The following is a 57,671-nucleotide window of genomic DNA, read 5'->3' as shown; positions in this document are numbered from 1 at the left end:
GCAACATCATGTTCATGACAAACAGGCATTAGCACTTTAGCCACCGAGATAATTTCTTCGTCAGAAACATCTTTCAAACGCAACTGCACGCAAGCAACGAAGCCTGTTGCAAGTACATTGCTAAGCGTTTTTGCAAATGCTGCAGCATCATCAATTTGAGCTGGCGTAATAAGATAAAGTTCGCATACCTCATCGCGGTCACTTTTAGGCGCTTTTACCATGGCAGCTTACCTCTATTTATCTCTGCGCGACGCTCTTGCCTTTTGATTCCAAATCAACAAACGCTTCGTTCAAACGCTCTATCACAGACTGTTCACCTGCGCGCAACCATACACGTGGGTCATATTGCTTTTTGAAAGGCGTGCCAGTTTCAGGATGAACTTGCCATTTGAATGCATCAGCATGGTCATTCACATACGCGCCTACTGCTTCGGAGAATGCAAACTGCGTATCTGTATCAATATTCATTTTGAATACGCCGTAGCCAAGTGCCTCTGTAATTTTTGCCTTTTCAGAGCCAGAACCGCCGTGGAAAACAAAGTTAAGCGGGTTCGCGTTTGTGCTACGGTCACGCACAACAAGGTCTTGCGAATTCTTCAAAATTTCAGGGCGCAACTTGACATTACCAGGCTTGTATACACCGTGCACATTGCCAAATGACGCTGCCACAGAGAAATGGCCAAGCGGCGTTAACAGATCGTATGCTTTCAGCACATCTTCAGGCTGCGTATAGAGGCTTGGATTTTCAAAATCATCACCAACATCAGAACCAACACCGTCTTCTTCACCGCCAGTTACACCTAGCTCAATTTCAAGGCTCATGCCCAGTGGTGTCATGTCTTTAAGAACGCGGGCGCATGTGTTCAGGTTGTCATCAATTGCCTCTTCTGACAAATCAAGCATATGAGACGAATAAAGTGGCACGCCTTCGCGTTTAATGTTCTGGCGACTTTCTTCCACGAGTGCCTCAACCCAGGGCACGAGGCTACGGTTTGCATGATCTGTGTGCAACACAACACAAATACCATAATGTTCTGCTAGCAATTGCACATGCTTTGCTGCTGACACAGCACCGAGCACCTTGGCACGAAAAGCATCTTCCATCCCTTTACCAGCATAAAATTGTGCGCCGCTGTTAGAAAACTGGATGATAACATCAGAGCCATTTTTGGCAGCAGCCTCCATCACGGCGTTCAAGGAATTCGTTCCCACCACATTCACCGCAGGCAGAGCATAGCCACCTTCTTTACATGCATTAACAAGCGCCGCGTATTCTTCGCCAAAAACTACACCAGGTTTCATTGTCTTTCCCACGTTCTATGCGGCACATCGCCGACTAATATATTGTCTACTTTGATACACTTGGAGCCGTCTTGATGCAACGGCTCCATAACTTTCCGTAACTAACCAAGCGCCGCCACACCTGGCAATTCGCGCCCTTCCATCCACTCAAGAAACGCACCGCCAGCTGTAGAAATATGCGTAAAGCTGTCCTTAGCCCCAGCATGAGCAAGGGCAGCAACTGTATCACCACCACCGGCAACCGTAAGCAATTTGCCTTCGTCAGTTAATCTTGCAGCAGCTTGTGCCAATGCAACAGTTGCCATGTCAAACGGTTCCATTTCAAACGCACCCATCGGACCATTCCATACAAGTGTCTTTGCACTTTCTAGTACAGAAACAAGCGCCTTTACTGTCTCGGGGCCAGCATCCAAAATCATGTCGTCAGCATCAACCTCCGTTAAGCCAACAGCACGGTTTTCAGCATGGGCTTTAAATTCTTTTGCAACAACAACATCGGTTGGAAGATGAACTGCGCAGCCATGCGTTTTGGCATTTTCAAGTATAACAAGCGCGGTATCTCTCAAGTCCTTTTCGCAAAGACTGGCGCCGACATCATAGCCTTGGGCAAACAGGAACGTATTTGCCATACCGCCACCAATGATGAGGTGATCAACTTTCTCAACCAAATTTTCCAAAACGGCAAGTTTGGAAGAAACCTTCGCACCACCAACCACTGCAGCGACCGGTTTAACAGGTGCACCGAGCGCATTTTCAAGCGCTTGCAATTCAGCACCCATTGTCTCACCTGCTGCACAAGGGAGTAACTTCGCCACACCTTCTGTTGAGGCATGTGCACGGTGTGCTGCAGAAAATGCATCATTGATATAAACATCACCCAAACCAGCGAAAGCTGCCGCCAGAGTTGGGTCATTTGCTTCTTCACCCGCGTGAAAACGGGTGTTCTCGATAACAATAACCGCTTCATTGCCTTTAGGTTCATCCAAACCATAAAAGCCAACATCACGCCCCAAAACACGCGCAAGAGCAGGTACTATTGGCTTCAAGCTCATCTCAGGAACAACCTGGCCTTTTGGTCTACCATAGTGTGCGAGCAAAATTACACGCCCCTCAGCCGAGATAACCGCGTCAACGGTCGGCTTTACAGCCTTTAACCGCGTATCATCTGCGACACTGCCTTCAGCCATTGGTACATTGAGATCAACGCGAACAACTGCCGTTTTACCCGTAAGATCACCCAAGTCTGCGATGCGTTTAAAAGTCATTTTCATTCCAGCATATATGTAGATATAGAAAGGGCGGCCTCTCAAGACCGCCCATTATTTCACTTAAGCTTGCGCCATTTAACCCAGTGACGCCATTTTCACCGCAGTATCAGACATGCGATTAGAGAAGCCCCACTCGTTATCGTACCATGTCATGATACGTACAAAGCGTCCGTCGATAACTTTAGTCTGACTGCTATCAAACGTAGAGCTGTTTGGATTATGATTAAAGTCGATAGACACGGCAGGCATGTCTTCGTAGCCGAGCACACCTTTGAGCGGACCTTCAGCAGCAGCTTTAATCGCACTGTTAATTTCTTCAGCTGTAGTGTCCCGGCCAGCATCAAACTTCAGGTCAACAAGTGACACGTTCGGTGTTGGAACCCGGATTGCAGAACCATCAAGCTTGCCGGCAAGCTCTGGCAAAACAAGGCCAACCGCTTTAGCGGCACCCGTAGATGTAGGGATCATGGAAAGCGCAGCTGCGCGCGCACGGCGCGGATCTGAATGAAGCGTATCAAGCACTGGCTGATCACCAGTATATGCATGTACTGTTGTCATGTAGCCTCGCTCAATACCGATCAAATCATTCAGTACTTTAGCAACCGGCGACAAACAGTTTGTTGTACATGATGCGTTGGAAACAACGATGTCATCTGCTGTTAGTTCGTCACTATTTACACCATAAACAACAGTACGATCAGCATTAGCGCCCGGCGCAGAGATCAACACCTTTTTCGCGCCAGCTTCCAGATGCATCGCAGCTTTATCGCGCGCAGTGAAAATACCTGTGCATTCCATTGCAACATCAACGTTCTCTTCACCCCAAGGCAGTTCAGCTGGGTTGCGGATAGCCGTCACGCGAATACGGTCACCGTTCACAACCATGTGGTCACCGTCAACGCTTACATCACCAGAGAAAGGACCATGCACACTATCCCGCTTAAGCAGGTATGCGTTCATTTCAACATCGCCGAGGTCATTGATCGCAACAACACGGATGTCGGTGCGGCCACTTTCATAAATCGCACGCAGTACATTACGACCAATACGGCCAAAACCATTGATTGAAACACGAACCGTCATTGAAGGTCTCCTTTCTTATCAAATATCCAAATTTGCCGAACCGGCTTTAAAGCTTTGCCTGCACTGCACTAACCAGTGCATCAGCAGTTATTCCAAAATGTTCATAAAGTTCATCCGCAGGCGCCGATGCACCAAACGTATCAATACCAATGTTAACACCGTTAAGACCTGTATACCGCTGCCAGCCATATGTTGTACCAGCCTCGATCGATGCCTTAAGCGCATCATCAGGCAATACAGAAGCACGATATGCTGCATCTTGTGCGTCAAACAGTTCTGCACACGGCATGGAGACAACACGTGTCGGCACACCCGCAGCCTCAAGCGTCGTGCGCGCCGCAGCAGCAATCTCAACTTCCGAACCTGTCGCGATCAAAATAGCCTTAGGCGCACTGCCGGTTGCTTCATGCATCACGTATGCACCGCGAGCACACAAGTTTTCATCTGTCTGAATTGTCCGCTGCTGAACCAGCCCCTGGCGCGTTAGTGACAGAATGCTTGGCGTTTCTTTGGCTTGAAGCGCCAATGCCCAACACTCAACTGTTTCGACAGCGTCACATGGCCGGAAAACATTCAGGTTTGGCATCGCACGCAAGCTTGAAACATGTTCAACCGGCTGGTGCGTCGGACCATCCTCGCCAAGACCGATACTGTCATGTGTCATGACATATATCGCGCGCTGTTTCATGAGAGCAGCAAGGCGAATTGCCGGACGCGCATAATCAGTAAACACAAGGAATGTACCGCCGTACGGAATATGGCTACCATAAAGAGCCATACCGTTCATCGCAGCACACATTTCAAATTCACGGATACCGTAATACATATAACGGCCGGTGAAATCATCAGCGGTAATTGGTGAAGTTTGACTGGTTTTTGTCAGGTTAGAGCCTGTCAAGTCAGCCGAGCCGCCAATGGTCTCAGGTACAACACCGTTAATAACTTCTAGCGCCATCTGACTTGCTTTACGTGTCGCAACCTTCACCGGGTCAGCAACAAGCTTTGCTTTATACTCATTAATGGCAGCGTTGAAACCCTTCGGAAGATCCTTAGCCTGACGCCGCTCAAAGTCCTCTTTTACAAAATCATCAAGTGCATCAAACTTCTTTTTCCAAGCCGCAGAAGTGCTGGCACCGGCCGCGCCAACAGCGCGCCAATCAGCCAATACACCTTCCGGAACAACAAACGGTTCCGCATCCCAGCCAAGTTGAGCACGTGTTGCCGCAATTTCATCATCACCAAGTGGAGCACCATGTGTTGCTGATGTGCCTTGCTTATTTGGCGAGCCAAAACCAATCACAGTCCGGCACGCAATCATAGAAGGCAGATCACTCATTTGTGCCTGTTCAATCGCAGCTTCAATGGACTCTGGATCATGACCATCAACAGATTGCACATGCCAACCTGCGGCCTCAAAACGGCCTTGCATATCTTCACTTGTCGACAAATCAGTGCCGCCATCAATCGAGATGGAATTATCATCCCAAAGCACAATCATTTTGGATAGTTTCAAATGACCAGCTAGCGAAATGGCTTCCTGACTGATGCCTTCCATCAAGCAACCATCACCAGCAAGCACATAGGTAAAGTGGTCTGTAATACCGCCACCGTACTCAGCGTTTGATAAACGCTCCGAAATTGCCATACCGACAGATGTTGCAAGTCCTTGACCAAGCGGTCCGGTTGTTGTCTCGATGCCGGGACATTCCCCGAACTCCGGGTGTCCGGCTGTTGGGCTGTGGAGCTGGCGGAAGTTCTTGATGTCTTCCATTGTTGGACGCTCGTAGCCCGTCAGGTGCAAAAGCGAATAGATCAACATGGAACCATGACCGGCCGACAAAACAAACCGATCTCTGTTTGGCCATGTAGGCCATGCAGGGTCAAAGCGCATGAATTTGCTGAACAGTACGGTTGCCACATCGGCCATACCCATCGGCATACCCGGGTGACCCGAATTTGCTTTCTGGATCGCATCCATTGAAAGGGCGCGAATGGCATTTGCCATCATAGTTTGTTGCGTGTGATTTGAAGAAGTGTGGGCGTCAGTAGGTGAAACGTCGGTCATATCAATCATCTTCTTAGATGAGCATTGTGCTGCTCTTGAATTTGATGGCAAAATGGCTGTTCAGCCCCACATAGTCAACCGTTGAACTGCGATAAAAACAGTAAAAATCAGTATTTTTATTTGATCATCTAATACATGCGATTGACGGCGATCCGCTAAACGCCCTATCCTCAACGTAATTCTATAATACGCCGCGTGTAAATATGCGTTAATATGCATGTGAACATGTAATGTTTATTCGGAGATGGTGCATGGGTAACGACCAAAAAAGTGATAAACTGGAGAGCGCGCGCGCGCGACTCGAGCAAGCCTTGGCTGATCTCTCGCAAAAGGCGGCCGAATCGAAACAAGCGGCAAGCGGCGCCGAGGCACAGCAAAATGAAGCCACAGCAGCATACACTACGCTGGAAGAACGTTATCATGCCGTCGAGCAAGAAAACCTGCGCTTGCATGAGCAAGTAGCTACTCTTTCACTGGCTAGCGATAACGAAGCAGATAATACGGTAGGCCGTATCGCTGCCCTTGAAGCTGAAAAACATGCAATTCAGCAAAATTATGATTTGCTAAAAAGGCAATACACCAGCCTCCAGGATGAATTTGAAGGCTTGCAAGACAGCATAGGGTCAACCGGTAACAACAGCGACCAAGCTGACTCAAATTTGACAGATGAAATTCGCACACTCAGGTCGGCATTGGACGCAACAGTCAATGAACGCGACATGATCCGTACAGAACTAGATGACGTTATAAACGAGCTTGAAGGTTATTTAACCCAAAACAGCAAAGCCGCAGGGGGAATGAACTAATGGCACAAATTAATGTAACTGTTGCCGGAAAGTCTTACCCGCTTGCGTGTGCAGACGGCGACGAGGACCGGCTTCATAGCCTTGCTGCATACATTGACAGCAAAACTGCTGACCTAACCGAAAAACTTGGCCATGTTAACGAGACACGTCTTATTTTGATGGCTGCCGTGCTTATTGCAGATGAATTACACGACACTCTGGAAGGTAAAGGCCACGAGGGTTTAATAGGTGCGCTATCGGAAGATGATCTTGCTTCCATGCTAAATGAAGTTGCGTCCGAGGTCGAAACTATTGCAGATCAGCTCAAGACCGCCTAAATACAGCGAGCGGGTTCTGCGCTGTACGCACGATATGAAGTAATCCCTGGGGCTATAAATACTCCTCGGGAACTGTCCCTGAGCTGGACCCTGGTCCTTTTCATTACGGTGCCCACCTGATTTATCAGGCGTCGGAGGATACAAACGTCAACGCGGCAGAGGTGGTTCCCGCACCTACACTGCCTGGAAGGTATAGCCTAGCGTGCCCGCACATTCCCCTGACAGTAAAACCATCATGCGACAACGCGCTAAACGTATGCGTGCCGGTGCATATAAAATGCTCGGTGTTAAAGCAGCAGAAATGGCAGCCAATCACGGCATGCAATTGCTTGCCAGCATACCGAACAGTTCAGTGATTGGCTTATATTGGCCAATAGGTGATGAACTGGATCCACGTTTTCTTATGCATGCTCTAGAACAAGCGGGTTATGCACTTGCTCTTCCTGTTGTCACCACAACCGATGCACCGCTTGTATTCCGGCGATGGGGGCAAGGTGATCCTCTCACAGGTGGTCCATTTGGCACTCAACACCCTATGGATGATGCACCTGTTATTATTCCTGAGGTTATTATTGCACCGCTGCTTGCTTTTGACGGCGATTGTTACAGACTTGGCTATGGCGGCGGTTATTACGATCGTACATTGGCGGCAAATCCACACATAAAAGCTTTTGGCTTTGCTTACGGCGCACAATTTGTAGATGATGTAGTAAAAGAACAGCACGATTGGCCACTGCAGGGTATTATTACTGAAACAGGTGTTGTATTACCGCGCAAAACCACCGCCTGATTTAACAGGCGAATAAGTGATAGAAAGTATTTGATGCGTTTATTGTTTTTAGGGGACTTGATGGGTCGCAGTGGCCGTAATGCTGCGATTGAAGCATTACCGGGTTTGCGTGAAAAGTTAAAACTGGATTTTGTCGTCGTTAACGCAGAAAACGCCGCATCAGGGTTTGGCACAACCAGCAAGATTGCCAATCAGGTTATTCAGGCTGGCGCTGACGTCATCTCTGGCGGCAACCACACATTCGATCAAAAAGATATTCTGTCCGTTATAGATAATGATCAACGCATTCTGCGCCCGGTTAATTACCCGGACCCAACACCGGGGCGAGGATACGCCGTTTATGATGCTCCGCGCGGTAAGAAGGTACTTGTCATTAATGCCATGGGCCGCGTGTTTATGAACCCGCTGGAATGCCCGTTTCGTGCCGTTGATGCCGTGTTGAAAAAATACCGCCTTGGCGTGACGGTGCATGCTGTGCTTGTCGATTTTCACGGCGAGGCCACATCAGAGAAAATGGCGATGGGCCATTATCTGGATGGCCGTGCAAGCCTTGTGGTGGGCACACACAGCCATATCCCAACAGCAGATGCGCAAATCCTGCCTGGCGGAACAGCATACCAAACCGACGCTGGGATGTGCGGTGACTACAACAGCGTTATCGGCATGGACAAAGCTGAACCCATCAGCCGCTTCCTGACCAAAATGAACAGAGAACGTTATACGCCGGCAAACGGCGAAGGAACAGTATGCGGTACTTTCGTTGAAACAGACGACCGTACAGGCCTTGCCAAACGTGTAGAACCAGTTCGCATGGGGCCTCGATTAATGGAGCACTTGCCAGAAGTGTAATTTAACCTCTGACTCGCACCACACCAATTACAGATCAATTGACCTCATCGTCTTTATCGCTTTTAAGAGACACACGAGCACCATCGCCTCCAACAAATTCTTCCACTGTTACAGTCCCCGAACGGTACATACGCTCTCGTCTAATTTTGACAGCGCGTAATAAAGCTCTGGTCTGCGGTGAAATTTTTCCATTCGAGCCTGCATTGAATTCAGGGTTACTCACTGCTGCGACGTCTACTGTCGAGTTAGGTAAAGTCACACCCAAACCGGGAGCACTGGGCCCAGTGGGTGTTGCCACAGCTTCAATGAAATATGCCAGTGCGCCTGGGTTTGTGTTGAAGCTACTGCCATTATAAGTGTCACCGTTCTTCAAATCTGCAATACCCCAGTCGTAATTCTTAATCTGAAACGACTTCGCTTTTTCAAGATCAAGCAGCGTATCAGGCCGGGCAAAAGCGAGCAGATGGTCTTTGATATCAGCAACAAAATTCGGGAAATATCGCTCACCAAGCTTATAGTGGTCAGATACACGCCCACGACCAGACCAAAGCCTGAAGCCTCGTAAGCTGTTTACAAACTCAATCGCATTTTCCTGCAGACCTGCAACTATGTTGGTACTCGTAAAAGCCTCTGTTCTTATGTTTGGCCCACCGACAGCACCCATGAAGAAACCGTATAGAACAAGCGGTGTATTCCAGTTATTCACAACATGCTGTTCGATGTCACTAATCGATGTCGCAATACCGCCAATAGACATTGTTTTGTCATCCCAAACACTTCTTCGACCAACAGCAAGTCTTTTTATTTTCTTAATTGGGTATTCTTTTGCCACTTCATACATGACAGCAACATTATGGAGTTTAAACCAATAAGCTAGTTGTTCATTACGCGAGAAATTCTCAAGCGGAACAAAATCTGACACAGCTTCAAGATCACGTCTAATGGCAAGCAAACTCTCGACATGGTCTTCATTGAATTCATAAAACAATACACGGTTACCCTCAAAAGCCGTTGGGCTAAGGTTACCATGTTTAATTCTTGAAGATGTTCCTCTGGCACCGTTACGACTTGCGATACGTCGATCAGACGGCCCAGTATCAAGAACAGCGCCCGACAGGATCAAATTCCAGTCATCGTAATTGATTGCGTAATCACTATTTTTAGTAGAATCAGTTGGCAGGCTACTTTGCGACATTGCCGCTGCCGCGTTAAGGCCGATCATCAAAGCAATTCCACATATTTTAATAAACAGGCTCTTCTTGTACATATATACCCCTCCATGAAGGCACAGATTTTAGGAGTGTAATCAGGACAATTGCGAGCAAGTTTCGATGAAGTGATATGAATGAGCAAGCGACCAAAATCTTTCTAGCGTGGCGACTCTAGCATGAGGCAAACGATCCTCTTACACCAATAGATGACGATGAAGTTTAACCTTACAAAAGTCGTAAGCGCCAAGATTTCCCCAATCGAAAGAAACCTCAGCGCTTACTCGGGGGAAGATTATTCTACTTCACCGTCCTTGTCGCTTTTACGTGATACGCGACTACCCTCAGCGTCAATGAATTCCTCAACCGTAACAACACCATCGCGCTGTCGGCGCTCATTGCGAATTTTCATTGCACGCAACAAGGCTTTCACTTGCGGTGAAATACTGGAAATACCTGCGCTTGCAAATGCAGGGTCGCTGCCAAGATTATTCAGTGTCACGACAGAAGCAGAAGGCGGAGGGCCAATTGGGCTAGCGACTTGTGGGTTTGGCTGCTCAATAAAGAAAGCAAGTGCGCCGGGGTTTGTATTAAAGCTACTGCCATTATAAGTGTCACCGTTCTTCAAATCAGCAATACCCCAGTCGTAATTCTTAATCTGAAATGACTTCGCTTTTTCAAGATCGCGCCGTGTATCAGGCCGAGCAAAGGCTACTAAATGGTCTTTGATATCAGCATCAAAGTCAGGGAAGTACCGCTCACCGAGCTTATAGTGGTCAGATACACGTCCGCGACCAGACCAAAGCCTAAACCCGCGCAAGCTGTTTACAAAATCAATAGCGTTTTCCTGCAAGCCTTTAACAATATTGCTACTGGTAAATGCTTCCGTTCTGATGTTTGGCCCACCAACGGCGCCCATGAAGAAACCATATAGAACAAGCGGTGTATTCCAATTTTCCACGACATGGTTTTCAATGTCGCTTATGGATGTTGCAACACCACCAATAGACATTGTTTTATTGTCCCAAACACTTCTTTTACCCACCATAAGACTTTTAACTTTCTTGGTAGGATATGCTTTGGCGATCTCATACATCACCGCCACGTTATGTAGGTTGAACCAATATGCCAATTGCTCATTGCGTGAGAAATCCTCCAGCGGAATGAAATCCGATACTGCTTCAAGATCACGCCGAATGGCGAGCAAGCTCTCAACATGCCCTTCGTCAAACTCATAAAACAATACACGGTTACCTTCAAATGCTGTCGGGCTGAGGTTGCCGTGCTTAATTCTTGAAGAAGTGCCCCTGGCGCCGTTACGACTTGCCGCACGACGGTCCGACGGACCTGTATCAAGAACAGCACCCGACAGGATCAAATTCCAGTCATCATAATTGATTGTGTAATCACTGCCCTTGGTCGACCCTGTAGGCAGGTCGCTCAGTGCGGTGGCAGCTGTAGTGCTCAAAGCAACCGTGAGCAACACAGGCATAAGCTTTAACAACGTAAATTTTTTCATCGAACCCCCCGATACAACTTACACTATTTAATAGTATGTATAGTTTAAGAGGGTCGCACTATAACTATCGATTAGTTTTCGATGGATCGTTAACGGATTCTCTGAAACGTTAAATTCCAGAGACAAAGTGTGCAAAAGTACGACGAACCGAATATAAATGCGACGAACTGTGTAGCTCAATATGAAGCAAAACTCATAAAAAACGACCGACAACGTCCTTATAAGAACGACTCACTTTCAGTTCCATACCGCAGGATAACGTCAGGAAACATTCACCGTTGGAATGAGGCCGCACCTCTTTCACCTTATCCAGATTGACGATGGTTGAACGGTGTACGCGCTGGAATATTTTTGGATCCAGGCGCTTTTCCATAGTCTTCATAGTCTCACGTAGTATGTGAGTTTTTTCATCCACATGAATACACATATAGTCGCCAGCAGCATCAATGTAATCGACATCAGACACATCCACGATTGTTATATGACCACGATCTTTAATACGCAAATGTGGGTCGAAACGTTCTTCACGGTAATCCTGCGGTTTTTCCAGCAGCGCCGTTAATGCTTCTTGCGGCGGCGTTTCCATACCTTCAATTAACTCAACCAAACGCGCATTTTGCTCAATAGCAACACGCTGATTTATCGCACCGCGCACACGCTCAACAGCTTCAAGAAGGCGGTCTTCATCAACTGGTTTTAATAAGTAATCAAGTGCGTGCGCTTCAAATGCCTCAAGAGCATATTGATCATACGCAGTCACAAATACAACAAGCGGTATCTCTGCTTGACCAACCAACGAGCGCATAACGGAAAACCCATCAAATCCCGGCATTTGTATATCAAGGAAAACTAGATCAGGTTTTTTTTCCTTTATGGCTTTTACCGCTTCACGTCCGTTAGCACATGTTCCAATAATCTCAATATCTGCATAGTTCTCCAGCCGAATTGCAAGGCCGCGAATTGCAAGCGGTTCATCATCAACAAGAAGAGTGCGAATGCTCGTCATATTTTATCCTTTGCGACCAGAAGTCTTGTTGGTTGTTGTATCATATTATTCACCGCGCAGTGGCCTTGTACCAGCACGCTCTCTTTCAAGCGGTATTTCAATGGTAATTTTAAGACCTGTTGGTTCTACATTCTCAAGTGAAAGTTTATGATCATCATGATAAATTTGTGCCAGACGTTCTTTGGTGTTGGCAATACCAACTCCAGAACCAGACTGACTAACGATATGATTAATGTCAGGCATACCAGGCCCATTGTCAGTTAAGCCAAGTAGCAAACGGTCATTGCCTTTGAGCTTTGCGCATACGCGAAGAGTACCGCCATCAATAGCTGGCGCCACAGCATATTTGATCGCATTTTCAATAAGCGGTTGCAAAATCAAACTAGGTACCAAAGCAGCTTTGGTTTTTTCGTCGATATCATATTCAATGTTCAGCCGGTCTTCAAAGCGGACCTTTTCAATATCCAGATACAAACCAAGGGCGTACAATTCCTGATCAAGCCTGATGCGCTGTGTTGGCTGATTGACAAGCGTATAACGCAAAAAGCTGGACAGTTTTGTCAGCATCTTATTCGCATCTTCTTCTGACTTCTCAAGCACAAGCGTAGATATCGCGTTCAAAGTATTAAAGAGAAAATGCGGGTTGAGCTGGTACCGCAGCATCTTTAGCTGTGCCTGATGCGCCATCGCGGTAGCCTGCAGCACTTCTGCTTTTTGTTCCTGCAAGCTGGTATAATAATGATAGCCAAAATAGATTGCAGACCACGCAAAAAGTGCGGTTGCCTCAAACATAGCGTTACCAAAAAGCCCTAATCCTTCTTGGCGTTGCACTCCTGGAATCAATATTGGCCCCAGAGACACTTCCAAAGACGAGAACAGCAAACCAAACGCCGCGCATAAAATAACAACAACGGGCAATTGCAGAGACAGAGGTTTATCCCTGACAATTCTATATATGTGCCGCATGACGATAGTCATCGACACACCAATAACAATTGCGGCCAAAATAAACACAGAGAAATAGTTCAACGGGTTTTCAAGAATAATCGCCTGAAATGTCCGCACCAAGCCATATCCCGTCCAGCCAAAAAACTGGAATGACCAAAAGGTTGCTTCTTTTGTGCCAAACAGGCGATCAACAATCGTCATTGTACTTGAGGCTGCCCCATCATCAATATTCTTGAGGTTGCCACGGTTCGTGCCAACCTGTTGTTCAAGCTTATTATGAAGGGCAATATCCTCTGCGCCAAGAGGCTTTGTTAATTCTTCGGTCAATTCTCACTCAGTCATGTATTATCATGTGCAAACAACCATCATGTTGCAACATTACCAAATTGAACAGATTGACCTGGGCGTAATCGTTCGCCGCCTCGGACAACCACGCGGTCACCCTGCTCTAGCCCGCCCGTGACAGCCACACGCTCACCAGCTGCCGCACCTGTCGTTACCAGGAGCCTTTCTGCGGTATTATCTTCCTTAATACGGAACACATATGTTCCGTCACTACGCAAGACAAGAGCGTCCCTCGGCACAGCAACTACTTGCATGGGCGTGCTTTCTGGCACTCCAATTTGAACGGCTGTACCAACCACATATGCTGCATCTCCCGGCACATCCACACGAATTTCCATCGTCCGGCTCACCGTATCGCCGACAGGCACCAACGCACGAATGGTGCTGTCGTAGATTGCCGCGCCTTTACGCACCACAACAGTTTGGCCGTCCGCCAAAACCGCGGCTAGGTTAACAGGCGCCTGTGCACGTACTTCAAGATTTTCTGTATCAACAAGCCTTACAATTTGGCGGCCAGGTGTTGCATACTCACCTGCCTGTGCCAGTCGAGCAACAACACGCCCCGGGAACGGTGCTTTAACTTGTGTACGCTCAAGGTCTATTTCAGACTGCTCCAGCGCGATCCGAGCCTGTGTGCGCTCTTCTTCAGTCATTAAAAGTGTGCTTTCAGCCTCTTCTGCGCGGCTGATTGGTGTGTTGTTGGTTTGCGTTAATTCGTGAATACGTGTCAAATCAGCTCGTAAAAATACAATCCGAGCATCAAGACGCTTAAGCTGTGATCTGTTACGTTCCACTGCCAGTCTATGGTTTCGCTCATCAATGATAGCAACAACATCACCTTGCTTGACTAATGTTCCTTCAGGCGCCACCCACGAAACCTGTCCCGTGATTTCTGCTGCAATCCGGCTATCGTTCTTACTAATGATTGTGCCCGGCATAAATGTTTGCGGCGCCATCAATTCTTCACTTGCTTCTGCGATTTCGACCAAGGCTGGCGGCGCTTGGCGTTGCTGTGCAGTAACGCTGGCCCCGTGGATCACAAATACCGTTGCTGTGAAAACCATTAACTTTATAAATTTTTCTATTGATTCCCTGACCCTTCGATCAAGAAGCCTAACTCTTCCTTCAACTTCAAACATATTTTCCTCGCTTATATTTTTTGTTTATTACGTCACTATTCCGCTGGTTTCATACTGGGAGGTGTACGAGAGAGCAGCTTGAAAAAACCGCCGTGTTCATTGAAACGCAGTAAAGCTGGCAGCAAAATAAGCGTAAAGATTGTCGATACACACATGCCGCCAACAATGGTTGTAGCCATACCGCGGTATATGTCACTGCCTGCACCAGGGAACAGAACCAGCGGTAGCATGCCCATGATGCTGGTCAACGTACTCATGAAAATGGGTCGCAACCTTAGCGCAAGCGCACGTTCAATTGCCTCTGATCTACTCAGGCCTTCATCTTCGCCTGCACGTGTCTGAGACACGAGCAAAATGGCATTGTTCACAACAAGTCCAAGAAGAATAATGAAGCCAATCATCGTCAACAGATCAAGCGGCGTAAACGCAAACAAGTTCAGGACATTCAGTGCCAGCACACCGCCAACTGTCGCCAGCGGAATAGTGATAACGACAAAAAGAGCATCCGTAGTTGAGCGGAACAAACCTGCCAAAATCATAAACAGCAACCCAAGCGCCAACACAAAGTTAAGCGATAATGAACTAACTGCACGCTCAAGCGCATCCGCACTACCACCATATGAGATGGTGGCTCCAACAGGCAGTAATGGCTTAATTTGTGGCTCAACCTGCTCTTTCAGAATGGTCACCATGTCCTCAAGCGCCATACCATCAGGCTGGCTAATGTTAAATGTCACTGTACGCTTGCGATCAACGCGCTGGATAAAATTCGGGCCAACGCCGCGCTCAAATGTTACCAAATCACCAAGCGGTACCGTACCACCAAGCGGTGTAGCAACAGGCACATTACGTAGCATATCTGGGTCAGCAAATTCTTGTGACTTCAGGATCATATCAACACGGCGTTCGCCGTCAAAGTGCTCCCCGAGGAACAAACCATCACCCAGCGCCCGCACAACGCGTGCAATATCACGGCGCGTGTAACCAACTTCCGCCAAGCGGCGATCTTTGGGAATGATGCGCATCTCGGGCGACATTACATTCGGATCAGGGTTTGGTTGCGCACGCGCACCCGGTAATGCTTCTGAAATAAAGCCCATTGTCGCACGCGTTACATCGCGCAAGGCATCAAGGTCACGCGAGTGCACATTCAGCTGCACAGAACCCGCGCCGCCAAAGCCGCCAAACAGGTTGCCTTGCTGACCAAACGCAAACACATCAGGGAAGCCGACAAGGATTTCCTCGTTAATGATTTTCTCCAGTTCCTTCACACGGCCTTGATCAACAGCGCGCACACCGATGTTGCCGCCTTGACCGCCAGGAAAACTAATGAAGTAATAGTTTTTGAGCTGTGGTTGTTTTTCACCAGTCAAGTAAGGCTCAAGCCTATCAACAATAACAGAGGCAATCTCGCTATCTGCTGTTTCAATGTTGGTGCCTGCCGGGAACGAAATAAATGCATCAACCGCATCGCGTTTCACAGGCGGCAGATAATTAAGATTAGGCAGCATATACCAACTCAGACCAACAGCAGCTGACATCAAAGCACCGACTAAAATAGTACGTCGTAGCGGCGTACCACTAAGCATCATTAATCGGTGCGCCGTTACTTTGGCCCGTTCACCTGCGGCTTCATTTGATGGCAGTTTCTTGAGCCAATGCTCCGCAGCAACAGGCAAAACTGTAACGGCAACTACAAGGGAGATCGCCACCCCAACAGCGATCGTAATCGCCAGATCAGCAAATAACTGCCCTTCTGCATCTTTCAGGAAAAGGATCGGCACAAAAATGGCCACGGTTGTGATAGTTGAGGCAAGCAAAGCGCCCCATACCTGCTTAGCACCCAAGAGTGAGGCTACAGATGCCTTTTCACCACGTTCGCGTAATCGTACAATATTTTCTAGCACAACAATCGCGGCATCCAGCACCATGCCTGTTGCAAAAGCCATTCCTGCCAGTGAAATCACATTCACTGTTCTACCAAACAACGCCAACATGATAACTGTTGTCAGCAAACAAATGGGGATAGTCAGCGCAATAAGAATGGTTGCTTTTACCTGTCGCAAAAACCACCACAGCACGCCAATTGCCAGCGCAACACCAATAAGAAGGTTGGAGCCCAAGAGATTAATCGCACGCTTGATGAACACAGACGGATCAAATGATTTCTCAATCGCAATACCTTGCTCGGCCAGAATACCAGCGTTCATGTCGTCAATCTCAGCGGTCAAACGGTCAATGGTTGCCAATACATTGGCACCGTTCTCACGCGACAGCTGCATGCCTATGGCAGGGTTACCATTTTGATAAACAACCTGATTGACTTCAGGCGGCGCAATTTCAATGGTTGCGATATCCCCGAGAGTAACAGGGCTACCATCGCGCCACAACAGAATGAGAGCACGTAATTCTTCTGGTTCGTATCGGCCCTGAAAATTAAGCAGATAGCGCCTGCGTCCATCATCCAGATACCCGCCCGAGCTATCCACAGTACGGCCAACGCGTTGGGCAATATTGTTTAAGTCAACACCCAGCTCCGCAGCCCGAATAGGGTCAAATTCAATCTGCAACTGATCACCGCCAGAGGCCCCTGCATTAAGCTGAACACCGCCAACGCCTTCAATTGCTTCAAGTCGTGGCACAACGTTGTCTTCAATAAACGTGACATAGTCTTCAGGCGCGAGAAGACTGTTTTCTCGGAACTGCGTAAACAGGTAAATGAGTGTTTCACCGCTACCACCACCAAAACCGCCATTCATCAAAATTTGAGGACGATCAGCATCCACCGGTAAGGGCGGCAGCCTGTTAATACGGCTGATCACTTCAAGCAGCGTTCGGTCCATGTCAGACTCGAGCGAAAACTCCATCGAAATGTAACCAAAACTTTGGTTAGAAAAGGTGCGCATTTCCTCGAGGCCGGGCAGCCCCTGCATCACTTCCTCAATAGGCTCTGTGATCTCGGATTCCATCTCGGATGGGCTGGCGCCTCGCCAAAAATTCTGGATGGCTAACTGGGGCCGATCGATGGCCGGGAACAATTGAATAGGCAGCTTTGTCAGCATAACAACACCTATGACCATAGCCATGGCTGCAACAACTGCAACTGCCGCCGGATTCTTCAGGCTGCTTTGAGTGAGTTTCATGAGACTGTATTCCTCGCTTATATTTTTATCTCAATAAGCAAGGGGTATGAACGTTACTATCTAACAATAGAAATGCAATGCGATAAAAAGACAGTGCTTTGCGACAAGGCGCTATTAGTCGGCGCATCGACAACATAAGGTGTAACCAAGGTTTACAGGAAACAGATAAGGGTTAATTATTCAGCGTCAGTCTTAGGTTTTTTGGTATATTCTTCAAAATCACCCAAACTGCAGCTACCCCAGGTTCGACCGAAGTTATCCAGCACAGTGATGATCTGAGCGCGGCACAATGATCCAAAGGAATTGGCATATGCAAAGCGTTCTTCCCGCAGCAAACCTGCGCATTTATTGGGCATACGGTTTCTGTAGCCGCGTTTGCCAATGGATTCGAAGAAAATTGTCTGATCATCAAAGATATGAGATTGACGCAAACTGCGCATAGGTACGCAATTTTCAACTTTACCTGTTGCTTCATATCTACTCATGATCCGGTCACGTCGCCGCTCGGCCCGCGTCTTCTTACGTTCCGGCGTATCAGCCTTATCAGTGTCATCTGCTTCGTCTTGTTGAGCATGGACGGCTGTGTCTTCATGCATAATTCCAGCCACACCTGACAAAGCAAATGCGGCGGCGAGTATAGACAACAATGTGAATCGCTTCAGTGTCACGTTTACCTCAGATTCTCTCATCCCGCATAACAGTGATAGGCATTTTAAAATGAATGAATGCTTAACAGTGATTTTAGCGTGCAGCTTGTCGCCATACAATAAACGAAGAGTATTAATCAATGATACTTTTATAAAAGAGCATCCAATTCGCGTTGCATTAACGCACGCAGATACGCGCCCAGGTTTGCAAGCGCAATTTGCTCGTCTTTACTCATACGGGTTCGCGTATCGTCAAAGGCTAGACCATGAACCTGCGCAAGCTGTAAAAGGTAAGCGACAAACGCGTCAACACGTGCACGTATAATCCACATAACCGGCACATATGCCTCGCGGTCACCATCAAAATAATCAGAAAAAGTTTTGGCAAGATGTGGAATGAGCGAGTCGCCAATAGTTTGAAGGCCCACACAAAACGCTTCAAAAGGAGGCAGCGGCTCACCGTTCTTATCGTTCGGCGCAACCTGCTGACAAGACGCTGCACGCTCCAGCTCACGTACCATATCATCCAGTTCACGATCTAACGCTACTGCAATACTGTCAATTTTACGTTGTTGATTCGGCGAAAGAACAGTGCGCCCCGACGCCTCAAGTCCGCGCAAACTTGCAGAAACAAAATCAACAATAGTTGCTTGGTCTGACATTAACCGTAAACCTTTCAGAAGTTATTCTATAACGCCCAAATTGGCACAGGCCAAGCTTTCCATCTGGCACTCTACCAACTGAATAATGTATTTGCCTTTGTCATGACATTTTATCGCCCAATAAAACCACTGCGATCAGTTTATTAGGAGATCTCATATGTCAGTGACAATGCAATGGCTGATGGAAGACAGTATCCAAGAAAACGCCGGGGTGAGCCTTGCCAAAATGACTATTGCAGAAGGTGCAACCTCAGAGGCGCACTTTCACGCTGATTGTAACGAGGTTATCCATGTGCTGTCAGGCAACATTAAGCAAATATGTGATCAAAAAATAATTCTGGCCCAAAAAGGCGACACGATATTCATCCCTCAGGGAGTCCTGCATCACACTGAAAATACGGGAAAAGAATCCGCCATTTTAATGATCGCTTACTCAAGCGGCTCACGCCAATATAGCAAGTCATAAAAAACGGCCCCATTACTGAGGCCGTTTATGCCAACTCTTACACCACTAGTTTGTTTAGTATGATGCGTTTTCGCCCGCACGCTTCATCAAGCTTTCCTGCTGTTTCCTTTTAAACAATTCGAGGCGGGAACGCACAGCACGGCGCGGCCAATGATTGTTTTCAATATCAGCATCTGCTGTCTCTCTTTTAGGGTCAAGCGTGATTGACTTGATTTCCTTATCAGACATCACAAGCTTGATGACGCTGTTAGGATTGCGACGCCACAGTTCTGCTGGCCACTTACGCGTTTCTGTGCTGCCATCTGTATATTCGATTTCAACAATAACCGGCATCACCAAGCCACCCTTGTTGGAAAACTCAAGAAAGTAGAAGTTTTCCGTGGTTTTTAGAAGCTCACGCTCCCAATCAGCAAGGCTGTCGACGTATTTCGCGTAGCGCTCGCGGTCTTTGTCAGTCACAGTGTATGCATCATTGTGGTTATAGAAATCCTGCAGCTCAGGGCGCTCCAGAACGCGGCGGCGATCATTTGCATGGCTCTCAACCACGAGGCTATCACCAGCCTCTGCATCGCGTTCTTGTTTGTAGGCCATCTCAACATCAGGGTCTTTGGTATTGACCGTGCCCCATGTCACGCGGTCCAATGAAATATCAACATGGTCGGTTGAATAGAACCAACCACGCCAGAACCAATCAAGATCATGACCAGATGCATCTTCCATTGTACGGAAGAAGTCAGCTGGATAAGGGCGCTTAAACATCCAGCGCTGCGCATATTCTTTAAATGCATGGTCAAATGCTTCACGGCCCATAACTGTTTCACGCAAGATATTAAATGCTACAGCAGGTTTACGATATGCATTTGCACCAAACTGGATAAGCGATTCAGGGTCTGTCATCACAGGCACCTGATTTTTGCTGATCATGAACGGCACAATAGTTTCAGGGGAGCCAATGTTGCCAGGCCATCCTTCTTCCCATTCCCGGTGGGCAAGCCCTTGCAAGAAAGTATTAAAGCCTTCATCCATCCAGAACCAATCACGCTCAGGCGTATTAACAATCATCGGAAAATAGTTATGCCCAACTTCATGGATAATCACACCAATCAAGCCATATTTGGTTGCGCGGCTATACGTACGCTCACCATCATCGTCTTCATCAGGACGACGCGGATTAAAACTGATCATTGGGTATTCCATACCGCTGGTTGCCGAGTTAACAGACTGAGCAACAGGATACGGATATTCAAAAGTGTATTTCGAGTATACCTCAAGCGTGTGTGCGATAGCTTCGGTTGAATACTTATCCCACAGCGGCATACCTTCCTCGGGATAAAACGACATAGCCATTACGGTGTTGCCACCGTTTGCCTGCTTAACGCCCATCGCATCCCAGACAAACTTCCGTGACGTAGAAAACGCAAAATCACGCACGTTTTCTGCACGGAACTTCCATGTCGCTTTATCAGTTGCACGACCAGCTTGATTAGCAAGGGCTTCGTCGCGCGTAACAATTTTAACTGGGCGGTCAGCATCACGAGCACGCTCCAGACGAGCGCGTTGCTCGCTTGTTAGTACTTCACGACCGTTTTGCAACTCGCCCGTAGCAGCAATAATATGATCTGAGGGAACAGTAATCTCTACATTATAGGAGCCAAACTCAGTTTGGAATTCACCAAGGCCATAAAAAGTCCGGTTATTCCACGCTTTCATGTCGGTGTAACCCGCAACACGCGGATACCACTGGCCTAGATTATAAACTTTATTACCGTCTTTCTTGAAGTGATCCCAACCAGAACGCTTAATCGGAATTTTCTTTGATTCGATAATATTATACGACCACTCTATACCAAGCTTGGTACTGCTGCCCGGTGTAAGCGGTTTAGGCAAATCAATACGCATAACGGTACGTACAAATGAATGCGGCAATGGGTTACCTCTGCCGTCCGTTACTGCAGAAATTTTAAATCCGCCATCAAATTCCTGACGATATTTTTGATGCCGAAGCTCAGAAAACGACATGCGCGTTGTAGAATTCGTTGGTTGTGTCAGGTGATCGTCAGAGTGTTTTGCAAAGCGATTTTGATCAAGCCTTACCCATATATACTTTAACGTATGCGGGGAATTATTCTTGTATGTTATAATTTCAGAGCCTGTGATACTTTGATTATCATCGTTCAGCTCAACCTTGATGTCGTAATCAGCTTGCTGTTGCCAGTATTCCGGCCCCGGTTCACCAGACGCGATCCGTTGGTCGTTTGGTGTCGCCAAAACCTCTTCAAGTTGACGAAACTTATCTTCATGATGCGGCTGTTTGGATTGCTTAACCTGTGCAGAAACTGCGCCAGTTACCAGCAATACTGCTGACAGCAATATGCTTATGTATTTTTGTCCCAAAGTCACGTGACTATCCCCTCGATGGTGTTGCCTGCAGCGTTTAGCCTTTACCCAATGCCAACCACTGCGCGCACGATAGCGCCGCAGGCCAGACTTGGCAACAATCACAAAAAATCAATACAGCATTGCTTTTATAAGTTTGATAAAACCTCGAAGTTTCAAAAAGTAAAAATAATTCATTTTTGCGATTGATTATTAATATCAATCGTGTTTATATCATCCCACGAAATGAACACTTCTGCTTCCCGCAGTATCATTTCCTCGCCATGCTGAACCTGACAGCAGTATGGTTTGCAGCGTCTCCTGTTGGCCCGGGGGAACCTGCATCATTTTTGCTTCACTCGAGAGGCAAAATAAAGGCCGCTCAGTCCCGAAAACTGAGCGGCCTTCTATTTGTTGTTCATTAAGCTTTTCAAGTCTATTCTATAGTATGACTAGTATAGTCGAGGGCGCTTAATGAGCTTAAGAAACACATTGCTGAAAATAATAGTTACAATTTCGTTTTACGTTACAGCCGGAATTGTGCATGCCTCAGAAGAGCAAAAACCAACACTGACATGGCTATCCATTGACTGGCAACCAGCATGGATACATGACGGACCATTAAAAGGTCTTGGGTATGCGCAAACGGTTGAGCGCATGTTACGCGAACGCATGACAGATTATGTACATGAAGATAGACCCGTTACGAATCTTCGTATTTATTCAGTACTCCAAAATAGAGACGCTTGTTTTGCAGCCTCCCCTTACAAGGGAGCTGATTTGCTGGAGGACAAAAAACAGGGCGTTATATGGAGTGCGCCGTCATACGTGTTTTTCTATCAAGGCATTATCACAACACCAGAAGCCGTTCCTGCCATCCAAAAATACGTAAAGGACGGATACGTCGATTTTAATGCATTAATCAACGACGACGAATTAATCGGAGCTTTCCAGCCCGGTCGATCATACAGCCGTTGGCTTAATCCAATTCTGGCCAATAAAGAAAAAACAGCAAAAATGTTCCGGTGGTCTGGCGATACACGACTGACGCAAAGCATGTTTAAACTGATGGAAGCTGGACGCATTGATTACTTTGTCGACTATGTGATTATGCTTAAGTATCACGAGGCCTCTACTGGCACACCAAGCGAACATGTCTATCTTCCTATTGGATTACACAAAGAACTTCTCGGTTTTGGCGGCATTGCCTGCTCCGATACACCGCTTGGGCGCAAGGTAATCACGGATATCAATGAAATTCTCGGCGAAATTCGGCTATCATCTGAAGTGAGAGAAGTGAACAGAAGGTGGCTAATGCCTGAAGCACAGGAAGAAGAATACTGGCGAAAATGGGAAACAGAGTTACTGCCCCTGAAAAAATAAAAGGGCCAGCAAAAGCCAGCCCTTCATATCGCTTTATCGATAGCTACTAATGCAGCGCCTTGATAACGTCCTCAACCATTTTCTTGGCGTCCGCAAACAACATCATCGTATTGTCACGGAAGAACAGTTCGTTATCTACACCTGCGTAACCACTGCTCATCGAACGCTTGATGAACAATACAGTTCCAGCCTTTTCAACGTCCAAAATCGGCATGCCAAAGATCGGGCTCTGCGGATCCGTTTTTGCTGCCGGATTGGTTACATCATTTGCACCAATCACAAACGCCACGTCAGCACCTGCAAATTCACTATTGATGTCTTCAAGCTCAAATACTTCATCATACGACACATTGGCTTCAGCAAGCAGTACGTTCATATGCCCCGGCATACGGCCTGCAACAGGGTGAATAGCATACGCTACATCAACGCCAGCTTCCTTAAGCATATCACCCATTTCTTTTAGGGCATGCTGTGCTTGCGCAACCGCCATACCGTAACCAGGTACAATGATAACCTTGCCAGCATTTTTCATAATGAAAGCCGCATCGTCAGCCGAGCCCTGCTTCACTGGCCGTGTTTCGGCTCCCATCGGACCCGATGGTGCACCACTGTCTGACCCAAAGCCGCCAAGGATCACCGAGATGAAGCCACGGTTCATCGCTTTACACATAATGTATGAGAGAATGGCGCCGGATGAACCAACAAGCGCACCGGTTACAATCAGCGCTGTATTCTGTAGCGTGAAACCAATACCTGCAGCAGCCCAACCTGAGTAGCTATTCAGCATAGAGACAACCACTGGCATGTCCGCACCGCCAATTGGAATAATCAACAAGAAGCCAATTATGAATGCCAACAGTGTGACAATCCAGAATACATTCAGGCCGCCAAATTCCACGTTTTGATCCGCTGCAAACAAAGCGATACCTGCAATAATGGCAGCGCCGATTGCAGCATTAATAACGTGGCGCGCCGGCAGCATAATCGGCGCACCAGACATTGTGCCTTGTAACTTCAAAAAAGCGATGACAGAACCCGAGAAAGTAATTGCACCGATCGCAATACCTAGCGCCATCTCGATTTTTGATGCCATAAACATAGTGCCCATCGCATCAGTGATACCAAACGCACCGGGGTTCAAAAACGCACTACCCGCAACAAAAACAGCTGCCAAACCAACAAGACTATGGAACGCTGCCACCAATTGCGGCATGTCTGTCATCGCGATTTTACGTGCAATGATGAAACCAATACCACCACCAATAATAATGGCACCGATAATCCAGTCATAACTAACAATTTCAGGATTAAGAATGGTGGTAACAACCGCAATGGTCATACCGATCATTCCAAACATATTACCCTGACGGCTGCTCTCAGGACTGGAGAGACCGCGTAAACTCAGGATAAACAAAACAGCAGACACCATGTAGGCAATAGCTGTCAGATCGACAAAGGATTGACTCATCTGCCTGCTCCCTATTTCTTTTTCTTGTACATGGCAAGCATGCGCGCCGTGACCGCAAAACCACCAAAGATATTAACGGCAGCAAGGCCAATAGCGATTGCGCCTAGTATTTTGGAAAGGCTTGCGCCTTCAGGCCCGGCTGCAATTAACGCACCAACTATAATCACACTTGAGATCGCGTTCGTTACACTCATGAGCGGGGTATGCAGCGCCGGTGTCACCGACCACACCACATAATAGCCAACAAAAATAGCTAAGATAAAAATACTAAACTGCTGAATGAATGGGCTTGCAATAAGATCATGCATTGTTCTCGCCTCCTGTCAGTCGAGGGTGTACGATGGCGCCGTCTTTGGTCACCAAGCTCTCGGACACAACCTCATCCTCAAAATCGATTTCTAGTTTACCGTCTTTCACATGCGGCGTAATAAAGTGCATCAGGTTACGCGCATAAAGCGCAGAAGCGTCAGCAGCCAATCGTGATGGCACATTCTGGTGCCCTACAATTGTTACACCGTGCGCCTCAACAATCTCGCCTGCTTTGGCAAGTTCGCAGTTGCCGCCATTTTCAACCGCCAAATCAACAATTACACTGCCAGGCTTCATGGACTTAACCATCTCTTCGGTAATTAATACCGGCGCTGGCCGACCCGGAATAAGGGCCGTCGTAATAGCAATGTCCTGCTTGGCTAGCGTTTCGGCAATCAATGCTGCCTGTTTTGCTTTATAAGCGTCGCTCATTTCCTTGGCGTAACCGCCAGAAGTTTCAGCGTTTTCGGTTTCTTCGTCTTCGACCATGACAAATTTACCGCCAAGGCTTTCAACCTGCTCTTTAGCGGCAGCGCGCACATCGGTTGCACTCACGATAGCGCCCAACCGTTTAGCTGTCGCAATCGCTTGAAGACCAGCAACCCCTGCGCCCATGACCATTACACGCGCCGGAGCAATGGTGCCTGCTGCGGTCATCATCATTGGAAATGCGCGCCCGAATGTTGCTGCCGCATCAATGACAGCCTTATAACCTGCCAAATTGCTCTGACTGGACAGCACGTCCATTGACTGAGCCCTGGTAATGCGCGGAACAAATTCCATCGCAACTGCCATCAAGCCCGCATCTGCATATGGCTTTAACCGGTCACTATCCAGAAACGGATTGAGGTTAGCCAGTTGCAACGTACCTTTCTTGGCAAGCTTGGCGTCTTTGCCCTCAAGACCTTGTACAGAAAAAATAACATCCGCGTCGCTAACAGCGCCTTTAAGGTCTTTGGCGATACTTGCGCCCGCAGCTGCAAATGCAGCATCAGATATTGATGCTCCATCTCCCGCACCTGTTTCGATGATGACATCAAATCCAAGGTCGATTAATTTTTTCACCGTGTCAGGAGATGCCGCAACGCGTTTTTCAGCAGGGCGGCGCTCCTTAATAACTCCTAGTTTCATGAACTTCTCTCCGTGAGACAGTTAGAACGCTATTCAGCTCGCAACATATAGGCTTAACAAGGCACATTGCTGTGGTACCTACAACCCGTTTATGATGCGACTCTTGAAAGAAAAGGTAATACAAAAGCATTTTCAAGCAAGGTTGTTTCTTTCGATTACAGAAATAGAGAAAATTTTATCTTTTCAGTTTTGTTAACCACTGTCCTGAAATGATACGCCCATTCGCGAATCACCTGTTCGCAAAAGGCGTTGCATAAGGACGAAAAATTGGACCATACAGAACAAAAAACAGTTCTTATTGTTGAAGATGAAATCACACAAGCTGTGCTCCTAGAGGGTATCGTAAAACGCGCCGGATACGATGTGATTTTGGCAGAAAGCGGTGTAATCGCACTTGATAAGCTGGCTCATTCAGCGAAGACACCGGCAATTGATATTGTTGTATTAGACCTTGTAATGCCCGGCATGGACGGCATTGAGGTCTTGAAACGGCTTCGTAAAAGCTTACCAAACCTGCCTGTTATTATGTTGACCGGTCACTCATCGATTACAACCGTTGTTGACGCGATGCGTGCAGGTGCAACTGATTTTATTGTAAAACCTGCAAGCGCAGAGCGTATTCGCGCTGCGTTAAAAGCAGGCCTTGAAACACAAGCCTTTGTCGGTGAAATTGAGCCTGTAATATCTGCACAACCCGATGCAGGTTTTGAAAACCTGATTGGTGACAGTGCGCCGATGAAGCGTGCCGTCACACTAGCAAAGAAAGCTGCACGGGCTAGCATTCCTGTCCTGATCGACGGCGAATCCGGTGTAGGCAAGGAAGTGTTTGCACGCGCAATTCATGCTGCGAGTGACCGTGCAAATCTCCCTTTTGTGGCAGTTAACTGTGGTGCAATCCCTGAAAACTTGGTGGAAAGCATCCTTTTTGGCCATGAAAAAGGTGCCTTTACAGGCGCAACTGAAACACGCGTTGGTAAATTTGAAGAAGCAAACGGCGGCACACTCTTCCTTGATGAGGTCGGTGAATTACCACTTGATATTCAAGTGAAATTATTGCGGGCCTTGCAAGAAAAAGAAATCGACCCTGTTGGCAGCCGCGGTAGTATATCCGTTGATATACGCATTATTTCGGCAACAAATCGTAACCTGCCCAAGCAAATAGCAAGTGGCAATTTTCGTGAAGACCTGTTTTACCGCCTCAACGTTTTCCCGATTACTCTGCCGTCATTGAAGGATCGAAGAGATGATATCCCGGCATTAACTGCCTATTTTCTTCAAACACTAGCGACCTTGGAAGACCTACCAAAACGTAGGCTTTCCCCCGCCGCAGCCAGTGTTTTGATGGCGTATGATTGGCCCGGTAATATCCGGCAGCTACAGAACGCGTTATTTCGCGCAATTATCTTGTCAGAGCACGAAGAACTTACCCCTGAAGACTTTCTTCATGTTGTCTCTTCCAGCGCACATCAGCAAGAACAGGTTTCATCTCAGAGCCGCTCAAGCACGCCAGAAGTATCCCAAAATCATACTCATGCCACAGTTCAATTGCTAGATGCCGATGGCCATGCACGCACACTTGGAGCCATTGAATGCGACGTTATTAAGATGGTACTTGATCGGTACAATGGTAAAATGGCAGAAGTGGCAAGGCGCCTTAATATCGGACGCTCTACACTTTATCGCAAGATAGAAGAATACGGCCTGAAACGTTAGGCCTGCTTAATGGGCTAATGCAGAAGGAGAATCTAGTGATCGGTGTATTTGACTCCGGGTCTGGCGGGCTAACAATCCTGAATGCATTGAAAAAACAACTCCCTAATCAGAAATTTCTCTATCTGGGCGACCACGGTCATGCACCCTACGGACATCGCAGCAACGAACAGATTGTTGCTCTTACGCGCTTGGGTGTTGATCACCTAATGCATGAAGGCTGCAGTCTTGTTATTCTTGCCTGCAACACAGCCGCCGCAATTGCGCTGCGTACCTTGCAGCAAGAGTGGTTGCCCACTGAACACCCTGAAAAACGTGTTCTCGGCGTACTCGTTCCCATGGTAGAGGCAATCACTAACGTACCCTGGGCACAGCAATCTCCGGCAAGTCATCCAGAAGACAACAAACAGAACAAGCAAAGAGTACTACTGTTTGCCACCAGTAAAACCATTGAAAGTGGCGCATACGTGGAAGAAATTGCCAAACGCGCACCGCACGTTGAACTGGTTCAAAAGGCATGCCCTGGGCTCGTTGATGCTATCGAAGGCGGCGCAGGCACCGCTCCGTTACAGGGGCTTATCAACGGATACATCAGTGAATTAGACATGTACGGCATAGAAACTGCCGTGCTTGGATGCACACACTTCCCTCTTGTAGAAAAACTGTTCAAAGCTGCATTGCCCGATACTGTAAAATTATATTCTCAGGCCGATATCGTTGCCTCTTCACTAAAGAATTACCTCGAGCGACATCCTGAGTTTATTAGTGCAGACACACCGAGCACCACACTGCTAACATCTGGTGATCCGCGCATTGTTGACCGCGTCAGCAAACGGCTCGGCGTAAATGAACAATCATTTATAATGTACCAGTAATCTTTAAACGCTTCATACACCATCACTCATAGCAATCAGACTTGCATTACCACCAACAGCTGTTGTGTCGGTCGTAATTACTTTTTCTGACAAGAAACGGTACAGATATGCAGGACCGCCTGCTTTAGGCCCTGTACCTGATAGCCCCATACCACCAAATGGTTGCACACCAACCACAGCACCAATTGTATTGCGGTTGATATAAATATTTCCAGCCTGCACCGTATCTGCAACCTTTTCAGTTTGGCGCTTTAACCGACTATGAATACCAAATGTCAAACCAAAGCCACTCGCGTTAATCTGGTTAACGACCTCGTCTCGGGTTCCTGCCTTATAACGAACAACATGTAGCACCGGCCCGAAAACTTCACGAGTCAACGCAGATGCCGATGGTAATGCGACAATATGCGGTGCAATGAAATGCCCATTGTCAGGAACGCCGTGCGTTAGATCATCAGCACCAAAGATAATGTCAGCATCTTCCGGTAAGTTCGTAAGATACGTTTCCAGATTATTCAATGCAGCAGCATCAATCACAGGACCAACGTCAGTTGAAAGCCTCTGCGGTGCACCCAGCACAAGTTCCTTTGCTGCCCCTTTAATCATTTCAATCATCTTGTCTGCAACATCATCCTGTATGCACAAAAGCCTTAACGCTGAACACCGTTGCCCTGCCGACTGGAAAGCACTTGCAATAACATCATCTGCCACCTGTTCAGGCAGTGCTGTTGCATCAACAATCATTGCATTGATACCGCCGGTTTCCGCAATCAACGGTGCAATCGCCGTATCCCGTGCAGCAAGCGACCGGTTAATCGCCCATGCTGTTTTTGTTGATCCAGTAAACGCCACACCGGATGTCTGTGTACTTGATGTTAACGCAGCACCCACATCAGGACCACCGAGCACTAAATGCAATGCCGTTACAGGCACGCCTGCTGCATGCAGCATTTTTACTGCCTTGTGCGCAATCACAGGGGTTTGGGCCGCGGGCTTAGCAACAACAGCATTACCTGCCGCTAGTGCGGCTGCGATTTGCCCAACAAAAATAGCGAGCGGGAAGTTCCACGGTGCAATACATACAAACACGCCGCGCCCGATAAACTGATGCATATTAACTTCACCAGTTGGGCCGGGCAGGCGTGTCGGTTCACCCATAAGCTTGCGTGCTTCACCAGCGTAATACCGGCAAAAATCAACCGCTTCACGCACTTCTGCAATACCGTCTGCAATTGTACGACCAGCTTCAGCGGCAATGACAGCAATCAGTTCTGCTTGTTGCTGCTCCAGCATATTTGCCATTTTATCAAGAGCCGCAGCGCGTACATTCACTGGTGTATCTCGCCAGCCTAGAAACCCTTTTGCCGCAGCAGCCAAAGCTTGCTCAGCTATGGATGCATCAGCGTCAAATACCTGTGCATAAGTATGATCTATATTATAGGGAGACACGCAGTTTTGAGCAGCACCCTCTTTCACAGCAGCACCGTTTATTAAAGATGTGACACTGTCATATTGGTCGCCCACATCGCACATTCTCTGCATAAACGATTTCGTATGCTCACGGTCCCCAAATGACAACCCTGACGCATTCTTACGGGTTTCACCCAGAATATCCGCTGGCAATGCGATAGATTGATTTCGGTATTCCGCATAACCCGGCAATATTTCCCATGGCTGCGCCGTCAACTGTTCAATCGGTACAGTTTCATCTTCAATTGTATTTACGAACGAAGAATTGGCGCCGTTTTCGAGAATACGCCGAACGAGATATGCCAACAAATCTTCATGTGAACCAACAGGTGCATATATCCGGCATGCTGCAACCCTTTGCTTTTCGGTGAGGTTTTCATATAGAGCTTCACCCATACCGTGCAAACATTGAAACTCAAATGTACCTGTCCTGTCTCGAAATATCTCAATAACCGTTGCCGTTGTCAGAGCATTATGTGTTGCAAATTGGCCGTATATACGATCACCCGCGGCGGCAATTTTTTGCGCACAAACAGTATATGAAAGGTCTGTGGATGCCTTTCGGGTATACACTGGATAGTCTTGCAGGCCTTCTTCTTGCGCAAGCTTAACTTCGGTATCCCAGTATGCACCCTTGACCAAACGCACCATAAATTGGCGGTCTAGTATATTTGCCAGCTTGACCAACCAGTCGATCACAGCACCCGCACGCTTTTGATACGCTTGTACAGCAAGCCCAAAACCTGACCAACCTGCCAAAGTTTCACTGCTTGCAACGGCTGCAAAAACATCCAGCGAAAGACTGAGGCGCTCAGCTTCCTCTGCATCAATGGTAAAGTTAAGATCGTAGCTTTTTGCGGCCTCAGCTAATGCAATAACCTGCGGCACAAGGTCAGCTAGCACCTGCTGTTTATGGGTTTCATGATAACGCGGGTGAATGGCTGATAATTTTACAGAAATACCAGCTCTGCTTGGGAGCTTACCTGCTTTTTTTTGTTTCTTGCCAATTTTCTCAATTGCGTTTGCATATGCCTCATAATAACGCGCAGCGTCAGCCGCAGTCCGCGCACCCTCGCCCAACATATCAAACGAATACCTGTAGCCTGCTTTTTCGCGTTTTGCGGCCCGCTTTAGTGCAGAATCTATCGTCTGGCCAAGGACAAAATGCCTGCCCAGAATTTTCATTGCCTGCCGTGTTGCTGTGCGAACAGTGGGTTTGCCTAGTCGCTTCACCGCCTGCGTTACCATTGCTTGCGGGCCTTCTTGTGGCTTTGTTAACCGTGCGCCAAGTGCAAGTGCCCAGGTTGACGCTGTAACAAATGGTTTTCCCTGATCAGAAAAATGCCAACTTTCGGCACCAAGCTTATCCTCAATGAGCGTATCTGCGGTTTCACTATCTGGTACACGCAGCAGTGCCTCAGCCAACACCATTAACGCAAGACCTTCATCCGTTGACAGTCCGTAAGTATGAAGGAAGTCATCAACATCACCTACCCATGATTTTTCAGAGCGCAGTGCTGTAATGAGGTCGGTTGCAGTTGATTTAATCCGGCGCTGTGAAGAATCCCCAAACGAGATGTGTTCAAGCAATGCTTGAACACACGCTTCTTCGTTGGGAACATAATCTGCTTTGAATTGCGGTAATTTTATTGAACGTGACACAGCGGCATTCATGAGATACTCCTTATTTGAATATCCCCTATATCAGATTTTATTAAGTGAAATTTTCCTTATTTATTTTGTATTTTAGTGATATTCACTACTTGTGAAATAATAACGGTGAATAGCAATGAAGGCGTTAGATCGATTTGATCATAAAATATTGAAGCTTCTCCAACGAGATGGGCGGATGAGCACACTTGATTTAGCGGATAAAATCTCACTAAGCCCAACAGCAACCACTGAACGCGTAAAACGGTTACGACGCGATGGGTACATCGTTGGTTACCAGGCCGTTCTGTCACCGCGTTTACTAGACAAAAACCTGCTGAGTTTTGTTGAAGTAAGACTGGAAAGTACAGGAGCCGACATTTTTGAGCGCTTTAGTGAAGCAGTGCAAAAAATTGATGAAATAATGGAATGCCATATGGTTGCCGGTGGTTTTGATTACCTTTTGAAAATACGCTGCGCTGATATGGCCGCATATCGCTTTCTACTCAGTGACAAAATCAACCAACTACCCGGTGTACGTGAAACAAACACATACGCAGTTATGGAAGAAGTTAAAAACTCTAATCTGCTACCACTGGGATAAGCCGCCACAAATAGCCATAAACTAGACACGGTTCATAAACGCCATACATCTTAAGTAAAGGGTTTTAGGGGAGAATAGAAATGCAACTGCGACTAACTCTAATCGCACTGTTGTTAGCACTGACAGCTTGCGAGCAACGTGAGCATGCTTCATCTGATACTAACCCCGCCAAGCAAGCGACCATCGACACAAATTTTATCGAGGCAACGAGCCCCAACGCCGAATGGTTGACCCATGGTGGCAGTTATACAGAACAACGCCATTCTCCCTTGGACACCATAAACACCGAAAATGTCGCCACTTTGGGTGTTACATGGACCTATGACCTTGCTACAAACCGAGGTGTTGAAGCGACCCCAATTATTGCAAACGGTGTCATGTATGTAACATCCGCTTGGTCTGTTGTTTATGCACTCGATGCTAAAACCGGCGAAGAACTATGGGTGTATGATCCAGAGGTTGACCGTGCGGTTGGCGTGAAGGCCTGCTGTGATGTGGTAAACCGCGGCGTTGCTATCTACGGCGATAAAATCCTTGTTGGGGTGATTGATGGCAGGCTTGAAGCGTTAGATGCTAAAACTGGCAAGATTGCATGGAGCACGATCACTGTTGACCAAGCAAAACCATACACCATCACAGGCACACCGCGTGTTATTGACGGGCTTGTATTAATTGGGAACGGCGGCGCCGAACTTGGTGTACGTGGTTATATATCGGCTTATAATATTGACGACGGTACACTCTCATGGCGCTTTTACACAGTGCCCAATCCAAGCAAACAGCCAGACGGCGCCGTATCGGACGATGCCTTTACTTCCATCGGCAACATTACATGGGGCGACGACGGCGCATGGGTCACGGATGGCGGCGGCGGCACTGTGTGGGATTCTATCATTTATGATAGTGTAAATGATCAGATCATCTTCGGCGTTGGCAATGGATCACCCTGGAATCGTGAAATCAGGGATCCTTCCGGCGGTGACAACCTGTTCCTGTCATCCATTGTGGCAGTAGACGTTAAGACGGGCACATACAAATGGCATTTTCAAACCACCCCCGGTGATAACTGGGACTATACCGCTACGCAGTCACTCATACTTGCAAACCTGCCACTGGGAGAAAACGGAGCTGAGCGCCGCGTTGTCATGCAGGCACCGAAAAATGGCTTTTTCTATGTGTTGGATGCTGAAACCGGCGTATTCATTTCAGGTGAGGCATTTGGCCCTGTTAACTGGGCAACAGGCCTTGACGAAAGTGGTAGACCCGTTGAGGTTGCTGCCGCGCGCTACGGCACAGTGCCATATCTCCAATTACCTGGTCCGCTCGGCGCGCATAACTGGCATCCGATGGCATACAATCCGATACATAAGCTTGCTTATATACCCGCACAGGAAATACCTCAGGCATATAGCCTTGATCCTCTATGGGATAGCAAGCCTGCCGTTTGGAATACAGGTGCTGATTTTGCTGCTGGAACACCCGTTGATATGCCGCCAGAACTTATGAAGTTTTTACGCGCAAGCCTCAAGGGAAGATTGATTGCATGGGATCCGGTAAAACAGGAAGCCCGCTGGACTGTTGAGCACGAAAATGCATGGAATGGCGGCATTTTGTCTACAGCTGGCAATCTTGTTTTTCAGGGAAAGTTAGGTGGTGAATTTTCTGCATATAACGCAGCAAACGGCACACCTTTGTGGCATTACGATTTAAAGTCGGGCGCAGTAGCAGGGCCAGTAACTTATGAAATAGACGGTATACAATACGTCACGATCACGACGGGTTGGGGTTCTGGATATGCACTTCATGCAGGCTATGCATACGACAAAAAAGTATCTCCTACAGTTGGTAAAGTAGTTACTTTTAAATTGGGTGGCACAGCCGATATTGCTGATCCTGAAATGATCCCAATTGATCGCACACCCAAAAGCGAACGTATTGGCACTGCTGAAACACTCCAGTCAGGCGTCGTTCATTACGCTCGAAACTGTTTAGTGTGTCATGGCCCTGTCGCAATCAGCTCTGGTGTTCTGCCAGACTTGCGCTGGTCGTCATATACCGCTGATTCTGATGCCTGGCAGGCTGTTGTCTCGGAAGGTGTGCTGGCAGATAGCGGGATGGTCTCATTCAGCAAACTTCTTACGCCTGAAGAAATAGAAGCTATTCGCGCTTATGTTATTTCACAAGCCCACAATGCTGTTGCACAAGAGAACTAAATTACAGGCCTTAGCAAAACACTGTTAAAGAAAAAAGTTTGGTCATCGACCGCGCTGTACTACAATAAATTTATAGCAACTTTATTCGGTTGGCTCTGGAATTTGACCACCCTCAATGGCGTGCAGGTATACTTCCAAAAGCGCTTCCTGCTCTTGCCTGTCTGCTTGGTCCATCTTACGAATAGCAACTACTTTACGCAGTATCTTAACATCAAATCCAACAGCTTTAGCGCCTGCATACACTTCTTTAATATCTTCAGCGATGCCCTTTTTCTCTTCTTCCAAACGCTCAATACGCTCAATATATGATCTTAGCTGTTCGCCAGCCACACCGCCTGCCTGTACCATATCCAACTCCGTAAACTTGCGCTTACTGTTATCAATAAACGCTACATATTCATAATTCGACGCGCACCATACGCATGCCAACGCTTATAGGCAATCACGGATTCAAAGTCTTTTGCTTATCCATCTTTGCTATACTTGTGTCAGATATGCTCACTTCTTATTTTCGCATGTAAGAAAGCGTTGTTTATCACGCTTTGTAGGTATGTTGTGTAGAAGGCCCTCAACAAACCAGTAAGTTCCACACATAGTACTCACGGTTCCTATAATCATTATGATTTAAGGGCCTGAGTCACAACTTCAAAGAGCCTCAGAATAACCCCCTGAGGCTCTTTCGATTCGTATATTTTAGCTAATCACCAGCAGCTTTGCGCAACAAATCATCCTTATATGCGCGGCCAATCGGCACTGGCCCCAAACATGTGGCAATCTGGTTTCCGGTTATTTTCTCAATATAATTGATGTTCACAATATGAGATTTCTGAACGCGGAGAAAACTATCCTTAGGCAATTTCTCCAACCAGGAATGCAACGTACCCAATATATAATAACGGTTATCTTTCATATTTATATTGAGAAAGTTACCGTCCGATGCAATGTGAACCAACCTACTTAGATCAAGCCTGATCAAATCCCCATCCACTTTAATAAACACTGAATTATCGTGAATATTCTTGCTCATTCTATTGTTGCTCTGCGTTCCAGAACGTACCTTGGAAACGGCCTTGCAAAACCGCTCAAAGGAAAATGGCTTTAGCAGGTAGTCAGCTACATCAAGCTCAAATCCTTCAATTGCATGTTCAGAATATGCAGTAGTGATCACCACATTTGGTGGATGAGACAGCGACCGCAAAAAAGACAAGCCGCTCATTTTGGGCAAATGAATATCCAGAAAAAGTAAGTCAACGTCATACTCTTGTAGTAACTTCATAGCCTCAAGGGCACTGCCGCATGTTGCAACAAGCTCGATATGCTCTAGCCGAGAAATATATGTTTGCAGTATCCGCTGAGCAGGCTTTTGGTCTTCAACAATAAGGCACCGCAAACCTGCCATCACTCATCACCATCGATAAATAAGAGAGGTGATCTTGTGATAGGCATGGCCAACTTTACCTCAAACACGTCTGTTGCAGCATTATGTTCCAGTGAAAACTTATCTGAGTACATCAATTCTAAACGACGGCGTACATTAGCGATTCCCACACCAGCACTGTCCATTGCTTTATCTTCATCATATGTATTGCGCGCTACCAGCATCAACATGTCAGATTTAATGCTAATATTGATATCGATAAGAATGCCTTTTTCCTGCGTATTCAAACTGTGCTTGAAACAGTTCTCAAGTAGAGTGACCATCACAAAAGGTGCCACCGACTTCCCTTTACCAGACCCTTGGATGGAAAAGTTGACTTGCCCTCTTCCTTCAAGACCCATTTCTTGAAGGACGACATAATTTTCCAGCGAGAGCAACTCGCTATCAAGAGGCACCGTGTCGTCCCCGCATTCATACAAATTATATCTCAGAAACTCTGACAGCTTTAAAAGCATGTCTGGTGCAACATCACTGTGCGTTAGTGAATGTGAGTATATGTTATTCAAAGCGTTAAATAACATATGAGGATTAACTTGAGAGCGGAGAAATTTAAGCTCGCTTTCAATCTTTTCCTTGTTGATAGCTAACAGTTTTTGCTGCGTTTCCCGGTATTCCCAGGTCAGCTTTACAAAGAACATAAAGCCAAGCAATGGTAATGACCCCAGCGCAAATTTATAAACCCCGTGTAACGACCATTGGCTAGAACCTTTGGTGCTATCAAAGAAAACAGGCATAAGAATGCCAACTTCAAATGAACCTACGGTAAAGAAGGAAACCAACAGCATCAGAGCAAATAAAAAATACCGGCCTGTTTGGAAATAGCGAGGTAGAAGATAGTATAACACGAAAAAGGCTAATATGCCTCTCTCCAAAGAGTAGACAACTTCGCTCAAGTGTAAATGAGGATATTCATACTGGCCAGGATGCAAGTAGCTAGGTTCTTGTGAAAAAGCGATGAGAACCATAGACAATACCCATATAAGTACGAGTATCAATTTGTCGGTTATCTGGTGCTTTTCGAGCTTAAGTTTCAACGCGTCGGGGCTCCTCTTCCGTCCTCTAGCGAATAATATCACTTCCCCCTTGTGTCAGTTATCATATGATGAACCGACTGTATTAGTTGATGAAATGCATAAAGCACCCTGAAACCGCAGCATGCAAAAGATAAAGCCTAGCCCGCGAAATTTTTTTTACGATAACGCCTCATTCAAACGCATATCAGCAGCACAAGCAGCATAATCCGCTTTAATCAACTCATGTCGTTGATCAATATACTGTTGCATTTCCGGGTGGGTAAAAATGTAAAAACGGTTTGCTTCAACACAGTCTGCCGTCCAGTCGCCGACCAACGCCGTAGGCAAGCCGTTTTCAACAACCTGTTTCATGGCATGGAAACCGCGGTCGTTTTCAAGCTCTGCTTCACTCGAAGGGCCAGTCGGGCTTGCTAACCGGCTCTTATGAATATTGGTTTGCACCCATGCCGGGCACAAAACACTGACACCGATATCAGATCGTGCAAGGTCGTGTTTCAATGCTTCCGAATATCCAACTACAGCAAATTTAGTAGCATAATACGGCGGCATACCACGATCTGTAACATGACCAGCCATAGATGCCGTATTAACAAAATAACCACCTTCGCCGTGTGCTTGCATCAGCGGCGTAAACACCTCAACACCATGCACGACACCCATCAGGTTGATATCAACAATCCAGCGCCAGTCTTCCAATGGGGTTTGGCCGGGGCGTCCTCCGATACCAACACCAGCGTTATTCACAACAATATGTACTTTACCAAAGCGGTCGATTGTCGTTTCTGCGGCCTGCTGAACGGCTGCAGCATCAGATACATCACAAATCACGGATGTCGCATCTGCACCTGACGAGCGCAATTCCTGTTCAGCATTGGTCAATAAATCAGCATTAATATCAGCCAACATTATCTTGCAACCGCGCGCAGCAAACGAACGTGCAATCGCAAGACCAATGCCTGTTGCTCCGCCTGTAACAAAAGCGACTTTACCTTTAATATCCATGAAACCACATACTCCCGGCAACTCTGAAGGTTTAAACAAGCATTACACACCAAGCGCGGCGCCCCATCCGGCGCACTCTGTATTCTTGCAAAGTGAGATGTGGCTGATTGACGTTAAGGCAATTTATTTTTCGCAACACTGTCGTTCATAAGTTGTAACTGTGCTTCTGTTGCAGGCTGTTGGTATTCCTTTTTGAAATCATCATAAGGCATGCCATAAACTCGCTCGCGCGCTGTTGCCTTATCAATACTCATGCCTTCTTCTGCCGCAGCTTCGCTGTACCAGTCAGACAGACAATTGCGGCAAAAACCACTGTGTCCCATCAAATCAATATTTTGGACATCTTTGCGATGATCCAGGTGCGCAAGTAGGCGGCGAAAAACTTTTGCTTCAATTTGTGCTTGTTGAGGATCAATATCTGACATCTTTTCTCTCGCTTTTGTTAATTCTACTTGGAAACAGGGTACAGTTTACGTTGCTTCAGATCGTTACGTTCCATACATTCATCAAGAACGTCCGCAATTAAAGCTGCCCACTGCGTTGTTTTTTCTTCTGTATCGACAAGGTCTTGCCTGATTTCTAGGGTTGTTTGCGGCAAACCATGATCAGCACCGTGGCGTTGCATTGTATAATATAGGTCTTTGCCTGAATACGGTAGATTATCACCAATCACCAAATCGGTCTCTCGCTCCAAAAGGCCGATCATAGCCTGTGCCAAACGCGGATCCTGATTCCACAAAAAACCGACATGCCAGGGCCGGTCTTCACCCGCCATTGCTGGTGTAAAGCTATGTACTGCAACAAGAAGTGGTGTTAATCCGGCATCCATATGCTCAGCGATCAACGTTTCACACATGGTATGAAACGGATAATAATAAGCATCCATTCGTGCCTTAATTGCTTTTTCAGTGAGGTCGTTGTTGGCTGGAATAGTGATACCGTCACTAGCGGTTGGTATCATAGAGGAACGCCCCGGTTCGCGGTTGCAATCAATCAGCAAACGAGACACGGGCCCGAGCACCGCTGCAACACCCATCATTTCACATATTTTACGCGTCACATCTTCTGCGCCAATATCGTATGCGATATGTTCTTCCAGCACATCTGGTGTTAACCCCAAATTGTCATATCCATGCGGTACATGATTGGTGGCGTGATCACACAACAGGATAATACCTTCGCGCGCATCGGGGTTAATTAAAACTGGCTGTTCCATTGTGTGCGGCATTAGGTTACCAATCGCAGAAAGAATAAATGTGAAGACGAATATAGATAATAGTTTTCTCAAGCTACGGTTTACCCGTGAGCTGCAACGTAATACCCTTGGCATGCCTGTCAACTAACAAGCTGGATTTTGCACTAATGAATCAATCGCAAAAAACTAAACCCGCCGCTAGCCGTGAACGCAAAACACGCATTGTCGCGACACTTGGGCCTGCCTCTAGCAGCTATGATCAAATTCGCGATTTATTTTATGCGGGTGTCGATGTTTTCCGTCTAAATATGAGCCACGGCGACCATGACGATAAACGAACATTGTTTAAAAATATCCGCGATGTGGAAACCGAGGTAGGAAGACCTGTCGCTATTCTAGCTGACCTTCAAGGACCTAAACTACGTATTGGTACCTTTGCTGATGAGCACGTTCTATTGAAAGAAGGGCAGTCATTCACTCTGGACCTTGTTCAAAAGCCTGGCGACGAAAAACGTGTTTGTCTGCCGCATAAAGAAATTTTCGCGGCGATTGAGCCCGGCACCAACATCTTGCTTGATGACGGTAAAATTCGGTTAGCTGTGTCGGAGAAAACTGCTGATACTGCAACATGCACTGTTGTTGTGGGTGGACCACTTTCCAATCGCAAAGGTGTTAATGTCCCGAATGCAGTACTCCCTCTGGCGGCACTAACCGAAAAAGACCGCAAAGACCTGGCATTTGCACTGCAAATGAAAGCTGACTGGATTGCCTTGTCATTTGTACAGCGCGCTGCTGATGTTGCAGAAGCAAAACGCCTGATAGGTGGTAAGGCTGCTGTTATGGCAAAAATCGAAAAGCCCGCAGCCGTACAAGCCCTTGACGAGATTCTAGAACTTTCTGACGGTGTTATGGTTGCCCGCGGTGACCTGGGTGTCGAGGAACCTGTTGAAAAAGTACCAGGCATACAAAAACAGATTATTGCCAAAGCCCGCAAAGAAGGCAAACCTGTTGTTGTTGCAACGCAAATGCTCGAATCGATGATTAAAGCACCAGTACCGACCCGCGCCGAGGTTTCAGACGTAGCCACTGCCGTTATGGACGGTGCAGATGCAGTAATGCTATCAGCTGAATCCGCAGTCGGTGATTACCCTATTGAAGCTGTGGCCGTTATGAACCGTGTTGCCAAACGTATTGAAGGCGAACCCACATACTTTACCAACCGTCATGACAGCAGGGCTGATCCAACAGCAAATACCGCAGATGCCATTACCGCGGCAGCACGACAAGTTGCGAACACCGTTGGGGCTAAGGCAATTGTTACATTCACCACATCTGGTTCCACCGCAATGCGCGCCGCACGGGAAAGACCATCTGCGCCCATTTTAACGCTGACACCGCGCACAGAAATTGCACGCAAACTCAGTATCGTATGGGGACTTCACACTGTAAAAACCCGCGATGTTACAACATTTGAAGAAATGATAGGAAAATCCAAACGTATGGCTATGCGACAAGGTCTTGCTGAAGCTGGTGACCGTATTGTTGTAACAGCCGGGTTCCCATTTGGTACACCAGGCGCGACCAATGTGCTTCACATTGCGTGGATTAATGGTAACGAACTGAATTAAAAGGTGCGCTAGCGTAGAGCACCTTTTTCAATCAAACACTGCTTAAGTGATGCAGGATCAGTGAACTGGTGACCAATCATATTAAGTTGTTCCGCCGCTAAAACATTCTCTAGCCTGTCATCAACATAAACAGTCAGTTCAGGATCAAGTTTAAAGCGTGAAATCGCAATTTGAAAAATACGCGGATCAGGCTTAACCAGCTTTTCTTCACCGGAAACAACAACGCCTTCAAAATAATCTGTGAAATTATGGCTGCGGCAAAATTCTGGCCATTTCTCAGCTGAGAAATTGGTGAGCCCGTACACTTTAATACCCTGCTCCAGAAGGCTCATCATCACATCAACAGTGCCCTGCATCACAGGGCCAATCGTTTCTGACCACCGTTTATCAAATGCTGCTATCAGGTCTTCATATTCAGGAAAACGCTGAGACAAAATCTTGGTGCCGCGCGCAAATGGCCGGCCTCGATCATGCTCCGTGTGCCATTCCAGTGTTACAATATCGCTAAGAAAATGCTCAAGCTCATCAGAGTCGTCAATTAATTGACGGTATAGTAATCGCGGGTCCCATTCCACAAACACATTACCAATATCAAACAGAACCGCTGTTGGTCGCAAAGCAAACTCTCCACAAAAGACTAAGCCGCGCTACCCTATAAAAGGTGCACGGCTAAATCAATAGTAGCTATACGCTAAAGGCTAAACCAGTGTTAGCCTTGGCGAGCTTTAAAGCGGCGCTGCGTCTTGTTGATTACCAAAAGACGGCCCTTGCGGCGAATAACACGACAATCGCGGTGACGTGACTTCAAAGACTTGAGGCTATTACGAACTTTCATAGCACTTTTCCTAAAACCAGTTTTACTGTTAACTCAGCCAAACAATTGCCTAACCAAGCGGGGCCGCCGAATCTGCGACTCCCTCAATCCATTGGCGGCGGACAATACTTACGCACCGCACCCGTGTCAATAGACTGAAGATAATTAATTATTATCATAAAAGATTGTGCACTAAGACAATTCTATAGCCCATGCACAGAGGCACCCGTCTCAATGATCGGATGCCTCCTTTCTCCCGTTAGATAGCGGGAGTATATGCTCACGCTTTCACGTCAGTAAGAAAATGGTACCATAATGGGATTATATTGTCACGCAAATAACCACTCTTCTCAGCATGCATCTTTCCTAAAATGAATATGATTATTCCCAGAAGACAATACCCACCATACTAACACGCCGTATATAAAGACTAATTAACTTGCCTGCATCATGTCTCGGCGGTTACATAGTAACGGGAAAAACACAGGAGCGTCGTGTGCTGGTATCGTCAAAATTTGATAGTGGGAATATTAAAGTCATCGACTCGAAAAATCCGGGCAACATTCGTTTGAAAATCAACCGTGATGCACACTCCGACTTTTTTCAATGGTTTCACTTCCGCATATCAGGCGTGGCCGACACACCTTGCACAATCATCATCGAAAATGCCGGAGACGCAGCTTATACCGGCGGGTGGCAAGATTACAGTGTTTGCGCGTCATACGACCGCGAGTCATGGCATCGCATTGAAACTTCATATACTGACGGCGAACTAAAATGGTCTGTAACGCCAAAGCAAGATAGTTTGTACTTCGCCTATTTCGCACCTTATTCGATGGAACGCCACGCTGATCTCATCGCTGATGTGGCCACGTCACCTCTTGTCCGTACCTCTGTGCTGGGTCACACACTAGACGGTCAAGACATGGACCTTGTCGAGATTGGTCACGGCCCGGAAGGCCGTAAAAAGGTATGGCTAATAGCACGACAACATCCCGGTGAAACCATGGCTGAGTGGTGGATGGAAGGCGTATTCGATTACTTACTTGATGAAGATAACCCGGTCGCGCGGCAACTGCTTGACGCCGTGCATTTTTACATCGTTCCCAATATGAATCCTGACGGATCAAAACGTGGCCACCTGCGTACTAACGCCGCTGGTGCAAACCTGAACCGCGAATGGAATAACCCCAGTGCAGATCGAAGCCCTGAAGTACTTATGGTACGCGAAAAAATGCATCAAACAGGCATAGACTTCCATCTGGATGTACACGGCGATGAAGCCTTACCATACAATTTCGTCGCTGGCTTTGAAGGCATACCTTCCATCACTCAGTCACAACTTGACTTGTTAGCTGCATATAAGGAAACCCTGTGTGCTCTCACGCCTGATTTTCAGACAAAATACGGCTATCCAGTGGACGCACCCAAAACATCCGACCTAAAGAAATGCACTGACTATGTCGCAGAAACATTTAACTGCGTTTCCATGACACTTGAAATGCCGTTTAAGGATAACGCCAATCTGCCAGATGATTTGTTTGGCTGGAGCCCTGACCGTTGCAGGTATTTGGCGCATAGCTGCCTCGCCGCGCTTGCACAGCATTTAAACGATTTATAGAAACTACTTATCTGTGTTGTTGGCAGGCTCAAACATGCGAAAAACGGCATAAGCCAAAAACGCACCTATCATTTGAAACATAATGAACATAACAACGTCACGCCCCATAATCCCAGAAAACGTGTTTGTCATGGATCGTGCAATAGTAACTGCCGGGTTGGCAAAGCTTGTAGAAGCCGTGAACCAGTAACCCGCCGTGATATAAAGACCAACAGCGTACGGGATAGCCTCAACACGATTGCGCAGGCAGCCTAAAATCGCTGCTAACAAACCAAACGTTGCAACTGCTTCCGAAACCCACTGCCCGACACCTGTTCGCTGTCTTTCGGATGCTTGCAGTAGCTCCATATCAAACATGAGGTGTGCCAATAAAACACCTGCGACTGCCCCAATGATTTGTATAGCAATAAAGGCCACTGCGGTCGTGCGGTTAACATCACCGCGCGCCAAAAACACTAGCGTCACAGCCGGATTAAAATGAGCACCCGATATAGGTCCAAACACCAAAATAAGCACCACAAGGATCGCCCCTGTCGCCGCTGTGTTACCCCACAATGCGACAGCATCATTTCCCGCCGCCAGTGTTTCACCCATAATACCCGAGCCAACAACTGTTGCGAGCAATAATAAAGTACCAATAAATTCAGCTAGTAACTTCTGCTGCAATGACATGGTGCCGCCCTCATTGTTGACCTTTGTGAATATCAGCTAGTGCCAGACTTATATCTTCTGGTGCCATTGCGTCAAAATCTATCGCTACAAAAGCCGCAACATTTCGCTTCAAACCATAAAATGTTTCTTTGAATGCCGCCATAATTTCCTCGTCTGAGCCTTCAACCGCAGCAGGGTCAGGAAAGCCCCAATGAACGGTTATTGGCGCACCAATCCATACCGGGCATGTTTCACTTGCAGCGTTACCACAAACAGTGATGACGATATCCATTTCAGGAGCACCATTGGCGGCAAACTCATCCCAGCTTTTTGAGCGAAATACACTTGTATCAAAGCCTTTATCTTTGAGCAGCCGCAGCGCATATGGATTTACTGTCCCATTAGGGTTGCTGCCCGCACTAAAGGCTTTAATACGCCCACACCCCGTCGCATTAAACAATGCTTCACCTAAAATAGATCGCGCTGAATTACCTGTACAAAGGACTAAAATATTCATCGAATCCCCTTCATTTCACCTCAAAAACCATACTCTTTTGCGCTCGGCTCATCGTCGTTTCTCACGCCATAACCTCAACTCATCGCAAGAGATTGCATCTCACCCCAAATAGATAACCACTAATCAATTAAAGCGAACTATTTATGACAATTTTCCTTACCTTTGCATATGCACTAAGTCATTAGCGGGGAAAACGATGGACATACCTGGCAACATTAACTCTAGCGCATCAGTAAATGTAGGCGGCAGTCTGCGCAGTAGTTTTGAAAACGGAACAGATACTGATTACATCCGCGTCACGCTAATAGCCGGGCGTACGTACCGTATTGATTTAACTGCCGCGGACCTGACCAATGACAGTGTTTTTGACCCTCTGATTCAAGGTATTCTAGCTTCTGATGGAACGCCGCTTAACATATCAGACGATGACGGCGGCGTCGGGCTTAACGCGGCACTAATTTTCACCCCAACAGAATCTGGCACATACTTTATCATTGCGGCATCAACTTCCACTAGAGACACTGGTGATTACCGCCTTGCGGTCAAGGAGATCACAATTCCAGTTGATGATCATGATGCTAATTTTGAAACCGCAGCTACAATTGGGCTATGGGAAGAAACCACAGGCACCATAGAAACAGTGGCCGACACTGACACTATCGGCATCACGTTAGATGTCGGTGACACATACGCAATCACTATAACAGGCGAAGATGCCGGCAAACTAGGCGGCATAGACAATGCCACAATCGTGTCATTTGTTGACGAAAACGGTGTAGCGGTCGGTGAAGGCCTCTATGAAATAATTGAGCCTGCACACGGTCTGAATGCACAAATCAACTTCACGCCTGAAAATGCCGGTACATACTATGTCACTATAGGTTCGGACGGAGCCAACGTTGGTGACTATCATGTAACCGCGTCTATTAATGGCAGGGGCGTTTACGATTTTGCAGCAGTTGAGAATAACGTCGCCTTAACAGGTATAACCAACATTGACGCATTTTTCGAGTTTGGCACTTCATGGGCTGCGGGCGAGCCTGATGAAACAACGCACGTCACATTCAGCTTTCCAACACTGACATCGCGGTTTGATTCAGCGCAGTATGGAGGTAATTCAGAAATCCGCCATGATTTCAGGCCCTTTTCGGCAGCAGAGGCAAATTACGCCCGCACCTTGCTTGAAACAGTATCTACATTTGCCAATATAAATTTCGAAGAAGTAACGGATTCAGGCCTTCAAGCTGGCACTATCCGGCTTGCCCGAACCGATCACGCCTTGTCTGCCGGATCAAGGCTTGCTTTTGGGTTTGCCAGATTACCATTCGAAACTGCAGCTGCGGGAGATTTGTGGTTACAAGAGCGCATGCAAGCAGGTATGCCTCTTACGAGCGTGGCACGCACCATCGTTCACGAGGTGGGGCACGCGCTTGGCCTATCACATCCAAACCGTGAAACCATCCAAATTACAAATGATGTACGGGGTATTGAATACTCGGTCATGATGAGCTTTGAAGTATCCAGCCGCTTCCCGACGGCAGCATACACCGACATTGGCCCACAAAGCTTTATGTGGCTGGATATTCAGGCACTAATCGCGCTTTACGGTGTAAGTGACGTAACAAAAGGCGATAACGCACTAAGCCTTAATACAAACTTGAACCAAAACTTCCTAACACTATGGGATGCAGGCGGAGTGGACACACTAACCCTGACCGGTTCACAAAGCGTTACATTTAACCTCACCCCCGGCACCTGGAGCAGTGTTGGCACTACTGTGCGCTACTTTACGCAAAATAATACGCAAGTTGGCACTAAAACCGATACGGTCTTTATTGCACCAGATACAACAATTGAAAACCTGACAGCTGCAAGTGGTAATGATGTGTTAACCGGCAATGGTGCTGACAATCGCATCCTCGGTGGAAGTGGTAACGACACCATCCACGGCGGTGCCGGTAATGACGTTCTTCGCGGTGACATTGGACACGACAAAATCTCTGGAGGATCAGGTAACGACCGATCATTCGCTGGCCCCGGTGACATAGGAAACGATACAGTAGATGGCGGTAGCGGCGACGATGTAATCGGCGGTGGTGAAGGAGACGATATCCTTATCGGCGGCGAGGCAGCTATTGGCCTCACATCTGCGAACACAAGCGACGCTGGCAACGACACTTTATATGGCGGCGCAGGCAACGACCTTTTAGTGACGGGGGCGTATAACATACAAACAGCAACCGCCATTAGCACCGGCAACAGCAGCAATGTTGCATTTTCAGGCAATGGAAATGACACATTATTTGGTGATGGAGGGCGTGACGTATTAGGTGGTGGGACCGGTAATGATCAAATATCAGGCGGTGCTGGTGACGATATTCTTTACGGCGGCACCGGGACAACAAGCGGAGCAGACACCTTGAACGGTGACAATGGTAATGACCAGGCTTTCGCGTCTTCAGGCGCAGACCGTGTATCTGGTGGCGCAGGCAACGATACATTATTCGGTGGAAACGGCGACGATACAATTGACGGCGGCATGGGTGATGACCTGATATTTGGAGGTGCCAATAATGACCGTGTCACCGGAGGTGCCGGTGATGATACTTTCGCTTTTGTAAGTGGCTTTGGCACTGACACAGTTACCGACTTTGGCACATCAGGCGGTGATATGGATATTCTCGACCTTTCAAGCATTGGCCAGTTATCACTTAATGATATTCAAGCAAGTGCAACATTCAGTGGCAACAACACAACACTTACTATCGGAGATCATGGAACAATCGTTTTAATCGGCATCACCAGCGACACGTTACAAAGCCTGATCGACAACGGGCAGATAACTGTATAATCAACGTTGCCCTAAAAACCAATTGTAACAAAGCGTTCACAATGCTGTGCAGCTTCTTACCATCAGCAGCAAACACCCTTATCTAGTATGCGCAAGGATAACCGTAGGCTATTTTTAGTTGCGTGGTAAATAAACTATGACATTGTCATAGTTTGGTTTTTAAGAACCTGCGCCTGAATTAGATGATATCAGGCGTGACTTAAGGGGTAACAAAGTTTGTCATTTTCCGTTGAAGCACTCTTTGCGTGGCTTGAGGCAATGGCTCATGATCCTTTCAGCTTGGCGCTGGCGCTGGCGCTCTCGACACTGGTAACCGAAGACGGTGCGTTGGTTGCTGGCAGCTTACTGGTTGGCAGCGCCGTTGCTTCACCTTTGGTAGTGGTGTCAGCGCTGACAATTGGTATTGTTGGCGGCGATATTGCGCTTTACGCTGCAGGCTGGACCGCCAGCGAGTTTCGCTGGTTGAAGCGTAGGCTACCTATTAAGAAAGCAAAAAAAGTGCGCCGCTGGTTACGTGGACGGGAAACACTTGTTTTGTTTTTCTCTCGGTTCATGCCCGGCACGCGGCTGGTAACGTATGTCACCTTTGGTTTTTTGCGCCTATCACTCGCACGTTTTATTATTGTTATGAGTATTGCAGCCATCATTTGGGTGACAGGTCTTGTGCTATTCATTAGCGAAATACAACAAACCTTTAGCGGCATCGGCACCGTGCCCGCAGCGCTTTTGGCTGCTGCTACAGCTATTATACTTATCATTATAACGCCTAAGATTATTCGCCGATCAAAACACGCCACCAGCCTTGATGAAGCGTCAGAAGAAACGATAACTAACAATGAACACTAAACAAGAAAAAGACCTGCCACGGTCACCAGCGCCTCATGCAGGTATGCCTGAACTTGATGCAAGTGCCGGCAGAACATCATGGTTTGAATTTGCGCCCGCTCATCTGTTTTACACACCGATTGCGCTATGGTGCGCCTGGCTATCGTTGCGGTATTTTGGCCCCACCCTGCTAACCAATGCCAACCCTTCATTACCGTACTCAGGCCTCGTTGGTGAAAGCAAAGAGATTGTACTAAACGCAATAAAAAAACCTGAAGCACGCTCATATATTGCCGCGTACGGTCAAGTGCTACGCTGGGGCGGTGAAGGTGCCGCAAAACGCACATTAAGTGATGCATTGAGCATCATGAAAGAAAAGCAGCTTACGTTTCCACTTGTTGCAAAACCAGACATCGGTATGCGCGGCGTTGGTGTGCAAATCGTCAATAATGAAGATGAACTTGCATCCTATATTGCCGTTTTCCCTGCAGGTGCCAATTTCATCCTGCAAACACTGATAAACGAAGAAGGCGAAGCGGGCGTTTTTTATGTGAGAGAACCCGGTGAAGACAAAGGACGCATTACCAGCCTGACCTTGAAGTATTTCCCGCGTGTTACCGGTGACGGCACCCGCACACTCCGTCAGCTCATCATGGATGACCCAAGAGCAGGCCAGTTGGCGCATCTATACCTTGAACGGCACAAAAAACGCCTTGATGACATTGTCCCAAAAGGTAAGTCGATTAAAATTGCTTTTGCAGGGAGCCATAGCCTCGGCACAATTTTTCGCAATGGCAACGACGAAATCACCGACGAGATGCTGGACACATTTGATAAGCTCGCAAAATCAATGGGCGAATTCTACATCGGGCGCTTTGATATACGATTTGGCGATTTTTCTGCCCTGAAGGCAGGACATGGTTTCAAGATAATTGAGGTAAACGGCGCAGGCGGTGAGCAAACACATATATGGGACTCACGAACAACGTTACGCGACGCATATAAAGCGCTGATAAAACAGTTCAGCTATTTGTACCGTATCGGCGCAGCAAACCGCAAAAGAGGCTTCACGCCAACTAGTTTGTCTCAACTGATAAAAGCGTGGCTAGGCGAAAAGAAATTGACACGTCACTATCCAATTACTCATTAATATTCACCTTAAGAGGGAGAGAACCAATGGACTTTATCAAGAAACATATCAACTGGCTTCCAGTGATTCTGATTGTTGTCATTCTTGGACCAAGTTTACCGTTCAAGTTTACGGGACACCCACAACCGACACATATTTTTGATGTTGTTGGACAGTTTTTAGGTCTGGAGTTTTTCCGCGCATACGGTGCAATCATTATTGGCGTTGCTGAACTAGTGGCAGTCATCACTGTTATAATGCCCAAAACACGCCCATTTGGTGGCCTGTTAACAGCGGGAACAATGGCTGGCGCTATCTTTTTCCATTTAGCAAGCCCGCTTGGCGTAACCGTAACTTGGATGGACGAAAACGGCGCGACGCAACAGGATGGTACACTGTTTTACACCGCCATAGTTGCCTTTGTATGCGGATTCTATCTTGCAGCAAAAGGTAAAGATCAAATTCTTGGTCTTATTGGCAAATAACTAATCACCAGACTCTATCTTCAATGAAGACAGCAGGCATATTATTGTGCCTGCTGATTAAAAAGCTGTCTATTGAGCAGGTTATTTATCGGATATTTTGCTTTTTTAAAATTTCGAAAATCATCTGCGCGCTTGCTTTATCAACTTTAGCATTTTGCATCAAAGCAACAAACACTTGCATGTCACTCCCATGTAGCATCTCACGCGCGGTTACCAACGTTAAACCAGCGCGAAACGCAAGAGAGCTCTCCAAAAACGCCACACTACCCTTTTCCAACATATCCATAATCAGGTCCATGGTAAGTCGGTTCTGTTCGCGCAGGTCTTTAACGTAAGCATGTATCTGCTTTTCATCAGCAGCAATAATGACATCCCATGTTGCCTTTGACAGACTATTTGTGAGCACAACCTCGGCCACATCACTTGATAGACCGTATTGCCCTTCAAGAAGGCTGCGATACTGCTGTGATACTTTATCCATTAATGCTTTAACGATTGAAATAGGTAGTTCGTCACGAACACTCGTCTGATTCATAAGTTCCTGACGGTCCGGAAAACGTTTGATGATATTGGAAAGTGTTGATTCTCGCAGCGGTGCCTTTTTATTCTTAACAATAAAGCTAACACTTTTCTCTGAACCAAAGGTCACAATAGCATCGCATGTCACTTCACCCAGGTCTTCTCGTTTGGAAATGGCGATGTGGGCATGTTCTTCCAGGTGCGGAATTAACCCGGCAAATTGCCGATCAGAAAAAACTGTTGTCACCGCAAGAAATGGGCCCGACACACTTTCGATATCACTAGCTATACGTGCAGCAAGGTCATGAGGAATATAAGGGCAGGAGCGCAATTCAAAGGCCAATGCCTTACGGACCTCGGCAGCAACATCTTGTGCTAACGCACGCGCAACATTTTCTATTGTTGCACGCTTTTCCTGATCTTCACTGCGATTGAGGAAACCCGCAATTTGGTGCGTTAAAGCCACCTTATCCTGTATATCAGCATCCATTATTTTAACCGGATCAAAATTCATTTATTCCTAGCCTTAAAACGCAGATACAAACCGTGTTTCTGAATTATTCTATCTTCTAAAACACAACCGTAGATTACCGTGATCACAATTGGACCATGAGTCAGTAAAGAATCTGTTAATGGTTTAATATATGCACGCTTTTCTCATATTGCGCTTCAGCAAGGCGCCTAATCTTTCTTTATTCAACTGTCAGTGGTGTGTCACCGCACCTTTGGCAAGGCCAAGAAATTTAGGTGCATATTTTTGAGACACATTTGCCATTTTCATCAGCCTGACAAATGCCGGCGGATCAGTAAGTCGCAAAATATCTTGCACACGCGCCTTGGGTAAACCGGCCTCAAGTGCCAGTGCACTCTCAAGAAAGTGGATATTGCCGCGCTTGGCCATTTGCAAAGTTATTTCATGTGTGAGGCGGTGTTGTGCTCGCAGTTCGGCGACAAAAACATGAATATCTGCTGGGGTTGCCTTTTCAACTTCCTGCCACAGGACCTCATACATGCTGGCATCAACAACCGTTTCTGCCATCGCTTTTTCAATATCGTAATGCGTAACAAGCGTTTTTCGACAGTGATCCGAAACTTTGTCAATGATCATATTGACGATTGAAAGAGGCAAGTCACTGCGAACACTCATCTGATCCATCATGAGGCGATTACTACCAAAGCGTGAAACCACAAGTCCACATGCCTGCTCACCAAGCGTTAACCGATCATTGCGCACCAATGTGATGACGCAAGGTTCCTGTCCTGATTTAGCTAACGCCATAGTAACGTCTTCATGCAAGTCAGGTCGGCGAGCGAGCCACGTGCGCACCCCCTCTTCCAGATCAGGAACAAGCCCTGCAAGTTCCTCGTTGCTGAAGACAGATGTTGCCTCGAGAAAAGGTCCTGACACAGCTTCTATGTCTTTGATAATTTTATCCAGCAAATCACGCGGCAATTGTTTACAACGTCGGAGTTCAAAGGCCAGCACTTCACGCACATGAGCAGACACATCCTGAGCAAGAACACGCGCAACATTTTCTACTGTACGTCGTTCAACATCAGCTTGGTCCCCAACAAGGAATTGGCCAACACGTTTTGCGAGCACAATTTTCTCGATAGACGTCGTATCAACCAAATTTCTTAACGATAGTACCATTTCACCATCTCGCCTCAGTTAAACACACTGCGATTAGCGCGCTGCAAACCTATGCAGCTAACACAATCCCATAAGATGATGATGAAATGGTCAATGAATGACTAAAATTTGCTTAAATTACGTACTTAAATGGCCTGCGTACTATGGTGACGTGGGGAAACTATTGATGATAGACGCAATACATGAAATCCCCGGCCAGCCTGATGTAGCTCCAGCATCAGCTAACGCCGCTGACAGCTCAACATAGATACCATTTTGAGAATTTGCGTTCCTGCTTGGATCAAAAAAATCACCAACAAAAGATGTTTCAGAAGCATTCAAAAACTCTGAGGGATCAATGTTACGATTGGTTCGCCAAACCAAAAAGCCACAATCCTGCCTATTATCGCTTGGCGCGGGAACACCTATGGGGCAAGCACTGGGCAGAAAACTGGGTGAAAAGATAGCACCCGGCAAAGGAATTGTATTCGAGTCATTTTTAAACCGCGTAATATGATCAATCCGATACCCACCACGATCAGCCCGGTAATTAATATTCAGGCTCGTTGGGTTTGCCCAGGCATTTCCTTGATCATCAACCAGAACGCGGTAACGCGACGGCAATCTGAAAGCACACGTTAGCGCCGAGTTAACGGCCTGCCGCGCTGATGCTTTCATTGTCATCACCATCGGCAAACCACCTGCAGCCAGCGACAGTATCGCACGGCGTGATGCTTTGTGTTTAGCGTTATTATCGGAATCTTTAATGATTTCAGACATATGTATATCGTGGCCTATTTGTATACGCAGTGCGCAAAATTACATTTAGCTCCTCAGGAGCAGACCACCAACCGTGAAGTTATCATAACGCGAAACATTCAATTTAGCTAACAGTTTCTTAACCTTAACTATCATCTGAGTTTACTTTTAAGGTTTGTCCAAAAAATGACAAGGCAGTACGCTCATGCCATGGTTCTGCCATTCCACCACAGTGGAAGCCAACATGCCCGCCTGATTTGGTAATAATAGCTCCTACTGGATGCGTAATGGGCCACTACGCTTTTTTATAATCAGCAACAGGAATCCAAGGATCATCATACGCGTGAATGGCAAGCGTCGGTACCTGAATACGATCAAGAACACTGTAGCAGGAAACCTTTTCATAATAATCAACCGCACCCGCAAAACCAAATACTGGTGCAATCACATGCTCATCAAAATCCCATATGCGCTTCAGTTTGGCCGGATCAACCAACACTTTTGGATGCATCAACCCTTTAAGGTCGCGGCGCATATTCCCAACAACGTATCGTGAATATAATTTATTCCTCGGGCGCTCCAGTTTCCGTTGTGCCGAAGCCAAATTAAGCGGAGCGGAAACAGTTACTGCACTTTTCACACAGCTAGGAACGTTACCTTCACCGAGCATACGCAGCGCCAACTGGCCACCCAGAGAAAATCCCATTATAACAACGGGCGCCTCGGTATTTTCATTTGACACATGCGCGATGACTGCGCGCAAATCATTAGTTAACCCTGCACTGTAAGGCGCTGAAGAATGCACGGCTGATGGACCAACGCCTCTGTAATTCATCCGAAAGACATGAAATCCTTTATTGAGAAAAAACCGTGTAGCAGAAACCATATAACTGCTGTCTTCAGCCCCGCCCAAGCCATGAACAAGAACAAGGTTCTTAACGGGTGATTTATCTGGTTTTGCATAGTTGGCTGCAACGCTGACAGCACCAACATCAATAGGCGTGTGCAAACGTGCGTCAGGCTCTAATGTGCGCGGGGCACCAACCAAACTGTTGCGCAGTGTCTGCAGATCACCACCAACCCAGGGAAATCGTGCTTTAAATGCCGGAAAATCTTCCGTCTTAAAGTGCTTATTTAACCCTGAACCGATTAGCTCCACTGGCAAGTTACCTCAAAAAAGAAACATGTGTGAATTGGCGTTTTAAAATAATTTTAGAAGAGTAACACTCTTACATAAATTGCGGTAAATTAGTTTATTGAGCCATCAATTCTTGATCTGGTTGTTTTTCATCCATCATATCAAGGTGCGCACGTACACAACTACGCGCCGCTTCAATAAGACGCGCTGTAAGATCATCATATAGCATGTCGACGATAGTTTCTGGTTCCGTTATACCACGTGCAACACATGCACCAACCTGAGCATGCCGCATCATCCGGTGGTTACGTACTTCTCTGATGCGTGTAACTGCGCACTCTACTGCATCACCGTGACTTGGCAACAAACGCGTGGCACCCGTTTCCTCAAGCAATGTTAAGCTAGCAAGATAATCTGCAAGGTTTCCCAGTGGCGGCACGATGACCGTAGTAGACCAACCCATCACATGATCACCTGAAAACAGCGTACCGACCTCAGGTAACAGGTAGCACAAATGGTTCGGGAAATGGCCCGGCGTGTGCAACACATCGATCCGCCACTTGCCATCGCCAATCGTTTCGCCGCCCGATAGCTCGTGATCAGCTTCAAAGTCCAGATCCACATCTTCATCCGTAAGCGCAGCCAACTTGGAACATAGTTTCTTGGAGCCATAAACCGGTGCACCGGTAAGAGCCTTCAAAGGCTTCGCTGCAGGGCTATGATCAAGGTGAGTATGGGTCACAAAAATACCGTCGACAGAGCGTCCCGCAATAGCTGTTTCAACGGCTGCAACATGCGCGGCATCTGCTGGTCCAGGATCAATAATCCATAAGCGCTCATCACCAACAACATAGGTATTGGTGCCCGGGCCTGTGTAATCTTTTGCATTATCAGCTAGAACAACGGAAATACCGTTATCAATTGGAACAGGCCTACCATAGACTGAGCCGGCTTTATGGTTTGTTGCCATTATGGGGCTTGATTTTTGAGCCGACTGGGCTGATTGACTAGTCTTGTTCACGCGGCACTCATAGCAAATTCATTAACTCAATACAGGTTCGATTTAGACAATAGTCCAATAATAAAAACCACTCACCCTTGTTCACGGTTAGGTTATCATGGCATTTACCAGAACATCGTTTCACATACACTTAATACGAATGAAGTTAGCCACGCTTAAACGTGCTTCCCTGATTGTATAAACAGCATATTTTATACAATCAGGCTTTCAACACAAAGGTGTTAAGTTTCAAGATTTCATTGAAAAACAGGCGCGATACGCCTATGCCCGAACTATGGAAACCAACGCAGCCATCTTTGCATGGTATACTGGGGGAGACTGAAGTGGCGCAAATTCCTGAAAATCATATTTTGGGCGGCCATGCACTGATAAAGGCATTGACCGACAATGGTGCTAATATTGCATTTGGTGTACCAGGGGAATCGTATCTGGCAGCGCTTGATGGCCTGCACGATGTTCAGGACACATTTCGTTTCATTACATGTCGACACGAAGCCAGTGCAGCAAACATGGCAGAAGCATACGGCAAACTTACTGGTACACCCGGCATATGCTTTGTAACTCGCGGCCCGGGCGCAACACACGCTTCGATCGGCCTGCATACTGCGTTTCAAGACAGTACCCCCATGATCATGCTGATCGGGCAAGTCGCATCAGATCAGGTAGAGCGTGAGGCTTTTCAGGAAATTGATTATCGGCGTTATTTATCCGAGGTTACCAAATGGACGGCTGAAATTAACGACGCTTCGCGCATCGCAGAATATATTGGTCGCGCTTTCAGAGTAGCTACATCCGGCAGACCAGGACCAGTTGCGCTTGCCTTGCCCGAGGACATGCTTACGCAGCTATGCGCGCCACAACAAAGTATAGCTTATTCACCGTCGCGCGCACACCCAGGCCCAAATGATATTGCCGCTTTACAAGACATGCTGGAAAAGGCCGAACGACCCCTCATTATGCTGGGCGGCAGCGGTTGGGACGAAAGCAGTGTTGCTCAAGCGCAGACATTTGCCGAAAAAAATAATTTGCCTGTCACCGTATCATTCCGGTGTCAGGACAGGTTTGACAACAACCACCCTAATTACATTGGCGATATGGGCATCGGTGCAAACCCTGCTCTTGTAGAGCGTATGCAACACGCTGATCTGTTGATTGTGCTCGGTGCACGCCTCGGTGAAATGACAACGGGCGGCTATGCACGATTAAAAGTACCTGTGCCCGATCAAACGCTCGTACATATTCATCAAGGTGCTGAAGAACTGGGCCGTGTTTATCAGCCTGCACTTGCCATAAACGCCACACCACAAACCATTATGCCCGCGCTTCTATCATTAACGATAAAACCGCAACATGGCTGGAAAGAAAATGTGTCAGCAGCCCGTGCTTCATACGAAGCATGGAATACACCCCTACCGAACCCAGGCGCGGTTCAACTAGCTGATATATATAAACATATGCATGAAACATTGCCTGACAATGCTATTGTCTGTAACGGGGCGGGCAATTATGCTTCATGGTTACACCGGTTTTATCGCTATCGCAGCTTCGGCACTCAGTTGGCGCCTACGTCAGGCGCTATGGGGTACGGTGTACCTGCTGCAATTGCAGCTAAAATAGTCCATCCTGATCGTTCGGTAATTGCATGTGCTGGTGATGGTTGCTTTATGATGAGTGTAATGGAACTGGCAACAGCGGCTCGCTACAACGCCAATGTTATCTTTCTTGTGTTTAACAACAGTATGCTTGGCACCATCCGCATGCACCAGGAACGTGAGTACCCTGCTCGGGTAGCAGGGACAGAATTAACTAATCCGGACTTTGTCAAACTGGCTGAAAGCTTCGGAGCGCTCGGGATAAAAGTCTCACAATCTGGTGAATTTGAGCCGGCGCTTGAAACTGCCTTAAATGCTGACAAACCTACTCTTATTGAAATTACAGTAGACCCTGAAGCTATTGCACCAACAGCGACGCTTTCCGGCTTGAGAACAAACAAAAAATAATACGGTAGACTTGCCAATAGATATACAGCACGGAGGAAACACATGGACGCGCGCGTTGCTCTTATTTTAAACGATTTGCACATTAACCCAGTTGAATTTGCTGCAGGAAATCTGGCCGTTCAATCTCCAATTGATGGTAAGGTAATTGGCCGTGCTCAAACGGATTCACCCTCAACCATTGATTACAAAATCAAAGCTGCAACCAGAGCGTTTGATATATGGCGCCGTGTACCAGCACCGCGCCGCGGTGAGCTTGTAAGATTGCTCGGCGAGGAACTGCGCGCCAATAAAGACGCGCTGGGCGCATTGGTAACAGCAGAATGCGGTAAACTACTTGAGGAAGGCAAAGGCGAAGTTCAGGAGATGATCGATATCTGCGAATTTGCCGTTGGATTGTCACGGCAACTTCACGGTCTGACCATTGCTTCCGAAAGGCCTGGCCATCACATGCGTGAATATTGGCAACCGCTTGGTCCGGTGGGGATTATTTCAGCTTTCAATTTTCCGGTTGCCGTATGGTCATGGAATGCCGCACTCGCGCTTGTTTGCGGGGACCCATGCATTTGGAAACCATCCGAAAAAACACCAATGACAGCACTGGTTTGCCAAATACTGTTTGAACGCGCGCTTAAAAAGTTTGGAGCTGATGCACCTGATGG

Annotated in this window: 51 protein-coding genes (2 of these 51 only partly in view); 18 read left to right on the top strand and 33 right to left on the bottom strand. The window is 47.2% G+C overall.

Translation table 11 applies throughout. From position 1 onward, the window contains the following. From thiE to tkt, 5 genes are all read right to left on the bottom strand, one after another. On the bottom strand, positions 1 to 221 hold the 5' portion of the coding sequence (thiE, locus tag OEU88_RS04925) for a thiamine phosphate synthase (protein WP_262694001.1). The gene continues 430 nt to the left of window position 1, outside the view; 221 of the gene's 651 nt are visible here — the first part of the coding sequence; it begins with the start codon at positions 219 to 221; the stop codon falls past the left edge of the window. A 16-nt stretch (positions 222 to 237) separates the two neighbouring features. Continuing rightward, positions 238 to 1,302 (bottom strand): class II fructose-bisphosphate aldolase, encoded by a 1,065-nt coding sequence (fbaA, locus tag OEU88_RS04920; RefSeq protein WP_262694000.1) that lies wholly within the window; start codon positions 1,300 to 1,302, stop codon positions 238 to 240. Between the two features lie 101 nt (positions 1,303 to 1,403). Further along, positions 1,404 to 2,573 carry a phosphoglycerate kinase gene (locus tag OEU88_RS04915; protein WP_394805210.1) on the bottom strand — a complete coding sequence of 390 codons (1,170 nt, stop codon included), beginning with the start codon at positions 2,571 to 2,573 and terminating at the stop codon, positions 1,404 to 1,406. Between the two features lie 72 nt (positions 2,574 to 2,645). Further along, on the bottom strand, positions 2,646 to 3,653 hold the full coding sequence (gene gap, locus OEU88_RS04910) for a type I glyceraldehyde-3-phosphate dehydrogenase (RefSeq protein ID WP_262693997.1): 1,008 nt from the start codon (positions 3,651 to 3,653) through the stop codon (positions 2,646 to 2,648). A gap of 46 nt (positions 3,654 to 3,699) precedes the next feature. Next, on the bottom strand, positions 3,700 to 5,718 hold the full coding sequence (gene tkt, locus OEU88_RS04905; RefSeq protein ID WP_262693996.1) for a transketolase: 2,019 nt from the start codon (positions 5,716 to 5,718) through the stop codon (positions 3,700 to 3,702). A 251-nt stretch (positions 5,719 to 5,969) separates the two neighbouring features. Here tkt and OEU88_RS04900 point away from each other — a divergent pair, with 251 nt between their 5' ends. From OEU88_RS04900 to OEU88_RS04885, 4 genes are all read left to right on the top strand, one after another. Beyond that, the gene (locus OEU88_RS04900) at positions 5,970 to 6,524 is read left to right on the top strand and encodes a hypothetical protein (RefSeq protein ID WP_262693995.1); all 555 of its coding nucleotides are present in this window, start codon (positions 5,970 to 5,972) and stop codon (positions 6,522 to 6,524) included. Further along, the gene (locus OEU88_RS04895; RefSeq protein WP_262693994.1) at positions 6,524 to 6,841 is read left to right on the top strand and encodes a cell division protein ZapA; all 318 of its coding nucleotides are present in this window, start codon (positions 6,524 to 6,526) and stop codon (positions 6,839 to 6,841) included. The genes OEU88_RS04900 and OEU88_RS04895 overlap by 1 nt, the downstream gene beginning before the upstream one ends. 202 nt (positions 6,842 to 7,043) lie before the next feature. Next, the gene (locus OEU88_RS04890; protein ID WP_262693993.1) at positions 7,044 to 7,631 is read left to right on the top strand and encodes a 5-formyltetrahydrofolate cyclo-ligase; all 588 of its coding nucleotides are present in this window, start codon (positions 7,044 to 7,046) and stop codon (positions 7,629 to 7,631) included. A 33-nt stretch (positions 7,632 to 7,664) separates the two neighbouring features. Continuing rightward, entirely contained in the window at positions 7,665 to 8,480 is an 816-nt protein-coding gene (locus OEU88_RS04885) for a TIGR00282 family metallophosphoesterase (protein ID WP_262693992.1), read from the top strand. Between the two features lie 34 nt (positions 8,481 to 8,514). Here the strand turns inward: OEU88_RS04885 and OEU88_RS04880 are convergent, their stop codons facing one another. From OEU88_RS04880 to OEU88_RS04845, 8 genes are all read right to left on the bottom strand, one after another. After that, positions 8,515 to 9,747, bottom strand: coding sequence for a DUF547 domain-containing protein (locus OEU88_RS04880; protein WP_262693991.1), 1,233 nt, complete (start codon positions 9,745 to 9,747; stop codon positions 8,515 to 8,517). 236 nt (positions 9,748 to 9,983) lie between these two features. Beyond that, a complete protein-coding gene (locus OEU88_RS04875; protein WP_262693990.1) occupies positions 9,984 to 11,207 on the bottom strand; it encodes a DUF547 domain-containing protein in 1,224 nt (407 codons plus the stop codon). 193 nt (positions 11,208 to 11,400) lie between these two features. Next, positions 11,401 to 12,213: a LytR/AlgR family response regulator transcription factor gene (locus OEU88_RS04870; RefSeq protein ID WP_262693989.1), complete on the bottom strand. Its 813-nt coding sequence runs from the start codon at positions 12,211 to 12,213 to the stop codon at positions 11,401 to 11,403. A 45-nt stretch (positions 12,214 to 12,258) separates the two neighbouring features. Beyond that, the gene (locus tag OEU88_RS04865) at positions 12,259 to 13,488 is read right to left on the bottom strand and encodes a sensor histidine kinase (protein ID WP_262693988.1); all 1,230 of its coding nucleotides are present in this window, start codon (positions 13,486 to 13,488) and stop codon (positions 12,259 to 12,261) included. A gap of 38 nt (positions 13,489 to 13,526) precedes the next feature. Then, positions 13,527 to 14,645: an efflux RND transporter periplasmic adaptor subunit gene (locus OEU88_RS04860; protein ID WP_262693987.1), complete on the bottom strand. Its 1,119-nt coding sequence runs from the start codon at positions 14,643 to 14,645 to the stop codon at positions 13,527 to 13,529. A 35-nt stretch (positions 14,646 to 14,680) separates the two neighbouring features. Continuing rightward, a complete protein-coding gene (locus OEU88_RS04855; protein ID WP_262693986.1) occupies positions 14,681 to 17,788 on the bottom strand; it encodes an efflux RND transporter permease subunit in 3,108 nt (1,035 codons plus the stop codon). Between the two features lie 176 nt (positions 17,789 to 17,964). Then, positions 17,965 to 18,456, bottom strand: coding sequence for a hypothetical protein (locus tag OEU88_RS04850; RefSeq protein ID WP_262693985.1), 492 nt, complete (start codon positions 18,454 to 18,456; stop codon positions 17,965 to 17,967). Between the two features lie 128 nt (positions 18,457 to 18,584). Next, positions 18,585 to 19,097, bottom strand: a complete 513-nt coding sequence (locus OEU88_RS04845; protein ID WP_262693984.1) for a hypothetical protein — start codon at positions 19,095 to 19,097, stop codon at positions 18,585 to 18,587. Positions 19,098 to 19,254: 157 nt separating this feature from the next. On the opposite strand from OEU88_RS04845, the gene OEU88_RS04840 reads away from it, so the two are divergent. Next, positions 19,255 to 19,563, top strand: a complete 309-nt coding sequence (locus OEU88_RS04840) for a cupin domain-containing protein (RefSeq protein ID WP_262693983.1) — start codon at positions 19,255 to 19,257, stop codon at positions 19,561 to 19,563. A 54-nt stretch (positions 19,564 to 19,617) separates the two neighbouring features. Here OEU88_RS04840 and OEU88_RS04835 read toward each other — a convergent pair whose 3' ends face one another. Continuing rightward, positions 19,618 to 21,963 (bottom strand): M1 family metallopeptidase, encoded by a 2,346-nt coding sequence (locus OEU88_RS04835; protein ID WP_262693982.1) that lies wholly within the window; start codon positions 21,961 to 21,963, stop codon positions 19,618 to 19,620. Positions 21,964 to 22,413: 450 nt separating this feature from the next. Between OEU88_RS04835 and OEU88_RS04830 the strand changes: the two genes are divergently transcribed. Beyond that, on the top strand, positions 22,414 to 23,322 hold the full coding sequence (locus OEU88_RS04830) for a hypothetical protein (RefSeq protein WP_262693981.1): 909 nt from the start codon (positions 22,414 to 22,416) through the stop codon (positions 23,320 to 23,322). A gap of 46 nt (positions 23,323 to 23,368) precedes the next feature. Here the strand turns inward: OEU88_RS04830 and OEU88_RS04825 are convergent, their stop codons facing one another. Genes OEU88_RS04825 through OEU88_RS04815 form a run of 3 tightly spaced genes read right to left on the bottom strand, consistent with a single transcriptional unit; the run spans position 23,369 to position 26,230 of the window. After that, entirely contained in the window at positions 23,369 to 24,790 is a 1,422-nt protein-coding gene (locus tag OEU88_RS04825) for an NAD(P)(+) transhydrogenase (Re/Si-specific) subunit beta (RefSeq protein WP_262693980.1), read from the bottom strand. A gap of 11 nt (positions 24,791 to 24,801) precedes the next feature. Continuing rightward, the gene (locus tag OEU88_RS04820; protein ID WP_262693979.1) at positions 24,802 to 25,098 is read right to left on the bottom strand and encodes an NAD(P) transhydrogenase subunit alpha; all 297 of its coding nucleotides are present in this window, start codon (positions 25,096 to 25,098) and stop codon (positions 24,802 to 24,804) included. After that, entirely contained in the window at positions 25,091 to 26,230 is a 1,140-nt protein-coding gene (locus OEU88_RS04815; RefSeq protein ID WP_262693978.1) for a Re/Si-specific NAD(P)(+) transhydrogenase subunit alpha, read from the bottom strand. The genes OEU88_RS04820 and OEU88_RS04815 overlap by 8 nt, the downstream gene beginning before the upstream one ends. 267 nt (positions 26,231 to 26,497) lie before the next feature. Here OEU88_RS04815 and OEU88_RS04810 point away from each other — a divergent pair, with 267 nt between their 5' ends. Continuing rightward, positions 26,498 to 27,943, top strand: coding sequence for a sigma-54-dependent transcriptional regulator (locus tag OEU88_RS04810; protein WP_262693977.1), 1,446 nt, complete (start codon positions 26,498 to 26,500; stop codon positions 27,941 to 27,943). 35 nt (positions 27,944 to 27,978) lie between these two features. Next, positions 27,979 to 28,815 (top strand): glutamate racemase, encoded by an 837-nt coding sequence (murI, locus tag OEU88_RS04805; protein ID WP_262693976.1) that lies wholly within the window; start codon positions 27,979 to 27,981, stop codon positions 28,813 to 28,815. Between the two features lie 12 nt (positions 28,816 to 28,827). Here murI and putA read toward each other — a convergent pair whose 3' ends face one another. Next, entirely contained in the window at positions 28,828 to 31,959 is a 3,132-nt protein-coding gene (gene putA, locus OEU88_RS04800) for a bifunctional proline dehydrogenase/L-glutamate gamma-semialdehyde dehydrogenase PutA (RefSeq protein WP_262693975.1), read from the bottom strand. A 115-nt stretch (positions 31,960 to 32,074) separates the two neighbouring features. On the opposite strand from putA, the gene OEU88_RS04795 reads away from it, so the two are divergent. Together OEU88_RS04795 and OEU88_RS04790 are read left to right on the top strand one after the other, a co-directional pair. After that, positions 32,075 to 32,539 (top strand): Lrp/AsnC ligand binding domain-containing protein, encoded by a 465-nt coding sequence (locus OEU88_RS04795; RefSeq protein ID WP_262693974.1) that lies wholly within the window; start codon positions 32,075 to 32,077, stop codon positions 32,537 to 32,539. Positions 32,540 to 32,619: 80 nt separating this feature from the next. Further along, positions 32,620 to 34,752, top strand: coding sequence for a PQQ-dependent dehydrogenase, methanol/ethanol family (locus OEU88_RS04790; protein WP_262693973.1), 2,133 nt, complete (start codon positions 32,620 to 32,622; stop codon positions 34,750 to 34,752). A gap of 81 nt (positions 34,753 to 34,833) precedes the next feature. Here OEU88_RS04790 and OEU88_RS04785 read toward each other — a convergent pair whose 3' ends face one another. The 6 genes from OEU88_RS04785 to OEU88_RS04760 form a co-directional block, all read right to left on the bottom strand. Further along, positions 34,834 to 35,100, bottom strand: coding sequence for a DUF2312 domain-containing protein (locus OEU88_RS04785; RefSeq protein WP_262693972.1), 267 nt, complete (start codon positions 35,098 to 35,100; stop codon positions 34,834 to 34,836). Positions 35,101 to 35,449: 349 nt separating this feature from the next. Further along, positions 35,450 to 36,151, bottom strand: coding sequence for a LytR/AlgR family response regulator transcription factor (locus OEU88_RS04780; RefSeq protein ID WP_262693971.1), 702 nt, complete (start codon positions 36,149 to 36,151; stop codon positions 35,450 to 35,452). Next, positions 36,151 to 37,224, bottom strand: coding sequence for a sensor histidine kinase (locus OEU88_RS04775; protein WP_262693970.1), 1,074 nt, complete (start codon positions 37,222 to 37,224; stop codon positions 36,151 to 36,153). Before OEU88_RS04775 ends, OEU88_RS04780 begins: the two co-directional genes overlap by 1 nt. Positions 37,225 to 37,380: 156 nt before the next feature. Then, positions 37,381 to 38,226: an SDR family NAD(P)-dependent oxidoreductase gene (locus OEU88_RS04770; RefSeq protein WP_262693969.1), complete on the bottom strand. Its 846-nt coding sequence runs from the start codon at positions 38,224 to 38,226 to the stop codon at positions 37,381 to 37,383. A gap of 113 nt (positions 38,227 to 38,339) precedes the next feature. Continuing rightward, on the bottom strand, positions 38,340 to 38,642 hold the full coding sequence (locus OEU88_RS04765) for a DUF1244 domain-containing protein (RefSeq protein WP_394805231.1): 303 nt from the start codon (positions 38,640 to 38,642) through the stop codon (positions 38,340 to 38,342). Between the two features lie 32 nt (positions 38,643 to 38,674). Continuing rightward, positions 38,675 to 39,442: an N-formylglutamate amidohydrolase gene (locus tag OEU88_RS04760; RefSeq protein ID WP_262693967.1), complete on the bottom strand. Its 768-nt coding sequence runs from the start codon at positions 39,440 to 39,442 to the stop codon at positions 38,675 to 38,677. A gap of 146 nt (positions 39,443 to 39,588) precedes the next feature. Here OEU88_RS04760 and pyk point away from each other — a divergent pair, with 146 nt between their 5' ends. Further along, positions 39,589 to 41,049, top strand: a complete 1,461-nt coding sequence (gene pyk / locus OEU88_RS04755) for a pyruvate kinase (RefSeq protein WP_262693966.1) — start codon at positions 39,589 to 39,591, stop codon at positions 41,047 to 41,049. 8 nt (positions 41,050 to 41,057) lie between these two features. Here the strand turns inward: pyk and OEU88_RS04750 are convergent, their stop codons facing one another. Together OEU88_RS04750 and ykgO are read right to left on the bottom strand one after the other, a co-directional pair. Beyond that, positions 41,058 to 41,666, bottom strand: a complete 609-nt coding sequence (locus tag OEU88_RS04750; RefSeq protein WP_262693965.1) for an HAD family hydrolase — start codon at positions 41,664 to 41,666, stop codon at positions 41,058 to 41,060. A 92-nt stretch (positions 41,667 to 41,758) separates the two neighbouring features. Beyond that, the gene (gene ykgO, locus OEU88_RS04745; RefSeq protein WP_262693964.1) at positions 41,759 to 41,884 is read right to left on the bottom strand and encodes a type B 50S ribosomal protein L36; all 126 of its coding nucleotides are present in this window, start codon (positions 41,882 to 41,884) and stop codon (positions 41,759 to 41,761) included. Positions 41,885 to 42,359: 475 nt separating this feature from the next. On the opposite strand from ykgO, the gene OEU88_RS04740 reads away from it, so the two are divergent. Further along, complete coding sequence (locus OEU88_RS04740) at positions 42,360 to 43,484, top strand: M14 family metallopeptidase (protein ID WP_262693963.1); 1,125 nt, start codon at positions 42,360 to 42,362, stop codon at positions 43,482 to 43,484. Between the two features lie 3 nt (positions 43,485 to 43,487). Here the strand turns inward: OEU88_RS04740 and OEU88_RS04735 are convergent, their stop codons facing one another. Together OEU88_RS04735 and OEU88_RS04730 are read right to left on the bottom strand one after the other, a co-directional pair. Continuing rightward, positions 43,488 to 44,156 carry an aquaporin gene (locus tag OEU88_RS04735; protein ID WP_262693962.1) on the bottom strand — a complete coding sequence of 223 codons (669 nt, stop codon included), beginning with the start codon at positions 44,154 to 44,156 and terminating at the stop codon, positions 43,488 to 43,490. A gap of 10 nt (positions 44,157 to 44,166) precedes the next feature. Further along, positions 44,167 to 44,652, bottom strand: a complete 486-nt coding sequence (locus OEU88_RS04730) for an arsenate reductase ArsC (protein ID WP_262693961.1) — start codon at positions 44,650 to 44,652, stop codon at positions 44,167 to 44,169. A gap of 196 nt (positions 44,653 to 44,848) precedes the next feature. On the opposite strand from OEU88_RS04730, the gene OEU88_RS04725 reads away from it, so the two are divergent. The 4 genes from OEU88_RS04725 to OEU88_RS04710 all read left to right on the top strand — a co-directional run bounded on the left by OEU88_RS04725 (position 44,849) and on the right by OEU88_RS04710 (position 49,942). Further along, entirely contained in the window at positions 44,849 to 47,503 is a 2,655-nt protein-coding gene (locus OEU88_RS04725; RefSeq protein ID WP_262693960.1) for a M10 family metallopeptidase C-terminal domain-containing protein, read from the top strand. A gap of 216 nt (positions 47,504 to 47,719) precedes the next feature. Then, positions 47,720 to 48,349, top strand: a complete 630-nt coding sequence (locus OEU88_RS04720) for a DedA family protein (RefSeq protein ID WP_262693959.1) — start codon at positions 47,720 to 47,722, stop codon at positions 48,347 to 48,349. Next, on the top strand, positions 48,339 to 49,478 hold the full coding sequence (locus OEU88_RS04715) for a hypothetical protein (protein ID WP_262693958.1): 1,140 nt from the start codon (positions 48,339 to 48,341) through the stop codon (positions 49,476 to 49,478). Before OEU88_RS04720 ends, OEU88_RS04715 begins: the two co-directional genes overlap by 11 nt. A gap of 26 nt (positions 49,479 to 49,504) precedes the next feature. Next, complete coding sequence (locus OEU88_RS04710) at positions 49,505 to 49,942, top strand: DoxX family protein (RefSeq protein ID WP_262693957.1); 438 nt, start codon at positions 49,505 to 49,507, stop codon at positions 49,940 to 49,942. A gap of 85 nt (positions 49,943 to 50,027) precedes the next feature. Here the strand turns inward: OEU88_RS04710 and OEU88_RS04705 are convergent, their stop codons facing one another. The 5 genes from OEU88_RS04705 to OEU88_RS04685 all read right to left on the bottom strand — a co-directional run bounded on the left by OEU88_RS04705 (position 50,028) and on the right by OEU88_RS04685 (position 55,012). Then, the gene (locus OEU88_RS04705) at positions 50,028 to 50,975 is read right to left on the bottom strand and encodes a DUF2336 domain-containing protein (protein WP_262693956.1); all 948 of its coding nucleotides are present in this window, start codon (positions 50,973 to 50,975) and stop codon (positions 50,028 to 50,030) included. Between the two features lie 189 nt (positions 50,976 to 51,164). Continuing rightward, positions 51,165 to 52,115 (bottom strand): DUF2336 domain-containing protein, encoded by a 951-nt coding sequence (locus tag OEU88_RS04700; protein ID WP_262693955.1) that lies wholly within the window; start codon positions 52,113 to 52,115, stop codon positions 51,165 to 51,167. A gap of 141 nt (positions 52,116 to 52,256) precedes the next feature. After that, a complete protein-coding gene (locus OEU88_RS04695; RefSeq protein WP_262693954.1) occupies positions 52,257 to 52,874 on the bottom strand; it encodes a hypothetical protein in 618 nt (205 codons plus the stop codon). Between the two features lie 274 nt (positions 52,875 to 53,148). Further along, positions 53,149 to 54,012, bottom strand: coding sequence for a YheT family hydrolase (locus OEU88_RS04690; protein ID WP_262693953.1), 864 nt, complete (start codon positions 54,010 to 54,012; stop codon positions 53,149 to 53,151). Between the two features lie 94 nt (positions 54,013 to 54,106). After that, positions 54,107 to 55,012, bottom strand: coding sequence for an MBL fold metallo-hydrolase (locus OEU88_RS04685; protein WP_262693952.1), 906 nt, complete (start codon positions 55,010 to 55,012; stop codon positions 54,107 to 54,109). Positions 55,013 to 55,335: 323 nt separating this feature from the next. On the opposite strand from OEU88_RS04685, the gene OEU88_RS04680 reads away from it, so the two are divergent. Then, a complete protein-coding gene (locus tag OEU88_RS04680; RefSeq protein ID WP_262693951.1) occupies positions 55,336 to 57,012 on the top strand; it encodes a thiamine pyrophosphate-binding protein in 1,677 nt (558 codons plus the stop codon). Between the two features lie 42 nt (positions 57,013 to 57,054). Continuing rightward, positions 57,055 to 57,671 carry the start of an L-piperidine-6-carboxylate dehydrogenase gene (gene amaB / locus OEU88_RS04675; RefSeq protein ID WP_262693950.1) on the top strand. It continues 895 nt past the right edge of the window, so the window shows 617 of its 1,512 coding nt (coding positions 1-617); the start codon lies at positions 57,055 to 57,057; its stop codon lies off the right edge, out of view.

This window comes from Kordiimonas aquimaris, assembly GCF_025574485.1.
In the GTDB taxonomy this organism is placed as follows: domain Bacteria; phylum Pseudomonadota; class Alphaproteobacteria; order Sphingomonadales; family Kordiimonadaceae; genus Kordiimonas; species Kordiimonas aquimaris.
Note: the sequence above shows the minus strand (reverse complement) of the source record. Positions and strands in the feature narration are given on the sequence as shown.

Bases quoted from the DNA above. Each gene is read 5' to 3' on its own strand.
- OEU88_RS04880 (WP_262693991.1), bottom strand. From the start codon at position 9,747: ATGTACAAGAAGAGCCTGTTTATTAAAATATGTGGAATTGCTTTGATG.
- OEU88_RS04830 (WP_262693981.1), top strand. From the start codon at position 22,414: ATGAGCTTAAGAAACACATTGCTGAAAATAATAGTTACAATTTCGTTT.
- ykgO (WP_262693964.1), bottom strand. From the start codon at position 41,884: ATGAAAGTTCGTAATAGCCTCAAGTCTTTGAAGTCACGTCACCGCGAT.
- gap (WP_262693997.1), bottom strand. From the start codon at position 3,653: ATGACGGTTCGTGTTTCAATCAATGGTTTTGGCCGTATTGGTCGTAAT.
- OEU88_RS04885 (WP_262693992.1), top strand. From the start codon at position 7,665: ATGCGTTTATTGTTTTTAGGGGACTTGATGGGTCGCAGTGGCCGTAAT.
- OEU88_RS04915 (WP_394805210.1), bottom strand. From the start codon at position 2,573: ATGAAAATGACTTTTAAACGCATCGCAGACTTGGGTGATCTTACGGGT.
- OEU88_RS04770 (WP_262693969.1), bottom strand. From the start codon at position 38,226: ATGGATATTAAAGGTAAAGTCGCTTTTGTTACAGGCGGAGCAACAGGC.
- tkt (WP_262693996.1), bottom strand. From the start codon at position 5,718: ATGACCGACGTTTCACCTACTGACGCCCACACTTCTTCAAATCACACG.
- OEU88_RS04785 (WP_262693972.1), bottom strand. From the start codon at position 35,100: ATGGTACAGGCAGGCGGTGTGGCTGGCGAACAGCTAAGATCATATATT.
- OEU88_RS04860 (WP_262693987.1), bottom strand. From the start codon at position 14,645: ATGTTTGAAGTTGAAGGAAGAGTTAGGCTTCTTGATCGAAGGGTCAGG.
- OEU88_RS04710 (WP_262693957.1), top strand. From the start codon at position 49,505: ATGGACTTTATCAAGAAACATATCAACTGGCTTCCAGTGATTCTGATT.
- OEU88_RS04900 (WP_262693995.1), top strand. From the start codon at position 5,970: ATGGGTAACGACCAAAAAAGTGATAAACTGGAGAGCGCGCGCGCGCGA.
- OEU88_RS04790 (WP_262693973.1), top strand. From the start codon at position 32,620: ATGCAACTGCGACTAACTCTAATCGCACTGTTGTTAGCACTGACAGCT.
- OEU88_RS04715 (WP_262693958.1), top strand. From the start codon at position 48,339: ATGAACACTAAACAAGAAAAAGACCTGCCACGGTCACCAGCGCCTCAT.
- OEU88_RS04725 (WP_262693960.1), top strand. From the start codon at position 44,849: ATGGACATACCTGGCAACATTAACTCTAGCGCATCAGTAAATGTAGGC.
- OEU88_RS04895 (WP_262693994.1), top strand. From the start codon at position 6,524: ATGGCACAAATTAATGTAACTGTTGCCGGAAAGTCTTACCCGCTTGCG.
- OEU88_RS04705 (WP_262693956.1), bottom strand. From the start codon at position 50,975: ATGAATTTTGATCCGGTTAAAATAATGGATGCTGATATACAGGATAAG.
- pyk (WP_262693966.1), top strand. From the start codon at position 39,589: ATGAATCAATCGCAAAAAACTAAACCCGCCGCTAGCCGTGAACGCAAA.
- OEU88_RS04825 (WP_262693980.1), bottom strand. From the start codon at position 24,790: ATGAGTCAATCCTTTGTCGATCTGACAGCTATTGCCTACATGGTGTCT.
- OEU88_RS04795 (WP_262693974.1), top strand. From the start codon at position 32,075: ATGAAGGCGTTAGATCGATTTGATCATAAAATATTGAAGCTTCTCCAA.
- OEU88_RS04735 (WP_262693962.1), bottom strand. From the start codon at position 44,156: ATGTCATTGCAGCAGAAGTTACTAGCTGAATTTATTGGTACTTTATTA.
- OEU88_RS04815 (WP_262693978.1), bottom strand. From the start codon at position 26,230: ATGAAACTAGGAGTTATTAAGGAGCGCCGCCCTGCTGAAAAACGCGTT.
- OEU88_RS04780 (WP_262693971.1), bottom strand. From the start codon at position 36,151: ATGGCAGGTTTGCGGTGCCTTATTGTTGAAGACCAAAAGCCTGCTCAG.
- OEU88_RS04845 (WP_262693984.1), bottom strand. From the start codon at position 19,097: ATGTCAGACCAAGCAACTATTGTTGATTTTGTTTCTGCAAGTTTGCGC.
- OEU88_RS04820 (WP_262693979.1), bottom strand. From the start codon at position 25,098: ATGCATGATCTTATTGCAAGCCCATTCATTCAGCAGTTTAGTATTTTT.
- OEU88_RS04840 (WP_262693983.1), top strand. From the start codon at position 19,255: ATGTCAGTGACAATGCAATGGCTGATGGAAGACAGTATCCAAGAAAAC.
- OEU88_RS04855 (WP_262693986.1), bottom strand. From the start codon at position 17,788: ATGAAACTCACTCAAAGCAGCCTGAAGAATCCGGCGGCAGTTGCAGTT.
- OEU88_RS04695 (WP_262693954.1), bottom strand. From the start codon at position 52,874: ATGTCTGAAATCATTAAAGATTCCGATAATAACGCTAAACACAAAGCA.
- fbaA (WP_262694000.1), bottom strand. From the start codon at position 1,302: ATGAAACCTGGTGTAGTTTTTGGCGAAGAATACGCGGCGCTTGTTAAT.
- putA (WP_262693975.1), bottom strand. From the start codon at position 31,959: ATGAATGCCGCTGTGTCACGTTCAATAAAATTACCGCAATTCAAAGCA.
- OEU88_RS04875 (WP_262693990.1), bottom strand. From the start codon at position 11,207: ATGAAAAAATTTACGTTGTTAAAGCTTATGCCTGTGTTGCTCACGGTT.
- OEU88_RS04870 (WP_262693989.1), bottom strand. From the start codon at position 12,213: ATGACGAGCATTCGCACTCTTCTTGTTGATGATGAACCGCTTGCAATT.
- OEU88_RS04700 (WP_262693955.1), bottom strand. From the start codon at position 52,115: ATGGTACTATCGTTAAGAAATTTGGTTGATACGACGTCTATCGAGAAA.
- OEU88_RS04730 (WP_262693961.1), bottom strand. From the start codon at position 44,652: ATGAATATTTTAGTCCTTTGTACAGGTAATTCAGCGCGATCTATTTTA.
- OEU88_RS04760 (WP_262693967.1), bottom strand. From the start codon at position 39,442: ATGGAACAGCCAGTTTTAATTAACCCCGATGCGCGCGAAGGTATTATC.